At 62.1% G+C, this 47689-nt stretch carries 38 protein-coding genes and 1 pseudogene; 22 read left to right on the forward strand and 17 right to left on the reverse strand.

Features of this window, described 5'->3' with window-relative positions:
* From PLN84_RS04570 to PLN84_RS04645, 16 genes are all read left to right on the forward strand, one after another.
* A partial coding sequence (locus PLN84_RS04570) for a hypothetical protein (RefSeq protein WP_348531936.1) occupies positions 1–495 on the forward strand: 495 nt, incomplete at its 5' end.
* Positions 496–590: 95 nt separating this feature from the next.
* Positions 591–1283 (forward strand): GTP-binding protein, encoded by a 693-nt coding sequence (locus PLN84_RS04575; protein WP_292385189.1) that lies wholly within the window; start codon positions 591–593, stop codon positions 1281–1283.
* Positions 1280–2314 (forward strand): ABC transporter ATP-binding protein, encoded by a 1035-nt coding sequence (locus PLN84_RS04580; protein ID WP_292385187.1) that lies wholly within the window; start codon positions 1280–1282, stop codon positions 2312–2314. The genes PLN84_RS04575 and PLN84_RS04580 overlap by 4 nt, the downstream gene beginning before the upstream one ends.
* A 3-nt stretch (positions 2315–2317) precedes the next feature.
* Positions 2318–3082: a DUF364 domain-containing protein gene (locus tag PLN84_RS04585; protein ID WP_292385185.1), complete on the forward strand. Its 765-nt coding sequence runs from the start codon at positions 2318–2320 to the stop codon at positions 3080–3082.
* Positions 3083–4266: 1184 nt separating this feature from the next.
* On the forward strand, positions 4267–5445 hold the full coding sequence (locus PLN84_RS04590; protein ID WP_292385183.1) for a hypothetical protein: 1179 nt from the start codon (positions 4267–4269) through the stop codon (positions 5443–5445).
* A 448-nt stretch (positions 5446–5893) separates the two neighbouring features.
* Positions 5894–9436 carry a PKD domain-containing protein gene (locus PLN84_RS04595; RefSeq protein ID WP_348531937.1) on the forward strand — a complete coding sequence of 1181 codons (3543 nt, stop codon included), beginning with the start codon at positions 5894–5896 and terminating at the stop codon, positions 9434–9436.
* A gap of 715 nt (positions 9437–10151) precedes the next feature.
* On the forward strand, positions 10152–11246 hold the full coding sequence (locus PLN84_RS04600) for a hypothetical protein (RefSeq protein WP_292385180.1): 1095 nt from the start codon (positions 10152–10154) through the stop codon (positions 11244–11246).
* A 136-nt stretch (positions 11247–11382) separates the two neighbouring features.
* Positions 11383–14922, forward strand: a complete 3540-nt coding sequence (locus tag PLN84_RS04605) for a PKD domain-containing protein (protein ID WP_348531938.1) — start codon at positions 11383–11385, stop codon at positions 14920–14922.
* A 10-nt stretch (positions 14923–14932) separates the two neighbouring features.
* On the forward strand, positions 14933–19471 hold the full coding sequence (locus tag PLN84_RS04610) for a PKD domain-containing protein (RefSeq protein ID WP_348531939.1): 4539 nt from the start codon (positions 14933–14935) through the stop codon (positions 19469–19471).
* 314 nt (positions 19472–19785) lie between these two features.
* Complete coding sequence (locus PLN84_RS04615; protein ID WP_348531940.1) at positions 19786–22974, forward strand: PKD domain-containing protein; 3189 nt, start codon at positions 19786–19788, stop codon at positions 22972–22974.
* A 339-nt stretch (positions 22975–23313) separates the two neighbouring features.
* Complete coding sequence (locus tag PLN84_RS04620) at positions 23314–24228, forward strand: argininosuccinate synthase (protein ID WP_292385173.1); 915 nt, start codon at positions 23314–23316, stop codon at positions 24226–24228.
* Positions 24229–24230: 2 nt separating this feature from the next.
* Positions 24231–26045 carry an ABC transporter substrate-binding protein gene (locus tag PLN84_RS04625; RefSeq protein ID WP_348531941.1) on the forward strand — a complete coding sequence of 605 codons (1815 nt, stop codon included), beginning with the start codon at positions 24231–24233 and terminating at the stop codon, positions 26043–26045.
* 58 nt (positions 26046–26103) lie between these two features.
* Entirely contained in the window at positions 26104–27084 is a 981-nt protein-coding gene (locus tag PLN84_RS04630; RefSeq protein ID WP_292385170.1) for an ABC transporter permease, read from the forward strand.
* Positions 27077–27898: an ABC transporter permease gene (locus PLN84_RS04635; protein ID WP_292385169.1), complete on the forward strand. Its 822-nt coding sequence runs from the start codon at positions 27077–27079 to the stop codon at positions 27896–27898. The genes PLN84_RS04630 and PLN84_RS04635 overlap by 8 nt, the downstream gene beginning before the upstream one ends.
* Entirely contained in the window at positions 27895–28845 is a 951-nt protein-coding gene (locus tag PLN84_RS04640; RefSeq protein WP_348531942.1) for an ABC transporter ATP-binding protein, read from the forward strand. The genes PLN84_RS04635 and PLN84_RS04640 overlap by 4 nt, the downstream gene beginning before the upstream one ends.
* A complete protein-coding gene (locus PLN84_RS04645) occupies positions 28838–29689 on the forward strand; it encodes an ATP-binding cassette domain-containing protein (protein ID WP_348531943.1) in 852 nt (283 codons plus the stop codon). Before PLN84_RS04640 ends, PLN84_RS04645 begins: the two co-directional genes overlap by 8 nt.
* Before the next feature lie 15 nt (positions 29690–29704).
* On the opposite strand, the gene PLN84_RS04650 is transcribed toward PLN84_RS04645, so the two are convergent.
* Positions 29705–30271, reverse strand: coding sequence for a hypothetical protein (locus PLN84_RS04650; RefSeq protein ID WP_292385164.1), 567 nt, complete (start codon positions 30269–30271; stop codon positions 29705–29707).
* A gap of 227 nt (positions 30272–30498) precedes the next feature.
* Between PLN84_RS04650 and PLN84_RS04655 the strand changes: the two genes are divergently transcribed.
* The 4 genes from PLN84_RS04655 to PLN84_RS04670 are packed head-to-tail and all read left to right on the forward strand — an operon-like array spanning position 30499 to position 33367.
* Positions 30499–31044: a pyruvate ferredoxin oxidoreductase subunit gamma gene (locus PLN84_RS04655; RefSeq protein WP_292385163.1), complete on the forward strand. Its 546-nt coding sequence runs from the start codon at positions 30499–30501 to the stop codon at positions 31042–31044.
* Entirely contained in the window at positions 31044–31304 is a 261-nt protein-coding gene (locus PLN84_RS04660) for a 4Fe-4S dicluster domain-containing protein (RefSeq protein ID WP_292385161.1), read from the forward strand. The genes PLN84_RS04655 and PLN84_RS04660 overlap by 1 nt, the downstream gene beginning before the upstream one ends.
* The gene (locus PLN84_RS04665; RefSeq protein WP_292385160.1) at positions 31304–32458 is read left to right on the forward strand and encodes a transketolase C-terminal domain-containing protein; all 1155 of its coding nucleotides are present in this window, start codon (positions 31304–31306) and stop codon (positions 32456–32458) included. Before PLN84_RS04660 ends, PLN84_RS04665 begins: the two co-directional genes overlap by 1 nt.
* Complete coding sequence (locus tag PLN84_RS04670) at positions 32459–33367, forward strand: thiamine pyrophosphate-dependent enzyme (protein WP_292385158.1); 909 nt, start codon at positions 32459–32461, stop codon at positions 33365–33367.
* On the opposite strand, the gene PLN84_RS04675 is transcribed toward PLN84_RS04670, so the two are convergent.
* The 15 genes from PLN84_RS04675 to PLN84_RS04745 all read right to left on the reverse strand — a co-directional run bounded on the left by PLN84_RS04675 (position 33342) and on the right by PLN84_RS04745 (position 44729).
* The gene (locus tag PLN84_RS04675; protein WP_292385155.1) at positions 33342–33917 is read right to left on the reverse strand and encodes a LysE family transporter; all 576 of its coding nucleotides are present in this window, start codon (positions 33915–33917) and stop codon (positions 33342–33344) included. The genes PLN84_RS04670 and PLN84_RS04675 overlap by 26 nt on opposite strands.
* On the reverse strand, positions 33914–34528 hold the full coding sequence (locus PLN84_RS04680; protein ID WP_292385154.1) for a DUF5803 family protein: 615 nt from the start codon (positions 34526–34528) through the stop codon (positions 33914–33916). The genes PLN84_RS04675 and PLN84_RS04680 overlap by 4 nt, the downstream gene beginning before the upstream one ends.
* Positions 34468–35673 (reverse strand): threonine synthase, encoded by a 1206-nt coding sequence (gene thrC / locus PLN84_RS04685; protein ID WP_292385152.1) that lies wholly within the window; start codon positions 35671–35673, stop codon positions 34468–34470. The genes PLN84_RS04680 and thrC overlap by 61 nt, the downstream gene beginning before the upstream one ends.
* A gap of 63 nt (positions 35674–35736) precedes the next feature.
* A complete protein-coding gene (locus PLN84_RS04690) occupies positions 35737–36480 on the reverse strand; it encodes a metal-dependent hydrolase (RefSeq protein WP_292385150.1) in 744 nt (247 codons plus the stop codon).
* 9 nt (positions 36481–36489) lie between these two features.
* Positions 36490–37287: a nitrilase-related carbon-nitrogen hydrolase gene (locus tag PLN84_RS04695; protein WP_292385148.1), complete on the reverse strand. Its 798-nt coding sequence runs from the start codon at positions 37285–37287 to the stop codon at positions 36490–36492.
* A complete protein-coding gene (locus PLN84_RS04700; protein ID WP_292385145.1) occupies positions 37284–37490 on the reverse strand; it encodes a hypothetical protein in 207 nt (68 codons plus the stop codon). The genes PLN84_RS04695 and PLN84_RS04700 overlap by 4 nt, the downstream gene beginning before the upstream one ends.
* A complete protein-coding gene (locus PLN84_RS04705; protein ID WP_292385143.1) occupies positions 37487–38140 on the reverse strand; it encodes an NAAT family transporter in 654 nt (217 codons plus the stop codon). Before PLN84_RS04705 ends, PLN84_RS04700 begins: the two co-directional genes overlap by 4 nt.
* Positions 38141–38350: 210 nt before the next feature.
* The gene (gene ndk / locus PLN84_RS04710) at positions 38351–38800 is read right to left on the reverse strand and encodes a nucleoside-diphosphate kinase (protein ID WP_292385141.1); all 450 of its coding nucleotides are present in this window, start codon (positions 38798–38800) and stop codon (positions 38351–38353) included.
* 6 nt (positions 38801–38806) lie between these two features.
* A complete protein-coding gene (locus tag PLN84_RS04715) occupies positions 38807–38998 on the reverse strand; it encodes a 50S ribosomal protein L24e (RefSeq protein ID WP_292385140.1) in 192 nt (63 codons plus the stop codon).
* Positions 38999–39000: 2 nt separating this feature from the next.
* Complete coding sequence (locus PLN84_RS04720) at positions 39001–39210, reverse strand: 30S ribosomal protein S28e (protein WP_011843564.1); 210 nt, start codon at positions 39208–39210, stop codon at positions 39001–39003.
* 10 nt (positions 39211–39220) lie between these two features.
* Positions 39221–39589 (reverse strand): 50S ribosomal protein L7Ae, encoded by a 369-nt coding sequence (rpl7ae, locus tag PLN84_RS04725; protein WP_292385138.1) that lies wholly within the window; start codon positions 39587–39589, stop codon positions 39221–39223.
* 241 nt (positions 39590–39830) lie between these two features.
* On the reverse strand, positions 39831–41831 hold the full coding sequence (locus tag PLN84_RS04730) for a DUF2298 domain-containing protein (protein ID WP_292559025.1): 2001 nt from the start codon (positions 41829–41831) through the stop codon (positions 39831–39833).
* Positions 41821–42801, reverse strand: a complete 981-nt coding sequence (locus PLN84_RS04735) for a lysylphosphatidylglycerol synthase transmembrane domain-containing protein (protein WP_292559026.1) — start codon at positions 42799–42801, stop codon at positions 41821–41823. The genes PLN84_RS04730 and PLN84_RS04735 overlap by 11 nt, the downstream gene beginning before the upstream one ends.
* On the reverse strand, positions 42785–43504 hold the full coding sequence (locus tag PLN84_RS04740) for a dolichyl-phosphate beta-glucosyltransferase (protein ID WP_292559027.1): 720 nt from the start codon (positions 43502–43504) through the stop codon (positions 42785–42787). Before PLN84_RS04740 ends, PLN84_RS04735 begins: the two co-directional genes overlap by 17 nt.
* Positions 43497–44729, reverse strand: a complete 1233-nt coding sequence (locus PLN84_RS04745) for an NAD(P)/FAD-dependent oxidoreductase (protein WP_292559028.1) — start codon at positions 44727–44729, stop codon at positions 43497–43499. The genes PLN84_RS04740 and PLN84_RS04745 overlap by 8 nt, the downstream gene beginning before the upstream one ends.
* Before the next feature lie 114 nt (positions 44730–44843).
* On the opposite strand from PLN84_RS04745, the gene PLN84_RS04750 reads away from it, so the two are divergent.
* Together PLN84_RS04750 and PLN84_RS04755 are read left to right on the forward strand one after the other, a co-directional pair.
* The gene (locus PLN84_RS04750) at positions 44844–46010 is read left to right on the forward strand and encodes a tubulin/FtsZ family protein (RefSeq protein WP_292559029.1); all 1167 of its coding nucleotides are present in this window, start codon (positions 44844–44846) and stop codon (positions 46008–46010) included.
* 9 nt (positions 46011–46019) lie between these two features.
* Positions 46020–47111 (forward strand): hypothetical protein, encoded by a 1092-nt coding sequence (locus PLN84_RS04755; RefSeq protein WP_348531944.1) that lies wholly within the window; start codon positions 46020–46022, stop codon positions 47109–47111.
* Positions 47112–47426: 315 nt separating this feature from the next.
* On the opposite strand, the pseudogene PLN84_RS04760 reads toward PLN84_RS04755, so the two are convergent.
* Positions 47427–47689, reverse strand: a pseudogene (locus PLN84_RS04760) (TIGR03663 family protein); the annotation flags it as partial.

The raw sequence follows: 47689 nt of genomic DNA on the forward strand, positions 1-47689 counted from the left end.
GGTGCAACAGTCGCCCCCGGCTGTCTGGCTCCCGTTCCTTGCGATCGGGCTCCTGCTGGTGCTGAGAAGGATCTGATCTTCTCTTTTTATCCGGAGAGCGTAACCTTGAAGAGTGAACCGGGGCCGGGCGCACTCTCTTCACTATCAATCCCGGCTTGTTTGAGGATGCCAATCTGTCTTCCTGTGCGGTTCTTCCCGCTGCACATCAAGAACGAGTTCTATTGCTTCTTTGGTGTTGGCAAGCGCTTCACCCTGGCCGGTCGCTCCCGGGATCTCAATGCACCGAACGGTGAACCCCCCCTCTTCTTGTGGTTCGAGCACTGCCGCATATTTCATGATTGTATCGTCGATCGCGCAGATTATACACGTTTTTTTGGTGGTTGTTTGAGCAGTTCGACGAGCAGCGATCGGGATGAACAGTGTTCCACCGGCTGTGCCTGCGGCGTATCATTTCATCGGGGCGTTAATGCAGTCGAAACCGGAAACAATATGTGAACAATCATAATTTCAACTAAATACATTTAACTTAAAGGGATTATTTTTAGAAAATATTATACATGGCCGCACCCCATAGCAAAACACCGGTTGCTATGAAGCTGATTACCGTTGCAGGGCCTCCGTCCTCGGGGAAAACCTCCGTCATCCTCAAAACCATCGCAGCCCTCGGGCTACCCGAAGGGAGCGTGGGGGTCGTGAAGTTCGACTCGCTCACCTCCTTCGATCACCAGCGCTATGACGAACAGCAGATACCCAATCAGACCGCTTTTGCCGGAAAGATCTGTCCGGATCACTTTTTCGTCAGCAATGTCGAAGGGGCGGTAGAATGGGGTATGAAGAAAGGGCTGTCGGTTCTTATTACGGAGAGTGCAGGCCTCTGCAACCGGTGTTCGCCGTACGTGAACGCCATCCTGTCGGTATGTGTCATCGACAATCTCTCCGGCGTCAACACGCCGAGAAAGATCGGCCCGATGCTGAAGTATGCCGATATCGTCGTCGTCACCAAGGGAGATATCGTCTCCCAGGCAGAACGCGAGGTCTTTGCCTTCAATATCCGTGAGGTCAATGCATCGGCGACCGTTCTCTTCGTCAACGGGATCACCGGCCAGGGAGCGTTTCTGCTTGCCCGCTACTGGCAGGATGCCCTTGATATCCGGACGCTTCGCGACCGCAAACTCAGGTTCACCATGCCTGCCGCCATCTGTTCGTACTGCACCGGCGAGACCCTTATCGGAGAGATGTACCAGATGGGGATGGTCAAAAGAATGGAGTTTGACGACGTATGAGCGCCCTTGACTATGTTGCCGAGGTCTCCGCCGTTCCAATCGGTGATATCCTCCGCCGCTACCCCCTTGCGGCCGATTACCTCGCCAACATACGGCTGAGCGGAGTCGATGAAACCAAGACGCTTCCTGAGATCCTGGAGGATGTCGATGAGGATATGCTTGAAGAGTTCGGGCTCGATCGCGAGGAGGTCATATTCCACTTCTGTGCATTTATTGAGGCATTTTCCCGGGTTAAGAGACCCGATGAGGCAATCTCCTCCATCACGATTCTCGGCGGACGGAATAAGACGGGAAGACCCGAGATGGTCGAGCTGACGATAACACCCGGCGAGGTCGTGAGCATCGTCGGTCCTACCGGCTCGGGGAAGAGCAGGCTGCTTGAGGACATCGAGTGCCTCGCCCAGCGCGATACGCCGACCGCACGGCAGATCCTCATCAACGGTTCGGTTCCCGATGCCGACAAGAGATTTGTCGCCGGAGGAAAACTGGTAGCCCAGCTCTCGCAGAACATGAACTTCGTCATGGACCTGACCGTGCAGGAATTTCTGGAGATGCACGCAAAAAGCCGGATGATCGCCGGGTCCGCCGCGGTCGTGGAGAAGTGTTTTGCGGTTGCCAACTCCCTCGCCGGTGAGAAGTTCACGCTCGATACGAAGGTCACCCAGCTCTCCGGCGGGCAGTCGCGGTCGCTGATGATTGCCGATACCGCTCTTCTGGGTTCATCCCCGATCATCCTCATCGACGAGCTGGAGAATGCAGGAATCGACCGGCGGGAAGCGGTCAAGCTCCTCGTCGGCAACGAGAAGATCGTCCTCATGTCGACGCACGACCCGCTCCTCGCCCTCCGTGCCGACAAGCGGATCGTCATCAGAAACGGCGGGATTACAAAAGTGATCGAAACGACCGCAGAAGAAGAAGAGACGCTTCATAAGATCGAGGCGATCGATTCCGTCCTCCTCGATATCCGCAATCAGCTCCGGGGAGGAGGAATTGTTGCAAAAGAGAGTATTCCGGAATTCCAGGAGATATGACGTATGTGGGAGTTATACGACGCATTGATCGAGCAGATCCCGGACGATATCGTCGTCGACGACATCGTCGTCGGGGGGGAGATGACGTATGTCGGGGCAAACGGCAACATCGGTCTTGCAGCATACCGGGGTTATGTCCAGCGTGCCCCGATGATGACCGAGAACAGGATTGGAAAGTCGTTAAAAGAGGTGGCCGGGTGCGTGAAGTCCTGGAACCTGCTGGAGGCATCCATCGGCCACTCGGCGATCGACGCGTGGTACAATCACCCGGATGTTGCGAGGTGTGCAGGGATAGAGATTCCGGAAAAGAAGCGGGTTGAGGAGCGGCTGAAAGACCCGTTCATCAAGTCCCAGAACCTTGTGAAGGGGAAGAAGGTCTGTGTCGTCGGCCATTTTCCGTTCCTCGAGAAACTGATTGCCCCGGTCTGTGACCTGAGTATCATTGAATGGGACCCGGAAGACGGGGATTATCCGTACTCCGCCTGCGAATATCTGCTGCCGGAATGCGATTATGCGTTCCTGACCTGTGCCGCCATCGGCGACAAGAGCATGCCGCGGCTTCTCGAACTCTCGGAGAATGCAGAAGGGGTGACGATCGTCGGTCCGGGAACTCCTCTTTCTTCGGTCTTCTTCGATTACGGCGTGACCGATCTATCCGGTTTCGTCGTGACCGATGTTGCGCTTGCCAGACGGATCGTCGCAGGGGCGGAGAGCCAGAGGATCTTCGGAGCGGGAATGAAGGTGCAGTATCTTCGCCCTGAGGTTTAAGGGAGACTGCGGCGTATCGTTCATGAACGTGCCGTTCTTTCACAATCGCCACGCGAACGGTTTTTGTTGAGATCCCGCTCGCCTCTTTTTGAGAAGACTTGAGCTCCTCTGGGGTTGCAACCCTCCGTGTCCGGCAACCGGCAAGCGCGTATCGAAGGTTGCGGCCCCTATTCAGGACGACTTCCAAAAGGACGTTGCGTTTATGCTGCCGCGGCGCTGAATCAGCATCCGACGATTCCAATCCTGGAACCGCTTGCCCAAACTGTCCTGCTCCAGACTCCGGCCGGCAGGGCTACAGATGAAAGACTGAGAGGAGGAAGTTAACGTAGTACCGTACCTGGAGGTTAGGCCTGCAGAAGCCCGTCACGAGGTCGACCGGAAACTTCCTCCCCGGATGGGCAAGCCGGAGGGTTCGAAAATGAAGAGCGGTTGCCGGAGACCGGTTCTCCCCCGTCTCGACCGCTCAGGACTGTTCACGCGGTATTTCCGCGAATCTCCATACCTTAAGTCTGCGTGTATGAGGTGTCCCGCCGATGCGCGGGTGGTCGTCGAGGCGGCGATCGGCGCCGCCCCCGGCTGTCTGGCTCCCTTTCTTCGCGGTCGGGATCTTCCTGGCGCTGAGAAGGGCCTGTTCTCCTTTTCTATCCGGGACACGGCACCTGTCCGCTCCCGTGCCGCATGCCCGGCGGTCGACTCCCGGCCGGCGGGCGAAACACCGGTCCGGAGCGTCGGTGTTCGTTGATTCCGCTGGACTCTCTCGCGGCAACGCCGCTCTCGCGGGGCGCCCGCGCGCGCCGGGACCTCCGGTGCCCGGCTCCGCCGCTCTTGCGGGCGGCAACGGCTTTTTTCCCTATTTTTGCCGTGGATTCGACCCGCCCGTCGATGTCCCGCGGGGTCTTCCGCCCCCCCGGCGGTGCGGGGCTGTTTTCGGTCTTGAGCGGATCGCGGGATCGCCGGGGAGTTGCGCAACCGCGAAGGCGAAAACGGTGAACCGGAGAGTACGTGTACCATCACGGATCCGGCGCCCCGGTATCTCGTTCCGGGTGCTGTGCAGAACCCTTATCACATCTCACGTGGCATAAACGAAAAATATTTAACAAAAGGCTTAAGTTCAGGTAATGTGATTGATCTCTTGTCAAGCCGGCCTGCTGGTCAGCTGTAAGGATCGGCTTGCGGGAGTAACCATGAAACGAGATGTCTTCCCAAAAGTGAGGGCGATCCCGGCAGCCTGCTGCCTGATCATCGCCTTAGTGTTCCTCGCGGCGCCGGCAACGGCGACGACCACACAGGTGAGCGTAACGAAGTATTGCGACAACAACTACTCGACTGCCGAGGATGCGGAGACCCTGACCCTCGCGCAGCTCCAGGGATTGTCGGCAATCTACAGCAACGGCCTGCTGTATATGCAGGGCGGGATCTTTGATAACACAACCGACGTGTGGACGTATACCAGCGGCAGTATGGCCTGCTTTGGCGAGCAGAACGGCACCTACGTCCGCAACATTACCGACCGGGTCGGCGGGATGAGCGTGGGCGACGAAATCAAGGTTGCGGCATCCGACGGCTATGGGATGTACTTTAATTACACCAACGTCTACGCGCCGAACAGCAGCCAGGGCGAGATGATCCTTTCCTGGCAGAACGAGACGCATACCGTCCCCGATTACGCGGACGGGATAAGGCTCTTCTTTTACACGCCGAGCGACCTGAACTTTACCAATGCGGACATGCGCGATTCGATGGCATCGTGGTATTGGGTCATTGTTAAGGACAAGTATAATCCGAGTGATCTTTATCCCTCGGCAAAGGGCCTCTCGGTGAAGTCCATCAGCGACCTTAAGATCTACCCGCCGCACCGGTATGACTTCAACACCACCGGCGACACGACCAGATACGCCTACGCGGGCGGTGTGACCGGCCTGCCGAGCAGTGCCACCGATCCGAGCACGCCGTTCACCAGCACATCGGCAATCGCTGACGATGACGGCACATCATACTCGACCAATAGTGGGGCTGGTTACTACGCCGCCCATCGCTTCGTCTTCAATGTCTCTGAGAATATAGACAATATAGAGAAGCTTGCTGTAACATGGGCTGGCGCCGGCACTGGTAGTACTAATGGAGTTGATCTCTACATCTGGAATGGCAGCGGATATAGTTCGTTGGACGAAACTACTCTCGGTGTAAAAGATACACTCACAGGAGCCATTACCTCTGGCATAAGCAATTATGTCGTCGATGGTAATGTAACGGTGCTCGTGAAGCAGAAGAGTGTAACGGATGGAGATGATTCAACTCTTGCAACCGACTATGTGAAACTCGTGGTGACGCATCACAACACGAATTCCAAGTATACTCTCTAGTCAACCAACTCTAACCATTTTTCCAATTATAGGTGATATAATGAAAGCATACCTACCTCTTGCCATTGTACTTGGTTTGCTCTGTATTGTGTTCCCAGTATCGGCGACGATCCCGGCGACCCTCTACGTCAGCAACGATGCCAACATAACAGATTATACAACTATTCAGTCGGCAGTCGACGCCGCTTCGTCCGGCGATACAATCTACGTCCTGCCCGGGACATATTCGCGGTTTGAGGTTGGGAAACCACACCTGACCATTCAGGCCCTTCCAGGTGACGAATTGGTTATCCTGGATTGTAATGGGGGCGAAGGTCCCAGGGTGCCGTCTGACAGCAGTCAAGATGCCACAGGGACGATCCTTGACGGGTTCACCTTCGTCAACCCGGGTAGTGTTATTAAGTTAGGAAATTATGGTCCTGCATCGGATTCGATTATCCGGAACTGTATGATAATTGGAATGACGGATCGGATGTCGCCGAAAGGTTCCAATATCACATTTGAGAACAATACGATTATAGATGCGATAGGAAATGAATTTGGAGCCCCTGCTTTTATCCTTCGACTGAGGGATGCGACAGACTGCAACATTATCAATAACACGTTCATCAACGTCACATCTACAGAGGGGATCATCACCCTCAGAGACACAACGACCACCAATAATACCATCGCCGGAAACACCTTCGACAGTACCTGCAACGGAAACGCCTTCTACTTCCGTGACGCTGGTGAGAACAACCGGATCCACCAAAACAACAACGTCTCCGGTGTCGCTCTCCACGCTGGCACCACCGCCCCGGTTAACATCTCCTGGAACACCACCGCCCCCGTCACCTACACCTACGACGGCGTCGAGCACACTGACTTCGTCGGCAACTTCTGGTCGAGCTACGCCGCGTCCGACGCCGACGGCGACGGCATCCTCGACACACCCCACGTCCTCCCGTCCGGTCTCGGCACCGACCACGCACCCTTAGCGGGAGCGTGGGAGGACGGGGTCATCGCCAGTCCGGCTCCCGAACCGAAGACCTGGTACGTCGGTGAGGGCGGGGACTACGCCGCCATCCAGGCGGCGGTCGACGCCGCCGCTGCGGGCGACACCATCGTCGTGAAGGACGGCGCCTACACCGAGAACGTGCTCGTCGACAGGGCCCTGACCCTCATGACCGAGAACGGCCCGGCGAGCGTCACCGTCACCGCCGCCGTGCCCGCGAAGCCGGTCTTCGACCTCAGGGCAGACGGCATCGCCGTCAGGGGCTTTACGACCCGCGGCCCGACCAACGAACACGTCGCCTCGATCGAGAGCGTCGGCTACGACGACTGCCTGATCATCGGCAACGACTGCGGCGGCGGGTGCTACAACGGCATCCACCTCGGCGGCAACGCCACTAACTGCACGATCACCGAGAACTCCTGCCACGGCAACACCAAGCGCGGCATCAGCCTCAGGGACGACGCCTGCGGCAACTTTGTCTACAACAACACCTGCACCGGCAACGCCGACCAGATCTGCGCGAAAGACAACGTCCACGACAACTACATCTGGGCCAACACCTTCGTCGGCAGCGTCCAGTGCCTCGGCGAAGACATCTGTCACTCGCCTGAGGAGGTCGCCTACACCTACAACGGTGTCGGGTACACCGGCTACGTCGGCAACTACTACAGCGGCTACACCGGCATCGACGCCGACGGCAACGGCATCGGCGACACCCCCGTGTTCATAGGCCACGACAAGTACACGAACACCGACCGCTACGACAACTACCCCATCATGGGTCCGTGGACGGGCCCGTGGCGGAACGGAACCATCGTCTTCGTCGAGCCCGCTCCGGCGACTCCATCCGACGTGACGATCACCTCCCCGGCCCCGGGCAGCACCCATGAGATCGGCCTTCCGGTTCAGTTCGCGGCAACCGCCGTCGGCGCCAACCTCACCTACACCTGGGAGACCGGCGACGGCGGCAACGCCACCGGTCAGGACGTCACCTACACCTACGGCAGGGCCGGCACCTACACCGTCAACCTGACGGTGAGCAACGAGCACGGGAGCTCCTCGGCAGAGATCGGTATTGTCATCACGAAACCGGAGCCGATCGTCTTCAACACCTCCGTCACGGTCTACGCCGACGAGCCGATCGTCGTCGACGGCGTCAGTTACGGCGGCAACACGTTCTTCAACATCCTCGCCGCCGCCGGCTACGTCTACACCTACGCCGACAGCGACGCGGGCTACAGCGACAGAAAACCGCTCCTGACCCTCACCATGGACGGCGTCACCTACCCGACCCGGAACTTCGGCGACGACTACAAGTGGAAGTTCTACGAGACCCTCGGGACCGGTGATGACAAGAAGTTCAAGAAAGCCTTGAACGGCTACATCACCGGATCCGGCGCCTACTACATCTGGTACGGCGACCTGAGCCAGTTCGGCTGGTGGGACCTCCCGTCGGTCGAGAACTCGACCTACGTCGTCGAACTCAACGTCACCCTCCTGCCGACCCGGCCCAGCGGGGATGGCACCCCGTCCGGCGTGACGATCATCTCCCCGTTATCGAACAGCAGTTATGCCGTCGGCGCCCCGGTGCACCTTGCGGCAACCGCGACCGGCGACAACCTCACCTACACCTGGGACCTCGGCAACGGCGATACCGTCACCGGGAAGACCACCGACTACACCTACACGACGGCCGGCAACTACACCATCACCCTGACCGTGGCAAACGATGTCGGCTCGGCCGAAGCATCGACCGGGATCACCATCGTCGACTCGGACCTTCCCTACATCGTCCTGTACCAGGGCACGGTCGATATCGTTGACGGCAGCACGATCATGGCCGCCATCTCCCCGCGCTCCGGGGGCTACACGCCCGGTGAGGATTACATCGAGATCCCGGCAACCAGCGTCGGCGGCATGCTGAACGCGAGCGGCTTCATCTTCGACCTCTGGAAGAGTTCGAAGCCGATCCCGACCTACTCGCTGACGGACATCACCACCCCCGAGGGGGTCTGCTACCCGAACGTCCAGAACGCGACGGCGGACCTTGCCTGGCGGTCCTTCGACGGCATGACCTCTGCCGCAACGAAGTACGACCCGAACGTCGTCCTCGCAAACGGCACCACCATCTACACGGTCTACGGCGACTACAACGTCGTCAACTCCGACCCGAGCGGCGCCCGGTACGTGATCGTCACCACGCTCAACATCGTTGACTCCGAACCCGCGGACGCACCGGTCGCCGGCTTTGATGCGAGCACCACGTCCGGCGACGCCCCGCTCGCGGTGCAGTTCACCGATCGGTCGACCAACACCCCGACCTCCTGGTCCTGGACCTTCGGCGACGGTGCGTCCTCCGCCGAACAGGACCCGGAGCACGTCTACACCGCTCCCGGCACCTACACCGTGGCCCTCACGGTCGCGAACGCCGCCGGGAACGACAGCGTGGCGAAGACCATCGCCGTGACCGAGGCCGCCGAAGGGGAGACGGACACCATCGTCCTCCAGCGGGGCTGGAACTTCGTCTCGACCCCGAAGCGCCTCGCCGACGGTGCGAACACCTATGCGATCTTCAATGACGTCGACACCGCCGCCCACACGATCCTGCTCTACGACGGGCTCGAGTACGACTGGAAAATGATGGGTCCGGCCGACACCTTCCGGCCGCTCGACGCGGTCTGGATCTACGCGAACGGAACCTACGAGATCCCGCTCGCCTTCGCCTCCGGCGCCCCCGACCTCCCGCCCACGAAGGACCTCGGCAAGGGCTGGAACGCGATCGGGTTCTCCGGCACCGAACCCCTGTCCGCGGCAACCTCCCTGCTGTCGCTCGGCGACCGCTGGGCCACCCTGATCGGCTACGACGCGGTCGACCAGCGGTACGAGGCCGGGATCATCCGGACCTCGGCAAGTGAGACACGGCGGATGCAGCCCACGCAGGGCTACTGGATCTACATGACCCGGCCGGACACCCTCGCCGCCATCAGCGGATAGAGCGTTGAGATTGGGTACGTGCACGGTCCTCTCCGGCCGGGGGAGGCACCCCCTCCCCCCCTGCACGTCCGCCCCGGAAAGAAAGATCGGGTTTTATGTTTTTCGTCGATCTGCTTCGTGACCGGCAACGCCCGCAGTGGCTTTTGTTGAGCGAAACGCCGATCGTGGACGACTGAAACCCGTTATAGCCGCCCGGAGGTCCGCGCGTACCGGGAGCCCCGGCGTCCGGCGTTCTCCGGTGGGTGCGGGACCGTTTTCGGTTTAGAGCGGGTCCGCGGGATCGGAGGGGAGTTGCGCAACCACGAAGGCGAAAACAGCGATCGGGGAACACGTGCACCATCACGGATCCGGCGCCCCGGTTTCCCTGTTCCGGGTGCCGTGCATAACCCTTATCGTATATCATGTGCCGTAAACGAAAAATATTTAACACAATGCTTAAGTTTAGGACATGTAATTGATCTCTAACCAGGCCGGCCTGCCGTAGGGCCCGGCTTCCGGGAGTTATTGCATGAGACGCGACGTATTCCCAAAAGCGAGGGCGATTTCCGGCAGCCTGCTGCCCGGCCATCGTCCTGGTGCTCCTTGCGGCAGCGACGGTCGAGGTAACGGCGACGAGGCGCTATGGCGACCGCGGTGAGCCGTCACCTCGCTGACTCCCGACCTTCTGGTTCTTCATTCAGGTGATATGATGAAAAACAGCTACTTGCATCCGGCCATGCTACCTGGCCTGCTCGCCCGGGACGGACACGCCCGCTGCCATCGGCGGAAAGAGGCGGGGAGGATGGGAATACGACCGGGTATCACAGTGCTCCTCCTCCTCGGCCTCGTCGCCGGTGCGGCGGCGGCCGGGGGCACCCCTGCGATACCCCAGGAGCTCTACGGGGGCGTGATGATTGGCGGCTCCCCCGCACCCGCCGGGACCGTGATCACGGCGACGATCGGGGGTACCGAGTACGGCTCGGTGGAGGTGGTGGAAGCCGGAAGATACGGCGATCCCGATCCGTCCAAAACGAGCCGGCTGCTCGTGAAGACAACTGAAGACCGGGCGGGAGAGACGATCACGTTCTACGTCGACGGGGTCGCCGCCCAGGAGACCGTGGTATTCACGCCCGCGGTAGTGACGGTCCTTGACCTGAGCGTCGCGGGGAGCAGCGGCACCGGCAGCGATACCGACATCGACACTTCAGGCAGTGGCGGCAGCAGCACCGGGACCCGGTACACGCCGACCGCCACCGCGGTGCAGACCCCCGGGCAGGCCTCCCTTGCCACGTCTGCGGCCGGCACCGTGACTGTCAGGACCGCTGACGGGACCGGCGCCGTGACGATCCGGGAGGGCACCGCCGCCCTTGACGCCGACGGCAACCCGCTCGGCGAGGTGACCTGCAGCAAGGTCGCTGCAGCCGAAGTCCCGGCAGCGCCGCCGGGAACGACGGTTGCCGTCGCCCTCGACTGCGGCCCTGCAGGGGCCACGTTCGACCCGCCGGCCGTCCTCACCTACACCCTCTCCGCGGAAGAGTGGGCAGGGATCGGCGACGGCGCGACGCTCTCGGTGATGTGGTACAACCCCGCCTCGAAGGCATGGCAGGAGATTGCCGCAACCGTGGACCCCGCCACGCGGACGATCACCGCAGAGGTCGGGCACTTCAGCATCTATGCCCTGGCCTGGACCGTCCCGGAGACGACGGCGGCACCGGAACCGCAGCAGACCGTTTCGCCCGGGGAACCGTCCTGGCCGCTCGCCGGTATCGGGGCGGTGCTCCTGATCGGCGCCGTCATCGGAGGCCTTGTGTATCTCAGAGGGAAGCAATGATGCCCCTCTTTTTGTATTTTTCCGGGTTGCGCGGTCCCGGTCGCCGCGACCGGACGGATCTACCGGGGCAGGATCTCCGCACGAACGTAGGACCATCGAAAACCCGGAGAAAAATCGAAAACGCGAGTTGAATCCCATGAAACAATCAAGACAGGTAATTATCACGCTCATGGTGTTGCTGCTGGCCGCCGCCGTGCTCTCGGCGCCGGTAGCGGCGGCAAACTACAACACCACCGAACTCCGTATCGCAAAGTATGCAAACGACAAATTGACCGTTCTGAACGAGACGACCGTCGACTACCACTGGCTGGAGGCAAACCTCCCGATCCAGGGAGACGGCGTCACCCGCTACTACCACCAGGGCCCGGTCTTCGAAGGGGAGTGGGAGAAGGTCCACCCCGATGAAGCGTACGACGGCTGGAACCCGGGCGAGGACGTCCGGATGAGCGTCCTCTACAAGGCGGACTTCGGAGCGGTCATGGGGACCGACCTCCGGGACATCTGCAACTACATCGGCGGCGCCGGAGAAGGAGACGCGATCAATATACGCAGCAGCGACGGTTTTTCAAAGAACTACCCGTATTCGATAATCTACGACCCCGACCCGCGCCAGGGTCCGGCCGTCCTCTGCTGGTACAGCGGCAACGGCTCCGGCCCCGATACGCAGGAAGGGATGGAACAGGGCCAGGGCTATCCGGATACCGGGTACATGGCCGGCATGCGGATGATCTTCTTCGCCGACACCTCCTCAAACCCCTGGGGCTGGCATGTCTTCGGCAACAACGACATGAAAGAGTGCTGGGATGAAAAATACTGGTGCTACGGCGGCGACTACCCCTCGACTGCCGGAGCCTCCCCCAAGTGGGTCAGCCAGGTCAGGGTTTACAGCCAGGACGATCCCGAACCCCCGGTTGCAAACTTCACCGCGAACGTGACGAGCGGTACGGTGCCCTTTGCCGTCACGTTCAACGACACCTCCATGCCCGTCGCGACCGCGTGGGAATGGGACTTCGGCGACGGCATTACCTCGACCGAGAAAAACCCGGTCCACACCTACACGGAACCCGGCACCTACACCGTCACCCTCACCGCCACGAACAAGGCCGGGAGCGACACAAAGGAGATGAGCGGGATTGAGGCGGCCGCGTCCGGAGGAGACGGCGACGACGCCGCCGAACTCCGCATCGTGAAGTATGCAAACGACGGAATAACCATCCTGAACCAAAAGACGGTCGACCGCAGCTGGCTGGAGGCAAACCTCCCGGTCCAGGGAGACGGCGTCACCCGCTACTATCACCAGGGCCCGATCACCGAAGCGGCCTGGAAGGAGAGGTATCCGTATAAACAGTACAACCCCTGGAACCCCGAAGAGACCGTCAACTTCATCGACATCGGTGCGGTCAGGGGCACCGATCTCGCCGACATCTGCGATTACGTCGGCGGCGCGAGCGCAGGCGACACCGTCACCGTCAACACCTCCGGCGGCGCCGCGATCGCCTACCCGTATGCAACGATCTACGAGCCCAACCCCAGGCAGGGTCCGGCAGTTCTCCGCTGGTACGACGGCGACGCAGCAGACTACACCTCCAGCCTGCGCCTCGTCTTCTTCGCCGACACCTCCACGAACCCTGATGGCCGGCACGTCTTCGGCAACACCGACATGAAGGTCTGCTGGGGAGAAGCAAACGCCGTCTACAACGACACCCTCCCTTCGAGCGCCGACGCCGCGCCGGACCGGGTCGTCGAGGTGCGGATCGACGGTAGCGATCCCCCCGCGCCCCCGGTCGTATCCTTCAGTGCCAACGTGACCTCGGGCTCGCCCCCGCTCACCGTCCGGTTCACCGACACCTCGTCGGGATCCCCCGACACCTGGGCGTGGGACTTCGGTGACGGCGCGACCTCGACCGAGAAAAACCCGGTCCACACCTACGCTGCTCCCGCGACCTACCCGGCAAAGTATACCGTCACCCTCACCGCTACGAACGCCGTCGGCACCAACAGCACGACCGTGGCCGACTGCATCGCGCTGAACGCTAAGGCGGCAGACTTCACCGCAAACACGACCGGCGGGCTGCCGCCGCTTGCCGTCCGGTTCACCGACACCTCCGGCGGCAACCCGACTGCATGGGCGTGGGACTTCGGCGACGGCAACACCTCGACCGAGCAGAACCCGGTCCACATCTACACCCGCGTCGGCACCTACCCGGTCACCCTCACCGTCACCGGCCCCTTCGGGAGCGACACGGTTGTGAAGACCGAGCCGATCGACCAGATCCGGGTGCTCGAGCCCAGGGATATCGGGACCACCACCCTGCGCGTTGCAAAGGTGGCCAGAAACGGCACCGTCTTAAACGAGACGACCGTCGACTACCGCTGGCTGGAGGAGAACCTCCCCGTCCAGGGCGACGGCGTAACGAACTACTACCACCAGTGGTGGATCTTCGATGACACCTACCCGGACCCGGAGGAGAAGAACTGGAACAGCGTCTTCCAGGGCAAAGGAAGGTTCGGCGCCGTGAAGGGCACCGACATCAAGGACATCTGCGACCTCGTCGGGGGCGCTTCCGAAAGGGACTTTATCCGCCTGGACAGCAGGGACGGCTATAAAACAGGGCTCAAGCAGGAATGGGTCTACAACCCCCACCCGCGCCAGGGCCCGGCCGTCCTCTGCTGGTACAACGCGGGCGGCGGTGACGGCCAGGGCGTCGGCTACACCGATACCGGCTACTTCCCGGGCATGCGCCTGATCTTCTTCGCCGACAACTCCACGAACCCCTGGGGCCTGCACATCTTCGGCATCTACGATGCCTACATGGCCTGGGGTACGTGGGAAGACGCAACCACAGGCTGGTCGGCAAAGTGGATCGACAAAGTCGTCATCGAGGTGGACAAATACGCCACCGCCCCGATCGCGAACTTCACCGCCGACGTGACCGCCGGTGAGGCGCCGCTCACCGTCGCGTTCACCGACAACTCGACCGGTGCTGACTCCTGGTCCTGGGCCTTCGGCGACGGCGCGAACGCGACCGACCGGAACACGACCCACACCTACACGGCCCCCGGCACCTACACCGTGAACCTCACGGTCGCGAACGCCGCCGGGAGCAGCAGCGCGACGCGGACCATCGCCGTGACCGGCTCCGGCGATACCGAGCCGGGCGAGACGGACACCCTCACCCTTCATCCGGGCTGGAACTTCGTCTCGACCCCGAAACGTCTCGTTAACGGCGCGAACACCTTTGCGATCTTTAACGGCGTCGATACCGCCGATCACTCGATCCTGCTCTACGACGGCATAAACGGCTGGACGATGGCCAATTCGACGACAACCTTCCGGCCGCTCGACGGGGTCTGGATCTACGCGAACAGGACCTACTCGATCCCGCTCACCTACGCTGCCGACGGTCCGACTCTCCCGCCCGAAAAGAACCTCGCCAAAGGCTGGAACGCGATCGGGTTCTCCGGCACCGAACCCCGGTCCGCGGCAACCTCCCTGCTGTCGCTCGGCGACAACTGGACCACGCTCATCGGCTTCGATACACAGGCCCAGGAGTACGGAGTGTCGATCCTCCGTGGCGCCACCGGCCGCCACGGTGAAGAACGCCCGATGCAGCCCCTGCAGGGTTACTGGATCTACATGACCGATGCGGAGACGCTCGCTGCCATCGGAGCCTGAAGGTGAGAAGGTGAAACCACAGCACGGTATTGCACTGGTCCTCCTCATCAGCCTCGTCGCCTGTGCGGCGGCGGCGGCCGGGAGTGTACCCCCTGCTCTCCCCCATGAATTCTACGGGAACGTAACGATCGGCGACTCTCCCGCACCCGCCGGGACCGTCATCACCGCGAAGATAGGGGATACCGCGTACGGCTCCGTCGAGGTGGCGGATGCCGGAAGATACGGCGATCCCGACTGGAGCCTGGGGAACCGCCTGCTCGTGACGGCGACCTCCGACCTGAAAGGAGAGACGATAGCGTTCTTCGTCGGCGGGGCGGCAGCGGAGCAGACCGCTCCGTTCACGCCCGGCGCAGTGATCCGCCTCGACCTGTCCGTTAAGGCGCCCGTGACGGCACCGACCGCGAAGTTCACGGCGAACGTCACCTCCGGCCCGGCGCCGCTCACCGTCCGGTTCACCGATACCTCGACAGGGTACGTTACCGCCTGGTCCTGGAACTTCGGCGACGGCGCGAACGCAACCGACCGGAATACGACCCACACCTACACGGCGCCCGGCACCTACACCGCGAACCTCACGGTCGCGAACGCCGCCGGGAGCAGCAGCACGACGGCGGTCATCACCGTCCGGGAGATCGGCGGGGTAGAGATCGTCCGCGGCCCGTACCTCACCGGCACCACCACGACGGCGACCTTCATCAACTGGATGGCGCAGGAGCCCGTCGCCGGCACCGTCGAGTACGCCGACGACGCCTACTACAGCGCAAACGGTGGATACGAGAAATCCGTCGCCGACACGGCAGAAACCGCGTTCCACCGCGTCGCGCTTGAGAACCTCGCCCCCGACACCCTCTATCACTACCGCGTCGCCGCGAGCAACACGACCACGGGCGACCACACCTTCCGGACGTTCCCCGAAGACGGCGGATTCACCTTCATCGTCTACGGCGACACCCAGAGGCCGGCGAACATTAAGCTCGTCGCCGACCGGATCGCCGATGAGGACCCGCTCTTCGTCCTGCACACCGGCGACCAGGTCAACGGCGTCGAGAGCGCGGGCGAGTGGAACGACTTTTTCAGGAACAGCGGGCGGATGCTCGGAAACACCACCATCTACACCGCGATGGGCAACCACGAGAAGAACCATACCGCCTACTACGAGAATTTCGGGTTGCCCCAGCGATACTCCTTCACCTGTTCGGACGCCCAATTCGCCATCCTCGACGACAACAACTGGGTCGATATCAACCGTGAATCCGTCTGGCTCAAAGACGACCTGGATTCAGACGCGGCCTGGAAGTTCGTCGCCCATCACCACCCGCCCTACTCCTCCACCCCCGAACGCACAGGGGGCTGGATCCTCCTGCGCACGTGGGGCGAGACCATGAAGAATGCCGGCGTCTCGGCCGTCTTCAACGGCCACGTCCACGCCTACGAGCGCTACCTCGTCGACGGCATCAACTACGTCGTCGCCGGCACCGGCGCAGGCCCGCTCTACCGGCTCGGCGACGAGAGGCCCGAAGGCTACCAGACCAGCCTCGAGGGCACCCTCGGCTACACGAAGGTCACCCTGCACCCGAACGGAACTGCCGTCGCCGGGTTCGTCAGGGTTGCCCGGCTCTCCGACGACGCCAACGTCCTCGAAGTCTACCCGCCGGGCAGCGTCTTTGAGACCTACACCATGACCCGCCCGCCCCGGGCCGACCTTGCGGCCGTTGGGCTGACCGTCCCCGGCGGCGCAGTCGTCGGGACCGCCTGTAGCGTCAACGGGACCGTCGAGAACATCGGGGATGCCGCCTCCGGCGCCTGCACCGCGACCCTCACCGCAGGCTCCGCCGGGATCGGCACCGCCGCCGTCGGCGCGCTTGCTCCCGGCGAGACCGCGAAGGTCTCCTTCACCTGGACCCCGGCAGCCGCCGGCGAAACGACCCTCGCCCTTGCGGTCGACCCGGCTGCGGAGGTCCCGGACATCAACCGCACGAACAACGCCCGGACCCTCATCGTCACCGTGACCGAATCCGGCGGCGGAGGCGACGCCCCGACCGGCGTGACGATCGTCTCCCCGGCACCGGGCAGCACCTATGAGATCGGTCTTCCTGTTCAGTTCTCGGCAACCGCCACCGGTGCCGGTCTGACCTACCTCTGGGAGACCGGCGACGGCGGCAGCGTCACCGGCCAGGACGTTAACTACACCTACGGCAGGGCCGGCACCTACACCGTCAACCTGACGGTGAGCAACGAGCACGGGAGCTCCTCGGCAGAGATCGGTATTGTCATCACGAAACCGGAGCCGATCGTCTTCAACACCTCCGTCACGGTCTACGCCGACGAGCCGATCGTCGTCGACGGCGTCAGTTACGGCGGCAACACGTTCTTCAACATCCTCGCCGCCGCCGGCTACGTCTACACCTACGCCGACAGCGACGCGGGCTACAGCGACAGAAAACCGCTCCTGACCCTCACCATGGACGGCGTCACCTACCCGACCCGGAACTTCGGCGACGACTACAAGTGGAAGTTCTACGAGACCCTCGGGACCGGTGATGACAAGAAGTTCAAGAAAGCCTTGAACGGCTACATCACCGGGTCCGGCACCTACTACATCTGGTTCGGCGACACGAGCCAGTTCGGCTCCTGGGACCTCCCGACGGTCGAGAACTCGATCTACGTCGTCGAACTGCACGTCGACCTCCAGCCGACCAGGCCGGTTGCACCGGTCGCGAACTTCACCACTAACGTCACGTCCGGCGACGCACCGCTCGCGGTCGCCTTCACCGACGCCTCGACCGGTGCGGACTCCTGGGCCTGGACCTTCGGGGACGGGGCGACCTCGACCGGGCAGAACCCGGTCCACACCTACACCGCCCCCGGCACCTACACCGTCAACCTCACCGTCACGAATGCCGCCGGGAGCGACAGCGCGACGAAGATCGTCACCGTAACCGAAAAACCCGCCGGCCCCGCCCCGGTTGCCGGCTTTGCGGCAAACGTCACGAGCGGCAACGTGCCGCTCGCCGTCCGGTTCACCGACACCTCAACGGGGAACCCGACTGCCTGGTCCTGGACCTTCGGCGACGGGGCGACCTCCGCCGGGCAGAACCCGGTCCACACCTACACGGCCGCGGGCATCTACACCGTCACCCTGACGGCCGCGAACTCTGCCGGGAGCAGCAGCGCGACCGGCATCGTCACCGTCCAGGAGATCCCGGCGGCACCCCCGCAGGCGGCGGAGAACTTCACCCTCGGCAATGGTGCAGTCAACATCACTACCGGAGAGGGCGGCGGGCAGCAGGTGACCTTCAACGCCACCGCCGGGACCGGCAACGTCACCGGTAACGACATCCTCCTGCAGAGCGGCGGTCTTGCCGTCACCATCCGGACCGATGGGCTCACCGCCAACGGCAGCGTATCGACCGGCAACGTCACCGGCGTCCACCTGGAGTCCGCTCCCGTCAACGCCACGGTCGGCAACGCCGGCAACGTCTCGGTATCCTTTGAGGCCGAGATGAACGGCTACAACCCCGCGCTCGGTATCACGGCGTCGATCTACGATCAGCCGGGCGACACGGCGAATACGGCGTTCGTCCTCGCGGCACAGGACGAGAACCTCGAGCTCGCCGGCATCGCCTATGCAGTCTATTTCACGAAGACCAACCTCACGGGGAACGACACAATCCGCGATGCCGTCCTGCGGCTGACGGTCTCGCCCGGCTGGGTGGACGCAAACGGCGGCATCGATACCGTCCGGATCTTCCGGCTGGGCGACGACGGCAACCGCTCGGTGCTGCAGACGACCTACGAAGGGATGGAGAACGGCATGATGGTCTTTACAGCCGTCTCGCCGGAGGGTTTCTCCGCGTTCGCGCTTGGCGCCGTGGCCGGTCCCGCGCCGGCCCCCGCCTCCTCCGGGAGCAGCGGCGGCGGCAGTTCCCAGGTATCGGTCGGTGCGGCAAGCAACCTCAAGATAGGCGATAGCGTCACCTTCCCGATGGACAGGACGGCAATCACGGCGATCGCCCTCACCGCGGACGATGACGTCAAAGAAGTCATGGTGACCGTGGAAAAGGGCTCGCTCCCGCGGGGTGCCGAAGCCCCGGCAGGCACGGTCTACCAGTACATCGAGACCAACCTCTACAAAGCGGCAGCCGGGAACTTCAGCGCCCTCCAGCTCCGGTTCGCAGTGCCGACCGCCTGGCTCGCGGGGCAGGGATGCACCGCGAAAGAGATCGGGCTCTTCCGGCACACCGATGAAGGCTGGAGGCAGATCCCGGTCGAGGTGCTCGACGAAGAGGGCGGCGATGCAATCTTCTCTGCCAGTGCGGATGCATTCGGTCTCTTCGCCATCACGGTGACCGGGAAGGCCACCGGCGAACCAACCTCCGGACCCACCGGGACGACGACAACGCCCGTGGCGGGCACGACGACGCTTCCGGCAGAACCGCCGGTCGAAGAGCCGCCCGCCGAAGGATTCCCCGCGACGACGCTGGCCTTCGTCGCCGTTACTATCGTCATCATCGCGGCGGCAGGATACGTCTTCTTCACGAGGAAGTAACCTCACGACGTTGGGTGACGGCGTGCGGGAGTCCCCTCCGGCAGGGGGCTCCCGGTTAACCGGCGTCCAGGACTCCTCCTGCCGGTAACCCCGGCAGGAGGCCGGCCTCCCGAAACAATCGAGTCGTCGCCCTGCCTCCGATCCTCTCCGGGGGTAAAGAGCGGCGTAGACGCAGGTTACGAAAACCCTGATGAGTTATTTAGATTAACAACGTTGAAAAATCGATTAAGTAAACCAAACTAATTTGACTTCCGGGCAACGTATCCCGGCATCGCTTGAAAATCCCATCTACCCGAAGGCGCGAGTTGAATCCCATGAAACGATCGGAACAGGCAATTATCATCCTCGTGGTGCTGATGCTGGCGGCCTTCGTGCTGCCGGCGCCGGTGCTGGCCTCAGGTTACACCACCACCGAGGTGCACGTCGTAAAGTATGCAAACGATGAGGTGACCGTCCTGAACGAGACGACTGTCGACTATCACTGGCTGGAGAAGAACCTCCCGATCCAGGGCGACGGCGTCACCCGCTACTACCACCAGGGCCCGGTCTTTGAAGGAGTCTGGGAAGAGGAGCGTCCCGGCGAACCCTATGATCCCTGGAACCCGGATGAGGGCATCAAAATCAGCATCCTCTACAAGGGAGACTACGGGGCGGTCAAGGGGACCGACATCAAAGACATCTGCGACTACATCGGCGGCGCGAAAGAAGGAGACACGATCAACGTACGCAGCAGCGACGGTTTCAGAAGATCCTACCCTTATTCGCTCATCTACGAACCTGACCCGCGCCAGGGCCCGGCCGTCCTCTGCTGGTACAGCGGCGCAAAAGAGGGGCCCGACGCGGAGAAAGGAAAGGAGCAGGGCCAGGGCTATCCCGATACCGGGTACGTCGCCGGCATGCGCCTGATCTTCTTCGCCGACACCTCCACGAATCCCTGGGGCTGGCACGTCTTCGGCAACACCGACATGAAAGAGTGCTGGAGCGAAGAATACTGGTGTTACGGCGGCGACTACCCTTCGGCCGCCGGCACCTCTCCCAAATGGGTCAACGAGATCCGGATCTACAGCCAGGAGGACCCCCCTGAACCACCGTTTGCCGGCTTCACCGCGAACGTGACCTCGGGCGCTCTCCCCCTCGCCGTCCGGTTCACCGACGCATCAGAAGGCGTCCCGACCACATGGAAATGGGATTTCGGCGACGGGAGCACCTCGACCGAGAAAAACCCGGTCCACACCTACACCGTCCCCGGCACCTATACCGTTACCCTCACCGTGACGAACGCCGCCGGGAGCGACAGCACCGAGAACACGGTGACCGCCGGAGTTGCAGGCTTCACGGCCAGCGTCACGTCGGGCGCCGTTCCCCTGACCGTCGACTTCACCGACGCCTCCGACGGAAAACCGACCGCATGGGAATGGGACTTCGGCGACGGCGAAACCTCCGACGAACAGAACCCGACCCACACCTACGAGACGGCGGGCACCTACGACGTCACCCTGACGGTCGCCTACCCCGCCGGCAGCAACAGCGTAACCAGGGCGAAATACATCACGGCGAGTTCGGGCAGCGTACCGGGTGGCGGCGGCGGGGGTTCCGATTCATCTGAGACCGCCACCCCGGTCCCCGAGAACACCACCGCAACCCCTGATGAATTCGCCGGAGAGATCTTCGAGAACCGGACCTTCCGGCCCGGGGTGCCCGACATCGAAGAGATCGTCATCTCCGCGCCGGAGATCCCGGAAAACCTGACCGTCTCCTGCGAACCAACCGGCCTGCCTGAAGAGGTCCCCGAACCGCCCGGAGAGGTCTACCGGTACTACAACATCACCTCCGGCGGCGCAAACGTCACCGTCAACGAGGCCGTGTTCCGGTTCAGCGTCCCCGACACCTGGATACGGGAGAACAGGATCGATATCGACGACCTCACCCTGTACCGATACAACAGGACCTGGACCCCCCTTAAAACCCGGTGGACCGGCACCGTCAACGGCACCCACACCTACGAGGCCGCTTCCCCCGGCTTCTCCCTCTTTGCAATCTCCGGGAAGAAGGCCGAGCCCACCCCCGCCGCGACGGCGACCCCGGTGAAGACGGCCACCCCCGTAGTCTCGGGTGCGCCGGGAAAAATTGACGGAACCACAGAAAACCCGCTCATGCTCGCCTTCGGGCATATCGCGGCGGCGTCTGCCCCGTTCTCAGGGGTACTCGATGCCGTCATGGCGTTCTTCGCCTTGTTCGGCATCATCCCCGCCGGTTCTCCCCCGGTGCCGGAGCCCGTGCTCGCCCCCGATCCGGTGCCGGCAACACCCGCGCCGGTACCAACCGTCGATATCACCCGGATGCAGTTTACCCTCTCGGTGCTCTCCGACCCGCCGGGCGCGCTCGTCGACATCGACGGAGAGTATACCGGGAAGACGACGCCGGCAGCCTTTGCGTCGCTCCCGGGCGGCAACCATACCGTCCGGGTGTACACGGACAGCGGCGGACCTGAGGAACGGGCGATCGCGCTCGATCGCGACGACGAGATCCTGATCGAACTTCCGGCGGCCGGAGCGGCCTCCCCGGGTCCGCTCCCTGACTGGAACCAGAACTGCCACGGCGGCGTCTACGTCCAATCGTCCCCGGACGGCGTGGAGATCCGCGTCGACAACTACAAGGCGAACCAGAAAACCCCTGTGGTTATCTACGGGCTGAAGGAGGGGCGGCATACCATCAAGGTGCAGGCAACGAAGATCGCGTTCGAGTCCGATAGAGAGCTGACCTGGGTTGAAAAGAACAGCATAACCCCGGTGACGTTCACGAGCGGCAACCCTGACCTGGTGCGCTCGATCCGTTTCGAGTCGAATGAGTATGCGAGGAAACCCTTCTCGATCAACGGCAGGTACCTGGGCGACCGGCTCCCGAAGAATGTCGATATCAGAGGGGTCGGGGGATCGTACATCACCGTTCGCGACGACAATGGAGGTTACCGGAGTTACAGGATACCTGCCACCGTCGAGTCGAACGATACCGTGAACGCCGCATTCTCCGATGCACCCTGCAGCGTTCTCGTGACATCGGTGCCGTCGGGTGCGGCGATATCGATCGACGGGTTCCGGACAGGCTTTGCCACGCCGTACGTCATCAAGAACGTATCGGAAGGAAAGCACCTGGCCCTGGTCTCAAAACCCGGGTATATCCCGGCAGAACAGGAGTTCCTCCTGACAGACAACCGTGGGGACGCCTGCGACGCCACGATGAAGGTCATCCTCGAACCCTACACCTGGGGATCGCTTAACGTCTCGAGCACACCGTCGGGTGCCGAGATACACCTCTACGGCCGGGACACCGGGGAGAAGACGCCCCACACCTTCCACTACCTCGGCATCGGCAGTTACACGGTGAAGGTGGTGGGGGAATACGGGTCAAGGACGATCGGGGACGTGACCGTCTTGCCGTATGCGATCGCCGAATGCCATGCAGACCTCCCCAGGGGTGGACTGAAAGATCCGGGGGCTCCGTGAGGAAGCCGCCCCGGAAGTATCCGGCGATCAAAATCCGTATGGTTCGGGCCCCTCTTACGCACGTTTGGGGAGAGTCGAACCATACCCGTCGCCGGATCGCGAACACGGCTCCCCTCCGGGTAACGCACCCGGAAGGGGGACACCCCTCCCGGCAGAGACGCTCCGGGGGTGTGCCGCAGATCGCCGTCGCCGGAAACCGGACGCGGTTTACTTAAAATTAACGTAATTTATATCTTTGCAAAGTAAATGGGAAAATATTTACTCGGGAATAACGCATTCCAGTATATTCATCGAGCGCACCAAAATCCGGAAAGCCTGACAGACGCGAGTTGACCCCCTATGAGACGATTGGAAAAAATTATTATACCCCTTGTGGTGCTGATGCTGGCAGCCTTCGTGCTGCCGGCACCGGTGCTGGCGGCGGAGACGGGGACCACCGAGCTCCGCATCGTAAAGTACGCAAACGACAGAACAACTATCTTAAACGAGACGACCGTCGACTATCACTGGCTGGAGAAGAACCTCCCGGTCCAGGGCGACGGCGTCACCCGCTACTACCACCAGGGCCCCGTCTTCGAAGGGGAGTGGGAGAAGGTTCACCCCGATAAACCCTACGACGGCTGGAACCCGGGCGAGGATGTCAGGATGAGCATCCTCTACAAGGCGGACTTCGGGGCGGTCAAGGGGACCGACCTCAGAGACATCTGCAACTACATCGGCGGAGCCCGGGAGGGCGACGAGATTAAGACCTTCAGCAGGGATGGTTTCACAAAGATATTCCCCTACTCGATCGTCTACGAACCCGACCCGCGCCAGGGCCCGGTCGTCCTCTGCTGGTACAGCGGCGAAGGTTCCGGCCCCGATACGGAGAAAGGAAAGGAGCAGGGCCAGGGCTACCCCGATACGGGGTATGTCGCCGGCATGCGCCTGATCTTCTTTGCCGACACCTCCACGAACCCCTGGGGCTGGCATATCTTCGGCAACACCGACATGAAAGAATGCTGGGACAAGAAATACTGGAGCTACGGCGGCAGTTATCCCTCGACCGCCGGCACCTCCCCCAAATGGGTGAGTGAAGTCAGGATCTACAGCCAGGAGCCCCCGGGGTCCGCCGCCGCAGAGGCGCAGCCCGCCGCCGGAGCCTCGCCGGCACAGGAGACCGCAACGCAGCCGCTCGCCCCCGGAGGTATTATGGGCCCGCTCGCCCTGCTCGGTGTCGTGCTCTGGTCAATCCGATATAAGAAGCAGGGATAAGCATGACGGGACGCTACATACAAAAGATCCTGGTCTGCTGTGCCGTCCTCCTCCTTGCCTGTTGCGTACCGGCGGCGGCGGGCATCCCGGGCGACACGGACGGCGACACCGTCGTCTCGGAGAAAGAACTCGCGACGGCGATCCTTGACCACCTGACCGCCGGTCGTCTCAGCGCGGACGAACTCTCCCTCGCCGCCCACAACAGCCTGCACCTGCCCTACGGACAGCTGGTCGTCGCCGTCGCGGGGGATAGATACCTCATCCCGGCGACAAGTTACATCGACCAGAAAGGGGTACCCGCCGACTCTCTCATCTACGAGGGTCTCGTGACAAAACTCCGCCCGAAGGAGGGCGGACCCAAGGAATACCTCGGCTGGCTCGCAGAGAGGTGGGAGTCTTCGGACGACGCCATGACCTGGACGTTCTACCTCGTCAGGAACGCCGCCTGGCACGACGGCACCCCCTTCACCTCGGCGGACGTGCGGTTCACCTACGAGTACTTCCGGGATCACGGGAACCCCGACGCTCCGGGGGCCGGTGCATACCTGGTGAACTCGGCGATCTTTAAAAATGTCGCATCAGTCGAGTGCCCGGACGACTACACGGTCGTCTTCCACATGAAATCCTGCGCACCGCTCTTCCCGGAGACCCTCGCGACCGGCCCGGGCATCGCGGTCTTCCCCGCACACATCTGGAGGGATATCGATCTCCCTTCCACCTACATCGACACGGCGCATATCGGCACCGGCCCCTTCGCCTACGGATCGACCATCCCCGGCACCCTCTCGAAGGTGACGGCGTATGAAGGCTACCACGGCGAGAAACCCTACGTGCGCGAGGTCGTCACAAAGAACTACGAAGACGAAGACGCGCAGATCCTTGCCCTCAGGCGAGGAGACGTGGATTTCATCAGCGGAGAGTTCGGGCTGTCCCCGAGAAAGGCCGAAGCCCTCAAGGACGCCCCCGGCATCGGCATATGCCGGATCCCCTCGGGCGGACAGGCCTTCGAGGTGGCGTTTACGTCCGACGTCTACCCGGCAACCATACCGGAATTCCGTCGCGCCCTGTCTCACGCCGTGAACCGGGAACGGGTGTGCTGGCTGGTCGGCGAGGGAGCCCGCCCGACGGAGACGGTTTTCCTCCTCCCGGCCCTGGCCGGCGACCAGGTCAACCCCGCGACGAACGGCCTGTTCTCCTACGACATCGCGGAGGCGAAGAGGCAGCTCGCCCGGGCCGGCTTCAACCTGACCGAGGAGAACGGGAGACCGGTTCTCCTCGGCCCCGACGGAAAACCGGTCGAGATCACGATCCCGCTCGCCGGCAAGGCGTCCACGAACGCCGTCGACCAGAAGATCGTGGCCGTGCTCAAAGAGGACTGGGAGGGGAAACTCGGTATACGAATCGTCGAGACCCCACAGGTGGACGACTCGATCTACCTGGACTGGATCGCAAGGACAGCCGTTCACTTCGACGGCATGCCCGGTCGCTGGCATGAAGACATCGACCGCCTGGACAACTTCCAGAGGAGCCCGCTCGGCGAGAACTACTACCACTTCGACAACGAGACCTTCAACGGGCTCATCACCGAGTTGAAGAGCACGGCCGATCCCGATAAAAGGGAGGAGATCGGATTTGAGCTGCAGGAGATCCTTGCCGAAGAGGTGCCCTGCATCCCGGTCTTCTCCCAGGACGCCTTCATGGCCTACCGGTCGGATCGGTTCGTCGGGTGGGACGCCGCCCTGCTCGGCGGCGGCGGGAACATCCGTCTCTTCTCCGAGATCAGACCGGCGAGCGCCGAGGTGGGGCTGAGGGCGTGATCGTTCGCCGGTACAGGCCTCGTCCCCTCCCCTTTCACCAGATCCCCTGGCCATTATCATGAACGGCATATACCTCCTCAAACGGCTGATCACCTCGTTTGCAGCCTTCTGCATCGCCGTGACCATCATGTTTGCCCTCCTCCGTCTCATGCCCGGCGACTACATCACCATGTACCTGGAGGCGATCTACCGGTACGCCCCCCCGGACGTCGTTGAAGCATTCAACCATGTATACGGTCTGGATAGACCAATCCTGGAGCAGTACGTCATCTACCTTCTGGATGCCTTCCGGGGGAACTGGGGATACTCCTTCATCTACAAGGTTCCGGTCCTCACCGTGATCGGCGAGAGACTTGTCTGGACGCTGATCCTCCTCCTCCCGGCAACGATCCTTGCCACCCTTGCCGGCATCGGCATCGGCGCGTACTCGGGCTGGAGACGCGGATCGAAGACCGACATCGCGCTCCTGAACAGTATGATCATCATCCGGGCGATCCCCTCGTACTGGCTCGCCCTCATGATCCTCATCATCTTCGCCTACTACCTCAACCTCTTTCCGCTGGGGGGGTACGTCGATACCGGCGCCCTCACCACCGGGATCGATCCGCTCGACGTGGCAAACCACGCTGTGCTCCCGGTCCTGACGCTCTTCCTCTTCTCGGTGACCGGGACTTATTATCTCATGCGGAGCTCCATGCTCATGACGGCCGGGGAAGACTACATCACCACCGCCAGGGCGAAGGGGCTCGACGAACTGATGATCCTCAGGAAGCACGCCCTGAAGAACGCCATGCTCCCGATGGTGACGCTGATCACGTTCGAGTGCGCGGGCATGATCACCGGGAGCATCTTCGTCGAGACGATCTTCTCCTGGCCCGGCCTCGGGATGCTCACCTACAAGGCCCTCGCCGTCCGTGACCTCCCCCTGCTCCAGGGGATCCTGCTGATCGACACGCTCTTTGTCATCGCGGCGAATATCGCCGCCGACCTGATCTACCCCCTCGTCGATCCGCGTGTGCAGGTGGGTGACGATGCATAAAAAGATCGTCCTTGCCGCAAGCCTCGGCATCGTCTTCGCATACTGTGCGGTCGCTCTCCTGGCCCCGGTGATCGCGCCCTATGACCCTCACGCGATCACGGGCGCACCGCTCTCCCCCCCCGACCGGGACCACCTGCTCGGGACGAACGACCTCGCCCAGGACATCTTCAGCGGGCTCATCTGGGGCACGAGGGCGACGCTACTCCTCGGCTTCGTCGGAGCCGCCATCGCTGTCACCGTCGGCACGGCTGCCGGCATCGTATCGGGGTACTACGGCGGCCTGATCGACGAAGCCGTCATGCGCCTCCTCGACGTGGCGATGACCATCCCGATCTTTCCGCTCCTGCTCATCCTCACGACGTTCTTTCGGCCGGGGATCTACCTGATCGCGGTCCTTATGGGTCTTTTAGGTAGTTTCCAGGGCGTGCGGTTGATCCGGTCGCAGGTCCTCTCCCTGGCGGTCGCCGACTTCGTCGTCGGGACAAGAGCGCTCGGCGCCGGCGACGGCTACATCATGGCACGACATATCCTTCCGGGCGTCCTCCCCCTGGCCGGCGTCAAGTTCGTCACCTCCGCCCAGCACTTCATGCTGATCGGGATCGGCCTCGGATTCCTCGGCATCACGGACCCGAGCGTCGTGGACTGGGGTCAGATGATCAACCGGGCGAGCCAGAACGGGGCGATGATCCTCGGCCTCTGGTGGTGGCTGATCCCGCCGGGCCTTGCGGTGACGCTCATCTCTCTTGCTCTTGCGTGGCTGGGGTATGCCTGCGAAGACGAGATCAATCCGAGACTCCGGGTGATGCGGGTATGACGGCGATGAGCGACGCACTCCTTGAAGTCCGGGGGCTCAAAGTAGGGTTCCCCACTCCGGAAGGGCTGGTCCGGGCTTCCGATACCGTGGATCTCGAGATATACCCGCGGGAGACCCTCGGTCTCATCGGCGAGACCGGGTCGGGGAAGACCGTGCTCGGCATGGCGATCCTTCGTCTCCTCCAGCCCAACACCATCATCGAGGGGGAGATCCGCTACCGCGGCCGCGATCTCCTCTCCCTTCCGGAGGCCGAGATGCAGAGGGTACGGGGGCGGGAGATCGGGATCGTCCTCCAGAACTCGGGGACCTCCCTCAACCCGGTATACACGGTCGGGACCCAGATTGCAGAGGCGGTCACCCTCCACCAGGGGTTGAGCGGGCCCGACGCCCGGCAGCGGGCGGTGGAACTGCTCGACGCCGTCGGGATACCCGATCCGGTCAGGATGGCCGGGGAGTATCCCCACCGGTTCAGCGGTGGGATGCGGGAGAGGGCGCTCATCGCCACTGCGCTCGCGTGCCGTCCGAACCTCCTCATCGCGGACGAGCCCACGAAAGGGCTGGATGCCGTCACCAAACGGGGGATCGTCGACCTCTTCTCGGAGATCGACCGGGACCACTCCGTCCTCTTCATCACCCACGACATCGAGACCGCAGGAGACCTCGCCACCCGGGTCGCGGTGATGTATGCAGGCGAGATCGTCGAGATAGGCGGGGCGGAAGAGGTCCTCGGGGATCCGGCCCACCCGTACACCCGGGGTCTCCTCGCCTCCCTCCCGGAACGGGGGATGCAGCCGATCCCTGGCTCGGCCCCCTCGCTCATCACCCTGCCGTCCGGCTGCCGGTTCTCGCCCCGGTGCGGTTGCGCGGTCGAGAACTGTAGCAGGGAACACCCCGGACTCGTCGAGGTCGGGTCCGGGCATTATGCACGGTGTATGCTCTATGATTGAGGTTACTGATCTTGAGACCTGTTTCTCGACGGGCTTCATCCGCCGGAGGGTGGTCCGGGCGGTGGACGGGGTGTCGTTCCGGATCGAGGAGGGCGAGACCCTCGGTCTCGTCGGCGAGAGCGGGTGCGGGAAGACGACGCTCGGCCGTTCGATCCTCCGCCTCGTCGAGCCGGACAGGGGCCGGATCGTGGTCGACGGGACCGACGTCACCGCCCTCTCCCGGAGCGAACTCAGGCGCTTCCGGCCACGGATGCAGATGATCTTCCAGGACGCCTACGCCTCGCTCAACCCGCGGATGCGGGTCAGCGAGAGCGTTGCCGAGCCCCTGAAGATCCACCGGATGGGGAGCAGGGCCGATATCGACCGAAGGGTGCGGGAACTGATCGAAGAGGTGGGGTTGAACGAGGAGCACCTGAACCGCCGGCCCTATGAACTCTCAGGCGGCCAGAACCAGCGGGTGGTCCTTGCCCGCGTTCTCGCTCTCAAACCGAGGTTTCTCGTGGCCGACGAACCCACGTCGGCCCTGGACGTCTCCGTCCAGGCCCAGATCCTCAACCTCATCCGCGACCTCGGGCACGACTACCGCATGACCTGCCTTTACATTTCGCACGACCTCGGCGTCACCCGGGCGATGAGCAGTCGCGTCGCCGTCATGCTGGAAGGAAGGATCGTGGAGATCGGCAGGACCGCCGACGTCCTCGATCGCCCCTCGCACCCCTACACCCGGAGACTCGTTGACGCCTCGCTTACGGGACCCTGTGCATCTCTGGAGAGACTGCCCCTCCCTGCGGCGCCGACGACGGTCGAGGTGCGGTCGGGCCACTGGGTGGAAGAGACGGTGTAACGAACGGCCGGCAGGTCACCGCTTCTTGTGTGCGGCGTACGTGCCGGCAGCAACGGCCGCGGCTGTAAGGGCCGGGATGACCACCCAGGGCGCGCCTCCCGCACTGGTCGGGCCGGGTGCCTGCCCGGCGTCCGCGGGCGCTGCGCCGGTTGCTGCTACCCCGGATCCGACGCTCACCACAGTCGGAGAGATCGCGTCTTCGGTCTTGTCGACGGCATCGATCCACCTCCCGGCAAACGTCCAGGAGCCGGCGGTCTTTGCCTGGACCCGGTAGGTGATCTCGCGCTCATCGATCACCGCAAACGTCAGTGTCTGTCCGGATACGCCGTATTTTTCCATCGGATAGGATGTCTCAAGGAACGCAAAACCCTCCGGTATCGTCTCCACGACACCGCCGACGCTCAGGCTGTCGACCGACAACGTCACCAGAACCTCGTCGCCGACCGGGACCGAAGAGCGGTCAACCTCACGGGAAACGGCGGCATCGTTTGCCCAGACGGGCACGACACAGAATGCGGCAAGGATGAGGATGCAGCAGATCGGCGCCAGGCCCCGGGATACCATCACAGGATTCTCTATCACGGAAATCACCAATTATTAACATTTGTGTTTTGTGAATGGCTTATATTTAATAGAATTGATTCTAATCGGTGCCGAGACTACGGCAGGCTTTGACGCGCAGGATCGCTCCCGGGATTGAGCGGGAGATTCTGCGTTTTTTTTGGGTGCGTTGCATCCGCAGGGCGGTTGCGGACGGAGTGCCGGGGTATTTATATTATTAATCATTAAGATTTAAAGGGGGTTTTTGTTTGAGAGAGTTACGCATTCATGGCAGGGGTGGTCAGGGTTCCGTGACCGCCGCCGAACTCATTGCGTTTGCGGCGTTTGAGGGCGGTGTGTATTCCCAGGCATTCCCGGCATTCGGCGTGGAGCGGCGTGGTGCCCCGGTTCAGGCGTTCGTCCGCTTCAGTGATGAGAAGATCCGGCTGCGCAGCCAGGTCTACGAGCCTGACTACATCATCGTGCAGGATCCGACCCTGATCGGGGATGTGGATGTCTTCAAGGGCATGACTGCAGGCGGTATCGCCATCGTCAACACCGAGAAGCCCGACTTCGATGCCCGGGTCCCGGAGGGCGTGAAGGTCTACGCCGTCGATGCGACCACCATCGCGCTCGAAGAACTGGGCGTGCCCATCACCAATACAACCCTGATGGGCGCGTTCGCTGCAGCCACCGGCGAGATCAAGCTTGAAGCGCTCGAACATGCACTGCGCAGCCGGTTCTCCGGGAGCATGGCTGATAAGAACGTCAGGGCAGCAGAGCGCGCATATAACCTGGTCGGGGGTGCTCTCTGATGGCGCTACGGGTCGGCTGCGCCTCGCCGCCGGGCAGGGCGCTCGAGAACAAGACGGGTGCCTGGAGGGTTTTCAAACCGGTTTTTGAGCCTGAGAAATGCTCTAAGTGCGGCATGTGCGCCATGGTATGTCCGGAAGGGTGCGTCCGCGAGACTGAGGAGGGCACGTTCGAGCCGGACCTCGATTACTGCAAGGGCTGCGGAATCTGCGAGGAAGTCTGCCCGAAGAAATCGATCCGGATGGAGAAGGAGGAGAAATAATGCTGGAATTTATGGAAGGGTCGCATGCGGTGGCCGAGATTGTGAAACGGTGCCGACCACAGGTGATTGCAGCCTATCCGATCACGCCGCAGACGCACATCGTCGAGGACCTTGCCCAGATGGTGGCGAACTGCGAACTCGATGCTGAATACATAACCGTCGAGAGCGAGTTCTCGGCCCTCTCTGCCTGCCTCGGCGCGAGCGCGGCAGGTTCCCGGGTCTACTCGGCAACGACGTCCCAGGGCCTCGCCCTGATGTTCGAGGTCTGTTTCAACGCGGCGGGGATGCGCCAGCCGATCGTGATGACGATCGCGAACCGCTCGCTCGGCGCGCCGCTCTCGATCTGGAACGACCAGCAGGACTCGATATCCCTGCGTGACTCGGGATGGCTGCAATTTTACGCGGAAGACAACCAGGAGGCTGCCGATCTCCACATGATCGCGTATAAAGTCTGCGAAGACCATGACATCCTCCTCCCGGCGTTCGTCTGCTTCGACGGGTTCATCCTCTCGCACACCTACGAGCCGGTTGCCCTCCCCACACAGGAGGAGGTGGATGCCTATCTGCCGGCCTTTAACCCATACCAGCGGCTGGACGCTGAAGCGCCGCTGAGCTTTGGGATGTATGCGACGCCCGAGTACTACACCGAGTTCCGGTATGAGATCGATCAGGCACAGTATCGTGCCAAAGAGGCGTTCGTGAAAGCGGGGCGCGAGTTCGGCGAGCAGTTCGGCAGGGATTACTCTGCTCTCGTGGAGGGGTATCGCCTCGATGACGCCGATACCGCACTTGTTGCCATGGGCTCCATCTGCGGTACTGCAAAGGACGCCGTCGATGAGATGCGCGACGCAGGCAAGAAAGTGGGGCTCTTGAACATCCGGATGTTCCGGCCGTTCCCTGCCCCGGAGATCGCGGATGCGCTCAAAGGTGTCTCGACGGTGGCGGTACTCGACAAGAACATATCGCTCGGCAGCGGGGGGGCGGTCGGCACCGAGGTGAAAGCGGCACTCAGCGGTTCCAATCAGGCTGTATACGACTACATCATCGCCCTCGGCGGGCGCGATGTGAGGAAGCGAGATATCGCTGCGGTCGTCGACCTCGCCGAGAAGGGGAAAGGAGACATGTTTTATGGATTACGCACGGAGGTGCTCTGAATGGCTGAAGTAGAGCAGGGATGCGAGCTTCTCTCGGCCGGGCACCGGGCGTGCGGAGGGTGCGGTCCGGCGCTTGCGGCCCGGCTCCTTCTCAAAGCGACAGGAAAGAATGTCATCATCGCCGCCGCGACCGGATGCATGGAGGTCTTCTCCACACCCTATCCGGAGACCGCGTGGGGGGTCCCCTGGATCCACTCGCTCTTCGAGAACAATGCAGCGGTTGCATCAGGCATCGAGGCCTCGCTAAAGAAGCAGGGGCGCAGTGAGAAGGTCGTCTGCATCGGCGGCGACGGGTCCACGCTCGATATCGGGGTGCTCTGCATCAGCGGCGCTTTCGAACGGGGTCACGACATCACCTACATCTGCTACGACAACGAGGCCTACATGAACACGGGCATCCAGCGGTCGGGTGCGACACCCTACGGCGCGAGCACCACGACGAGTCCTGCAGGGAAGTGCTCGCTCGGCAATCAGCACCAGAAGAAGGATATGCCCAGGATCCTCGCCGCTCACGGCGCGCCATACGTCGCGACCGCCTCGATTGCCTACCCAAACGACTTCGTCCAGAAGGTCGAGCGCGCGATTAACACCCCCGGGCCCTGCTACATCCAGGTACATACCCCCTGCTGCACGGGATGGGGTTTTGAGTCCGGAGAGACGCTCTCGATGGCTAAACTTGCCATCGAGACCGGTCTCTGGGTGAACTACGAGATGGTCGATGGGGAGGTGGTGAAGGCGAAGAAGGTGATGCGCAAACCCGTCGAGGAGTACCTCGCAAAACAGAAGCGCTTCCGGCACCTCTTCAAGCCCACCCGGCAGGACGGCGTGATCGCGAATATCCAGGCGATCGCCGATGCAAATGCCGAGCGGTTCGGCATCGACATCAAGCGGAAAGGATCGTCAGAATAAAGTACAACCCGAAGAGCACCATGGCGAGTCCGCTCGCCTGGACCACTTTTTTGTAATGGGGCCCGAGAACGTTCGCTCCCCGTGAGACTGCAAGAGCGAGGAGCCCGAGCCAGACGATATCCGCACCGATGTGCCCGATGTAGAACGCGGCAAACGACGGGTGGAGCGCGAGAAAACCGACGCCGAACGTGAGCCACCAGACCCACCAGTAGGGGTTGCCGAGCGTGCAGGCCACCCCGAAGGCGACCGGTACCGGGGTTTCGTCTTTCACGACGACGGCTTCTCCCGCCCGGAGGAACTGCCCGATACCGAGCGCGATGAGGACGCCCGAGCCGAGGAGGGCAACGAGGTCAATGTAGGGAACGTCGCGGACACCGAAGGCTATAGCCACGACCATGACCGCTTCGGGGATACCGTGTCCCGCGACCAGCCCTGCAACGAACGGCCCCGGCCGCCGCGACCCGAGGCCGAGGACCGAGGCGGTCATGGGGCCTGGTGAAGCAGCCCCGGAGAACCCGATCAGGAACGATGCGATGACTATCTCGATCATCCATCCTTCCTCCTTCGCGAGAGAAGGAAAGGAAGGATCAGGACGAGCGCGACCACGAGCCATATGGTGCCGAAGGCAGTGAGCAGGATCTCGCGGTCGGGCGTGTAGAAACGGACCTCAGCGACCGCAATCTGGTCCCAGGCGATCTCCGTTGTCTCGTTCGGCCCGGTGGAGACGACCCCTCCGGGGCTGATCATGCCGATGAGCGGGTTTCTGACGTCGAACCCCTCGGGGAGGGTGATGGTTACGGCGTACGGCGTATTGAATGCCGCGACAAAGTGGTTATCCCTCACCGGGGCCTGGTAGGTGACCGTGTAGTTGCCATCCGGGAAGGTGATGACGCCCCGGCCCGCCTCCTGATACTCGACCGGGCCCGAGGGGCCGAGCACCTTGAGTTCCTCGACCTGCAACGGGACCCGTTCCCCCATCATACCCGGGGTCCAGAACGTGTGTTCGGTGCCGGTCACCTGGACCGAGGCCTCGTAGGCGGTGCCGCCGGGGAGCACCCGGAAGGTGGCCTCTTCGGCCGCCGCCGGGATGCAGGTCAGTATCAGCGCAAGGCAGAGAGCAACGAGTGCAGGTCCGCGTCGATCTCGAGGGGGGGCTCGCATTGTCGTACCACCGTTTCAGGATCTTTTAAGAGATGACCGGTCACCACACAGACGATCCGCTCATCCTTATCGATCATGCCGAGTTCGGCAAGTTTCCGGATTCCCGCAACCGAGGCTGCTGAGGCGGGTTCGACCCCGATGCCTTCTTTCCTCGCGAGATCTCGCTGCATGGCAAGGATCTCCTGGTCGGTCACGGCCGCTGCCGTCCCGCCGGTGGCACGGACGGCGACGAGTGCCTTCTCCGCGTTCACCGGGGCGCCGATCCGGATTGCGGTCGCAATGGTCTCGGGCGAGGGTTCAGGGATAAGTTCATCGAGGTCTTCGCTGATCGCCTTCACCAGCGGCTGTGAACCCGCTGCCTGGATGCCGGTCATCATCGGCAGCCGGTCGATGAACCCGAGCGCCTCGAGTTCCCGAAGCCCCTTGTAGACCGCGGAGATGTTGCCCGCGTTCCCGACCGGGAGGACCATCCTGTCGGGCACCTCGCCGCCGAGCTGGTCGATAGCCTCAAACCCGATGGTCTTCTGACCCTCCAGGCGATAGGGGTTGACCGAGTTTAAGAGATAAAGGCCCTGGCTGATGCAGAGCTCGTGTACCATCTCGAGCGCTCGATCAAAGTTGCCGCGGATGGAGATGACCCGCGCACCGTGCATCAGCGCCTGGGCGACCTTGCCGAGGGCCACTTTTCCCGCAGGCAGGAGGACGACGCAGGGGATGCCGGCCTTCGCCGCGTAGGCAGCGAGGCTTGCTGAGGTGTTTCCGGTGCTTGCGCAGGCGACGCTCGTCATCCCGAGTTCGCGGGCCATGCTGACACCCACGGTCATGCCGCGGTCCTTGAACGAGCCCGTTGGGTTCATCCCTTCGTGTTTGGCGTAGAGTTCGGGGAGACCGAGTTCTTCACCTATCTTCTTTAGGTGGTAGAGCGGAGTGCCTCCTTCCTGGAGAGAGACCGGTTCGCCCCGGACCGGGAGGATCTCGCGGTAGCGCCAGACCGAGAGGGGGCGCCGGTTCCATTCTTCCCGGGAGACGTCGATGCCGTCCAGGTCGTATTCGACGGCCAGCAGGTGTCCGCAGCGGTTGCATGTATAGATGATCTGGTCCGGTGTGTAGGTCGCACCGCAGTGAACGCAGACGAGACGGTACATGGAAAAATCGTTGATCGTCTGGATACGTATAGATATGGTATCCGGGACCGGGACAGGAGCGCTTCATCGGCGACATTGCGGTTTTGCGCGGCAGATGAGCATGAAGAGCAGCCAGAGGAGTGGAGTTCCGACGAGCGCAAGAAGCCTGAGAGCCTCCAGTGGTACGGGGGTCACGAACGGTGTGATGAGCAGACCGGCCGCCGCTGACACGAGCACGATGGTGAAAGCCACCGGTCGCACCTCAAAATCTCCCTGTGTCCGGACGCGGCCCGCCATCCGCCGCCGGGAGAAGGGGTAGAGCCAGGCGACGCCGGCCGGGGTGCAGGTGTCCTCCATGAGGTGAAGGACGCACCCTGCAAAGAATGCGCCCCCAAACGCGGGGAGGAGCGCGAGAGGCCACCCAAGCCAGGTGAGGATGAGGGCCAGGTAGCCGGAGAGGATCAGAGAGGTCAACCCGACGCCCGAAAACGAGTGAAGCAGCCCCCGGTGCCGGTGCTGGTAACTCTTCCGGAGGAGCAGCGAGAAGATGAGGGAGAGCGGGTAGTAGATGAGATACCTGATGGTATAGCCGAAGATCGGAAGTACCACTGCAACGCCGTTTAAGGCCTGCCCCCTCTTCCCTTTCATCCCACCGATTCGGCCGTTGAATATCGCCGCATCGGCGGCATCAGCGTCCGGTGCAAGCGATCCGACGAAGACGCCGAAGAGGAGGACGGCGCTCAGGACCGGGTCGAGGACGGTGACCCAGGGAGCGATGAAGAGCCCCGCTGTCGCGAGACTGAGAGATACGTGCTGGTCACCCCGCATGGAATATCTCTACAATTTAGAGAGTAGTCTGTGATAAAGGTCGCTTCTGCGGTCCGAAAGTGAAGGAAGCGCAGATTGTGCCTCATGAACCGCCGCAGGATCGAGTTCCACGATGAGGAGTTCTTCGCCGGCCCCGCACCGGGCGATGACGGCACCGTCCGGATCGGCAGCGAGCGACCCCCCGCAGTAGGCTTCGCCCGGCCCACCGGCCGTGTTAATCCCGGCCACGTAATACCGGTTCTCGAGAGCCCGTGCAGGGAGCAGGGTCTCCCAGTGGGAGAGCCGGCAGCAGGGCCACGCGGCCGGTACCAGCATACACTCGACCCCGGCGAGCGCGTAGATCCGGAAGAGTTCCGGGAACCGGAGGTCGTAGCAGACGGCAAGCCCGAACGTCGTCCCGCCGGCGGCGAAGGTGGCGATGCGGTCGCCTGCAGTGTAGTTGCAGTCTTCCCCGTCAGGAGAGAAGAGGTGAGTCTTTGCGTAATCGGCGAGGGGTTCGCCGCCTGCATCGAGCACGACGACGGTGTTTCTGGGGCGACGCCCGCCCGCCGCTTCGACGATCGATCCTGCAACCGCGATGCCGTTCTCTTGCGCCATCTGCCCGAATGCGGCGCTGAGCGGGCCGTCCAGGGGTTCTCCGGACCCGGGAGGCATCTTCGGGGACCACCCGGTCACAAACTGCTCGGGAAAACAGACGAGCGACGCTCCAGCCGTTGCGGCTTCCTCGACGATCCGACCGGCCGCATCAAGCACCGCGGCCGGACCGCCCCGGCCGCCGGCAACCTGGGCGAGCGCTATCTTCGTCATTGTCGGGATGGACTCTCGTCCCGTTCCAGGCAGGAGAGGACGAGCGCGGCAGCGCCGAGAACGACGAGCGTGGCGAGTGTCACCATGACGTACGGGGCGAACGGGAGATCGACCGCGAATATCTCTGCTCCGATGAGGATCCCGCCTGCAATGAGGCAACTGCCGACCAGGACCACCCCGGTGAGCGCACGATCCGGTGTCATGTGGGACCTCCGGTGAGTATGGGGAACGCAGATCTGATCCCGATGAGGATGAACTGGACCGCAATCGCAATCAGGAGCATACCCATCAGCCGGTTGACGGCACGGAACTCCCGCTGGCCGATGCGCCGGACGATGATCTCGGAGTTCTGCATCATGTAGTAAGTGATCCCGACAGCTGTGACTGCGGCGAGCGGCACGATGGCGATTGCGGCGATGCTCATCACCATCGCCTCGTTCATCAGTACGATCACGGAAGCGATTGCGCCGGGTCCCGTGATCATCGGAACCGCAAGTGGCATGACGGCGATATCGTCCGTGTCCTGTCCTTCGTACTTCTCGGTGGCGGTCATCTTCGTCCGTGAGGTCTTTGCATAGACCATGTCCATACCGATCCCGAAGAGGAGGAGGCCGCCTGCGATACGGAACGCTTCGATGGAGATGCCGAAGAGCTGCAGGATCCAGCCGCCTGCGACGGTGAATATCAACAGGATAATCAGGGCGAACCGGCTCGCGTCACGCGCGACCTTGAGCTTCGCTGCCTGGTCCATCGTGCCGGTGAGGGAGACGAAGATCAGGGTGGCTGCGAGCGGGTTCACTACGATGATGACCGAAGAGAAACTCAGCAGCACAAAACTCAGGAGATCCGCCATTCGCGATCAGGTATGCGACAGGTCCGATATTAGCACTTGTGGTTTGCGGACAGGACGATCGATCCGTTTCTCTGGAAACCCACGTTGGTGAGGGTTTTTTTCGCTGCAGGTCCCGACGGTGCAGAGTGAGCACTGAGGGTACTCCCGTGGCGGCTTGCGGTGCCCTGCTCTCACGCGGAACCGATAAAAAAGTTGTTTTTCCGCCGGCACTCACTCGTAGAGGACGGACTCGTCGATCTTCGGGTAATCGACCAGTTCGCCGGGTGCGAAGTGGATGCCGAGCTCACGGGCGGCGCTCTCGGGAGAGTCGGATGCGTGGATCACGTTCCGGCCGATGTCGAGAGCGAAGTCGCCGCGGATGGAACCCGGTGCAGCCTCGGCGGGGTTTGTGGCGCCGATCATGCTGCGGACGACCGCGACTGCACCCTTGCCCTCCCAGGCCATCAGGAAGCAGGGTCCGCTCATGATGTAGGCTTTCAGGCCCGGGAAGAAAGGCTTCTCCAGGTGTTCCCGGTACTGCTCAATGACCCGTCCCTCGGGGAGGAGCTCAAGTTTCGCTCCTGCGAGCTTGAGTCCCTTGGCCTCGAACCGGGAGACGATCTCCCCGACGAGTCCGCGCTGGACGCCGTCGGGCTTGACCATCACAAAGGAGCGATCCATGCCGGATCACTCTTTGCCGCGGGCTTTGCGTCCGGCCGCGGTCCACTCCACGCGGCGCGGTATCCGGCCGAGCCTGTAGTTGTTCTGGCACTTGGTGCTGCAGAAGTAGTAGATGGTCCCGTCCCTCTTGACGAACATCTTGCCGGTGCCGGGTTCCAGGGTCTCTCCACAGAAACTGCAGACATATTTATCGACCATGGTTACCGCCTCGAGAGTTTCTTGGCCTCACGTTCGGTCTCGAGCAGCGAGAGAATGTCTCCCTCCCTGATAGGACCCACGGTGTTGCGGGTGATGATCCGCCCCTTGTTCGGACCGTCGAGGACCCGGCACTTCACCTGCTGGGCTTCGCCATGCATACCGGTCATGCCGATGATCTCGATAACTTCTGCGGGCGTTCCGTCGTTTGCCATAATTTGTCCCTCACGCTCTCAGTGCAGCAATCTGCTTCGCGATCTCGTCGACGAGATCCTTTGCCTTACCGGACTTAACGATAGCGGCGGCTGCCGAGCCGACTTCAAGACCACTGGCGGAGCCGATATCGTTCTGCTTCGTGATGTAGACGAAAGGAATCTGTTTCTCTTCACAGAGCGGCGGCAGATGCATTACAATCTCTTCAGGCTCAACGTCCGAACCGATAAGAACCAGCTGGGCGATGTTCCGTTCGACTGCTTTTGTCGCCTCGTTGGACCCTTTCTTCACCTTGCCGGTGTCTCTCGCAATCTCAAGGGCTTCAAGGGCCTTATTCTGGATCTCTTCCGGAATCTCGAATTTTACATATGCCTTTGCCATAACTCGCCTCTTTCAGGAGCAGGTCTCTGCTGCTCCGTCATCATTCATCAGTAGCGTAGCTGATCGAATGCGCTCTATTATGTCAATAGGAGGAGAGATAAAGGTTTGTCATTCGACCCCGCAAAGCGGGGTACAGTCCCGCCATTTTCGTGTCTGCCCGCATGAACGTGGTCACCGGCGGCATTACAGATCCGGGGTTCAAGGGGTGCAAGCAAGCCCCCGGCTTTAGCCGTGGAGAGTGTCAAGCAGGGATCCTGTATATCTGAACTCCTTCTCTGTCGTAGATGAGTTCGAGCGCCTCTGCCGGGACCGAGACGGTATAACGGTCGTGCTCTTCGGCACCCACGTAGAGGAGCGTGGCATTGTAGGCCCGCGCAAGGTTGACGGTGCGTGACGGCTGTTCGTATATCGCCCGCACGTCAGCACTCCGTTGGCTTACACGCCCCTCATCCCCACGCCACATGTACTCGTGGAACGGCATCCCGATGACTGCCGGGATCCCGGAAAACGACGATACCCGGGAGTAGTAGGTGTAATCTCCGCCCTCTGCCTCGACGATGATATGGTCCCCGGGGAGGTCCCGAAGGAACGCGATCGCTGCCGCATCTCCCGGGTGCGAGCCTTCAAGGTATGCCGCACCATCGAGGGTCCGGCTCCCGTAGCCGAAGTCGATGTTGATCGCGAAGGGTGCGGCGAGGAGGAGCGCTACGGCCAGGACAGGCAACCCTTTCTTCATCCCGGCCGGGATGCGGCGTTCTATCCTGGCGCTCCGGAGCCACTCTCCGATGACGGTGAGGCTCGCTGTCCCTATCAGCATCCATGCAGGGAGGTAGAACTTGAAGACCGTGTTCATCCGGAAGTAGGTCTCCCCCATGTTGTCCACGAGGTAGACGATCTCTGTCGCGAGGACGATCGCGAGCCCGAGGATAGCGAGCGTATCGATAGCCGAGAACCGGCGGCGAAGAAGGAGGTGGACCAGCGGGACGGCGGCGATGGCCGCGGCCGGGTAGCCGGCGAGCACGAACGGCACCGCGGCGAGGAGGAGGTAGGGGCGCTTCCTGATATCGGGAGCGCAATACGCGACCAGGACCGCGAGGAAGAACCCGTGAACCAGCAGGAACTCTACGGGTTCGGAAGGCACCGGGACGATCCCGATCCCCTCGATGCCGGGGCTGTTGAGCTGCAGGTAGAACGGGAGATATGTTACGATCGCGAGCGGCGGCACCGCTGCAAGCATCATCCAGGACTTCTCCCTGTCCCATCCGAGGTTGCCGTAACGCTGCCAGACCAGAAGGCCGAAGACCAGCGTGACCGGGGCATAGACCAGCACGTCCCAGGAGTTGAACCCGGGCATGGATCCGAGAGAGAGGGCGGCAAGCCCGCAGAGGAGTGCCCGCCCCCGTATCGAGAGGGTTCCCCACCGCATGTAGGCGAAGACCAGGAGGAAGAGCAGGAACCCCTGGTTGAATAAGCTCATGACGTGCGGGTGCATGTCGCCCCAGAGCATCGAGAAGAGGGGATACTCGTTGATGGTGTTTGTGATTGTCCTGGTGCTCCCCCAGAGGACGTCAAACCACGAGGCCCCGCTTATAGTAAGATAAATTGCCGATGGATTCGGGATGAAGAGCGCGAGCACCGGGAGCCACCGGTAGCGCTCGAGGAGCAGATGTCCGAGGGCGTAGAGCGAGACGACGGCAACGCCGAGCACGGTCGGGAGGACGAGGTTGAACGTGACCATCGACGGTACGCCGGCCGTGAGCCCGAGCACCCCGCTCATCCAGTAGCCGATGTAGTAGTAGACGTCCAATGTCCCCCCCGCGTACCAGGGGTCGAGCGGCGGGATGATGGGCTGCCGCATGATCGACGCAAGGATGGCGTGGTCCATGAACTTCTCGGCGTAGGAGATGGTCGGGTTAATCCAGCGCACCTCGAGCATGAAGAGGAAGGGGATCAGGAAGGCGAGGTCCCAGGTGAGTGCCGATCGCAGGCGCTCCCTCCCGTAGAACCCCCGCGCTCCGGCGAGGACGATCGCGGCGAGGAACGGCAGGAGGGCGAGCCAGACCGGAAGGCCCAGAAGACCGCAATACCAGGATCCGAGCGTGAAGAGGAGGACCGATGCCGGGTATGCGGCGGCGGCCGCGAGGCTGCCGAGGGTGCGGTCGAGCGCCGGCCAGGTGCCGAGCTGGAGCAGTTTGACGACCGCAAGCCAGAACAGGACCGGGATGATGAACTCACCCGCCAAATGTCTCCTCCGTCTCGATCTCCCTGGAAAAAACCTTCTTTAAGAGATCCATCGACCAGTCACCGAAGTAATAGATCGATCCGACGCCCCCGATGAGCGTGACCAGATTCTTGATCAGGTGGTCGATGACCGCGATCAGCGTTGCCGTGGCTGCCGGTGTCCCCGCGAGGCCCAGGGTCAGCGCGAGCGCGAGTTCATAGGTTCCGATCCCGCCCGGGGTGATCGGGACCGCCTTGACGAGGTTGCCGATGACGATCGCGAGGACGACGACACCGAACGGGACCGGCTCCTGGAACATCAGGACGACCGCAAAGCAGACCAGCACGTCGACGAGCCATATGAGGAGCGACGTGCCGCTGAGCGCGGCAAGGGACCGTGGGTTGAGGGAGGCCTGTTTCACTTCATCGAGCATCCTCTGGATGATGACGACGATCCGGTTCTCGGACTTCAGCCTGCCCGACCAGAGAAGAACGATAAAGAAGATGCCTCCTGCAACGAGGGGGACGATGATGACCGTGATGAACCAGTCGGGGACGGCGAGGACGGCAAGGATGAACGGGAGCGCGAAGGCGCCGAGGACCGCGATCATCAGGATATCGAAGACTCGCTCGACGATGAGGGACGAGAACCCCTGTGAGTACGTGGCATCGCCCTCGTGCTTCAAGATGAGCATCCGCACAAAGTCGCCGAGGCGTGCAGGAACGATGAGGTTCGCCGTCTGGGAGATGAAGATACAGGCGGTCGAGAACCCAAGGCTTTTCCTGATGTTAAGCCCCTGCAGGATGAACTGGTACCTGAACCCGCGAAGGACCCAGGCAACGACGCAGATCCCGACAGCGGCAAAGAGGAAGGGTATCACGGCGTGTTCGAGCGTCAACAGGAGGTCGTCCCATACGCGGTAGAGCATGTAGACGACGATCCCGACCGCGAGCAGGGTGGGGATGACGATGGCGCTAACCTTCTTCCACATGAAGTCGCCACCAGAGTTGCACAATCGCCGATCCCATCTCGACAACGTCTTTTCTTCGGACAGTCGTCCCCGCTCCCTGCCGCCACTGCACGGGGAACTCCTGTACCCGGTAGCCGCTCTTCTGTGCCCGCACCAGCACCTCGGTGTCCCAGAACCAGTGACCCGCGGTCACCGACGGGAGCAGGGTGAGAAGGCGGTCACGACGGAACGCCTTGAACCCGCACTGGTGGTCGTGGAGCGAACTCCCGAGGATCGTCCGGACGAGCATGTTGTAGCCGCGGCTCGCTATCTCCCGTCCGCCGCTCCGGTTGATATTGCTCTCGGGGAGGAGGCGGGAGCCTGTTGCGATATCGTAGCCATCTCGGATGGCGCCGATCAGTTCTGCGAGGTGCCGCATCTCGGTGGCGAGGTCGACGTCGTAGTAGCAGACGACCGATCCCTCTGCTCCCGTAAACGCACGGTTGAGCGCCCGACCCCGGCCGAGCCGCTCGTCGGAATGAAGCAGGCGAACTCGGGGGTCTTTTGCCTCATACTCCCTGACGAACTCGGTGCTTCCGTCGCTGCTCCCATCCTCGGCGACGATCAGTTCGAACCGCCCGGGTGCGATCGTCTCCAGCACCTCAAGCGACCGCGGTATGGCGGTCTTGAGCGCCACCCGGTCGTTGTAGACCGGCAGGACGGCGCTCACCTCGGTCTCACGCATCCGGGAACCTCGCGAGAACCCGTTTTGCCACTTCCTCTCCGGCGACGACCGAACCGTTCATGCTCCGCTCGGGATAGTTCGGGGGGCTGAACATCCCGGCAAGGAAGAGCCCGTGCTCTTCGTAGGCGGGCAGGCGATCCCGGAGCCCGGTCGTGTAGACCGGACCTGCGTACGGGTCGACGGCGAGCCGGTGCCAGTGTACCTCGCTCTCGCTGACGGAAAATCGCCTGCGGAAATCGTTGAGCATCGACTGCTCAAAGCCCTCCGGGAGCCGACCGGTGAAGTAGGATGCAAGGTAGACGATATGCTCGCCGTACCACGCGAGCGGGGCAAAATTGGTGTGCGAGACTACCGCGCCGTAGGGGGCCGCATCCTTCATATTCAGCCAGTATATGCCGTCGGTCACATCCCGGTCGAGTGCGAGGGTCATGCAGGCGGCCCCCTGGTAGGGCACCGGGGCGATATCGAGACCGGCGAGGTCCCCGGTCACCTGCGGCGGGAGTGTCGATACGACGCAGTCGTAGGCCTCGCCGTTGACAAGCCAGCCGTCGCCCTTCCGTCGGATCTTCTCGACGGGGGAGTCGAGCACGATCGAGGCGCCCCGTCCCGTCGCCTCTTCTTCAAGCCGCGCTATGAAGTGCCGGAAGCCCCCCTTCAGGTAGCCCAGGCGCTCGCCCCCGGCACCCCGGTCCGACCGGATCGCGATACGGGATATGAGCCAGGCCGCGGAGACCTCGCCGCGGCGGTCCCCGAACTTGCTCTTCAAGAGCGGTTCGAAGAACGAGGTATAGATGCCGGGGCCGAGGTTATCGAGGATGAAATCCTTCGCGGTTATCCCGTCGAGCGCCGAGACGTCGAGCCGCCGGGACCGCAGGGTCAGCAGGCCGAGGCGGGCCTTCTCGGTGAATGTGAGGTGGGGATAGCGCAGGATCTCGGTCGGGGTGGTGAGCGGGTGGATGGTCCCGTCGACGTAGTAGCCGGTGGACCCACGGAGCCATTCCAGCCGATCGGTCACCTGCAGCGTATCAAAAAGGCCGAGGAGACTGGTATCGCCGGCAAAACAATGGTGGTAATACTCCTCGATCCAGTAATCGTCGATCCGGTACGAACCGAGGCAGCCACCCAGGGCAGGCCCTCGCTCAAAGAGATCTACCTGATGTGTTCCGGCAAGTTCGAGAGCCGAGACCAGACCGGATACCCCTCCCCCCGCAATGCAGATCTTCATCGCTCACCATTATGTCTGAAAATTATAAGAACACTTTTGAGTTATAAAGTATACAACGTCTTTATACATAAACGTCGATATTATTGATTAGGCAATATGAGGGTGTGAAGCTGAATGAGGGTCTTCTTCATAGGATTCGGTCAGGCTGGGGGCAAAATCGTTGATATGTTCATCGAACAGGATAAACGAATGCAGACCCAGAATTTCAGGGGAATCGCTGTAAACACGGCACGCACGGACCTGATGGGGCTCAAAAATATCGAATTGAAGGACCGGCTCCTGATCGGGCAGACGGTGGTTAAAGGTCACGGTGTCGGGACCGATAACGTAACCGGGGCGCGGGTTACCGCCGATGAGATTGACGCGATCATCAACGCGATCGACTCGAGGGGGACGCACGATGTCGATGCCTTCGTCATCATCGCGGGTCTCGGCGGGGGAACGGGTTCCGGAGGTTCGCCGGTCCTGGCCCGGCACTTGAAGCGTATCTACCGGGAACCGGTCTATGCGATCGGCATCCTGCCTGCTCCCGAGGAAGGTAGACTCTACTCGTATAACGCAGCCCGTTCCCTGAGCACCCTGGTGAACGAGGCGGATAACACCTTCATTTTTGACAACAGCGCCTGGAAGAACGAGGGTGAGAGCGTCAAAGATGCCTACAACCGGCTGAACGACGAGATTGTCCGGCGGTTCGGGGTGCTCTTCCGTGCAGGCGAGGTCGGCAAGGCAGGCATCGGTGAGATGGTCGTGGACTCAAGCGAGGTCATCAACACCTTGCGCGGCGGCGGTATCAGCACCATCGGATACGCCATCAGCGAGAAGGTCAGCCCGCGCACGAAACAGAATCAGGGGTTCTTCTCAGGCCTTCGGCGGAAGAAGGAGAAGACCGAGGAGGTGTTGACCGGGGAAGACAAGTCGGCGAAGATTATCGCTCTCGTCAGGCGTGCCATGCTCGGGCGCCTCACCCTCCCGTGCGACTACTCGACGGCGGAGCGGGGGCTTGTTCTCCTTGCAGGCCCGCCGGACGAGATGGACCGGAAGGGCGTCGAGAAGTCGAAGAGCTGGGTGGAGGAGAACATTGCGGGCGTCGAGGTGCGTGGCGGGGACTATCCGGTGCAGAGCGATTACGTCGCTGCAGTGGTGGTCCTTGCGACGATCGGGAACGCCCCCCGGATCACCGACCTTCTCGAAATTGCAAAGGCTACGAAGGAAGATGTCTTGAAATCAAAGGAAAAGCGTTCAACCATGTTTGATGACGGCATAGAGCCACTGTTTGAGTGAGGAGACGCAATGAAAGCAAACATCAGATGGATCATGTTCCTGCTGGCACTGGTCTGTGTCGTGCAGGTGGCGTCGGCATTCGACGTCATCAAAGAAGAGATAAAACCCGAAAGCGACGTTCTCGAACCCGGTCAGAGCGTGAACACGCACTATGTGTTCTCTTATAGGATGCTCTCCACAGGCAGTACCTACATGGACGATGAAAAATTCGAGTTCAGTACCGGGCTGCAAAAACCTGCCTGGGATTTCAAAATCCGGCGTGAGGGTTATCCGGATATAGTCATCCCCACAAGAGGAGGTCCCTACCAGACCCTGTTGGAGTTCGATGTGGGTTACAGTGGTGAAGTCCAGCTCGATGTTCAGCTGCGCGGTACCGTGCCCACAACCTCAACCGGGAAGTTAGAGGTCGTCAAGCTTGAACATTTCAGGGACAAGACTGTGGAGGATGAATACCTTATGACCCGCGACGTCGTGGGTTCGGCCCAGGTCGCGGGTTCCCTCTCCGCCCAGCAGCAGCGGCTCAAGGACCTGAAGGCCGATATCGACGAAAAATCCGCACAGGGTGTGGATGTCACCGCCGTCCAGGCCGAATACAATGCCGCGAGCCAGGCGCTCACCAGCGCCGCGTCGGCAAGTCCGTCACAGGCGGCGAGTTACATCGCCACCGCCAAGACTGATATCGACGAGGGAATTGCGCTCCTTGATAAGGTATGGGCTGAAAAAGCGGTCGCCGACACCGGCGCGACGATCGAGTCTCTCGATGGTATGATCACCTACTTTGTCGAGAACCGCTCGATGGCGAGCGACCCGCAGGTGGTTGCCATCATGACCAAGCGCGAGAGCGCAGTCCAGTTCTATTCCCAGGCGCAGGATAATCTGAATGCCAAAAATTATCCGCTGGCACGCTCGAAGGCGGCTGACGGCCTGAGTAAGGCGAACGAGGCTTTGACCGATGCGAACAACCTGAAGGAGAAGATCGGCGAGGGGTTCAACTTCGGCGGTAACCTCCTCCTCTACATCGGTGTCGGGGTCATCCTTGTCCTCGTTGTCGTGGGCGTTGTCTTCTACCGGAAGAAGAGCGGCTGGGACGAGCTCGGTTAACCCCGGCGACAAGCCCTCTTTTTTCACATCCCTCTATCTTTCCATCTCCCCCCGGTGTTCCTCTGGGGGTGCCTGCTGTACTGCTTCTCCCGGGACGGTGCTCTATCGTTATCCGGGTCTCCTGAGGTTTGCCTGGCGTGGGGCTAACTCCCTCATAACCTTCAGTGCTCACGCTCTTGATATTCCAGGCGATCAATAGGTCAGGGAAGTTCCCGGTGCTGAGAACGCCTTCTTCACGGTGAAAACGGGCAGGAGGCCCCCGCCCCCATCCGGGGGCGGTTAAATCTGCAAAAAAGAATCGCTGGTCCACGCTCTCTATGCGGTTGTCCCTGCGGGGACTCTCGAGAATACCTCGAGGTTTCTGCTCCCCGACTTCCCATCACGCAGGAAGTAGTACTCAAGCAGCCTCTCTTTGTTCTCATCGTACGAGAACCAGTAGTTCAGCCGGCTCGTCTCCTTCACGTAGCCCTCCAGGGTCGGGTAGGTATCGCCATCGTGGGTGAGCACAAGGTCAAAGTCCCCGCCGTATATCGTCGGCTCGCTCACCTTCTGGCTGTAATACGCGAGTTTAGAGGCGC

The organism is Methanoculleus sp. (genome assembly GCF_035363275.1).
GTDB lineage: Archaea > Halobacteriota > Methanomicrobia > Methanomicrobiales > Methanoculleaceae > Methanoculleus.

Bases quoted from the DNA above. Each gene is read 5' to 3' on its own strand.
- PLN84_RS04755 (WP_348531944.1), top strand. From the start codon at position 46,020: ATGAAAGCAAACATCAGATGGATCATGTTCCTGCTGGCACTGGTCTGT.
- PLN84_RS04670 (WP_292385158.1), top strand. From the start codon at position 32,459: ATGGCTGAAGTAGAGCAGGGATGCGAGCTTCTCTCGGCCGGGCACCGG.
- PLN84_RS04645 (WP_348531943.1), top strand. From the start codon at position 28,838: ATGATTGAGGTTACTGATCTTGAGACCTGTTTCTCGACGGGCTTCATC.
- PLN84_RS04705 (WP_292385143.1), bottom strand. From the start codon at position 38,140: ATGGCGGATCTCCTGAGTTTTGTGCTGCTGAGTTTCTCTTCGGTCATC.
- PLN84_RS04680 (WP_292385154.1), bottom strand. From the start codon at position 34,528: ATGCGAGCCCCCCCTCGAGATCGACGCGGACCTGCACTCGTTGCTCTC.
- rpl7ae (WP_292385138.1), bottom strand. From the start codon at position 39,589: ATGGCAAAGGCATATGTAAAATTCGAGATTCCGGAAGAGATCCAGAAT.
- ndk (WP_292385141.1), bottom strand. From the start codon at position 38,800: ATGGATCGCTCCTTTGTGATGGTCAAGCCCGACGGCGTCCAGCGCGGA.
- PLN84_RS04665 (WP_292385160.1), top strand. From the start codon at position 31,304: ATGCTGGAATTTATGGAAGGGTCGCATGCGGTGGCCGAGATTGTGAAA.
- PLN84_RS04700 (WP_292385145.1), bottom strand. From the start codon at position 37,490: ATGACACCGGATCGTGCGCTCACCGGGGTGGTCCTGGTCGGCAGTTGC.
- PLN84_RS04640 (WP_348531942.1), top strand. From the start codon at position 27,895: ATGACGGCGATGAGCGACGCACTCCTTGAAGTCCGGGGGCTCAAAGTA.
- PLN84_RS04605 (WP_348531938.1), top strand. From the start codon at position 11,383: ATGAAACAATCAAGACAGGTAATTATCACGCTCATGGTGTTGCTGCTG.
- thrC (WP_292385152.1), bottom strand. From the start codon at position 35,673: ATGTACCGTCTCGTCTGCGTTCACTGCGGTGCGACCTACACACCGGAC.
- PLN84_RS04615 (WP_348531940.1), top strand. From the start codon at position 19,786: ATGAAACGATCGGAACAGGCAATTATCATCCTCGTGGTGCTGATGCTG.
- PLN84_RS04695 (WP_292385148.1), bottom strand. From the start codon at position 37,287: ATGACGAAGATAGCGCTCGCCCAGGTTGCCGGCGGCCGGGGCGGTCCG.
- PLN84_RS04595 (WP_348531937.1), top strand. From the start codon at position 5,894: ATGATAATTGGAATGACGGATCGGATGTCGCCGAAAGGTTCCAATATC.
- PLN84_RS04660 (WP_292385161.1), top strand. From the start codon at position 31,044: ATGGCGCTACGGGTCGGCTGCGCCTCGCCGCCGGGCAGGGCGCTCGAG.
- PLN84_RS04620 (WP_292385173.1), top strand. From the start codon at position 23,314: ATGAGACGATTGGAAAAAATTATTATACCCCTTGTGGTGCTGATGCTG.
- PLN84_RS04715 (WP_292385140.1), bottom strand. From the start codon at position 38,998: ATGGTCGATAAATATGTCTGCAGTTTCTGTGGAGAGACCCTGGAACCC.
- PLN84_RS04630 (WP_292385170.1), top strand. From the start codon at position 26,104: ATGAACGGCATATACCTCCTCAAACGGCTGATCACCTCGTTTGCAGCC.
- PLN84_RS04750 (WP_292559029.1), top strand. From the start codon at position 44,844: ATGAGGGTCTTCTTCATAGGATTCGGTCAGGCTGGGGGCAAAATCGTT.
- PLN84_RS04625 (WP_348531941.1), top strand. From the start codon at position 24,231: ATGACGGGACGCTACATACAAAAGATCCTGGTCTGCTGTGCCGTCCTC.
- PLN84_RS04635 (WP_292385169.1), top strand. From the start codon at position 27,077: ATGCATAAAAAGATCGTCCTTGCCGCAAGCCTCGGCATCGTCTTCGCA.
- PLN84_RS04690 (WP_292385150.1), bottom strand. From the start codon at position 36,480: ATGCGGGGTGACCAGCACGTATCTCTCAGTCTCGCGACAGCGGGGCTC.
- PLN84_RS04575 (WP_292385189.1), top strand. From the start codon at position 591: ATGAAGCTGATTACCGTTGCAGGGCCTCCGTCCTCGGGGAAAACCTCC.
- PLN84_RS04720 (WP_011843564.1), bottom strand. From the start codon at position 39,210: ATGGCAAACGACGGAACGCCCGCAGAAGTTATCGAGATCATCGGCATG.
- PLN84_RS04745 (WP_292559028.1), bottom strand. From the start codon at position 44,729: ATGAAGATCTGCATTGCGGGGGGAGGGGTATCCGGTCTGGTCTCGGCT.
- PLN84_RS04590 (WP_292385183.1), top strand. From the start codon at position 4,267: ATGAAACGAGATGTCTTCCCAAAAGTGAGGGCGATCCCGGCAGCCTGC.
- PLN84_RS04580 (WP_292385187.1), top strand. From the start codon at position 1,280: ATGAGCGCCCTTGACTATGTTGCCGAGGTCTCCGCCGTTCCAATCGGT.
- PLN84_RS04600 (WP_292385180.1), top strand. From the start codon at position 10,152: ATGCTACCTGGCCTGCTCGCCCGGGACGGACACGCCCGCTGCCATCGG.
- PLN84_RS04740 (WP_292559027.1), bottom strand. From the start codon at position 43,504: ATGCGTGAGACCGAGGTGAGCGCCGTCCTGCCGGTCTACAACGACCGG.
- PLN84_RS04735 (WP_292559026.1), bottom strand. From the start codon at position 42,801: ATGTGGAAGAAGGTTAGCGCCATCGTCATCCCCACCCTGCTCGCGGTC.
- PLN84_RS04675 (WP_292385155.1), bottom strand. From the start codon at position 33,917: ATGATCGAGATAGTCATCGCATCGTTCCTGATCGGGTTCTCCGGGGCT.
- PLN84_RS04585 (WP_292385185.1), top strand. From the start codon at position 2,318: ATGTGGGAGTTATACGACGCATTGATCGAGCAGATCCCGGACGATATC.